The following is a 57,671-nucleotide window of genomic DNA, read 5'->3' on the forward strand; positions in this document are numbered from 1 at the left end:
CTTTTTTATATTTAAATCAATGCTGAAATCCTAATCAAACCACCTCCTCTTGCTTTTTTTTCAGGCTTATGGAAATAATGGGCAAGTCCAAAATACATTACTACAACAAAACATAGCATCGGCACATAATAGGACAGTCGAATACTACCGCTAATATCAGAAACTTGTCCCTGGATGGCAGTAATAAGCGCTCCTCCAAGTATGGCCATAATCAAACCTGACCCTCCCAACTTGGTATCATTGCCAAGTCCTTCTGCTGCCAAGCCATAGATCGTAGGAAACATCAGCGACATACACACCGATATCAACACAAGTGCTATAACAGCGGTCATTCCACTGGCATAAATCACTACAAAACTAAGTAGAATAGCTAAGAGCGAAGAAAAGGCCAATAAAATGGAAGGTTTAAAGTACTTCATCAATATCGTGAACAGAAAACGACTTCCTGCAAAAAGCACCAAAGAAATCAAATAGTAATCCGATGCACCACTTTCCATTACGTCAAGCTCTGTCATTACATACCTAATGGTATATGACCATACTCCAATCTGAGCACCAACATAAAAGAACTGAGCCATTACACCCCTCACGTAATTTTTATTCTTAAACAGTCTTTTGAAGCCACTGATCACGCCATCTTTCTCTGTCTCCTCTGAGGCTACAGGCATCTTAACGGCACGAATGATAAACCATACTACGATCAGAAACAAAGCCACTCCGACATAAGTACTTACTACACCAGCCAATTCATCTGCCTGAATTGCTTCAAGTGCTTCAGGTGTCATGTTGGTTCTATCTATTGCCTCGGCAGTGTTGAGTTTAGAAAGGATGAATATTTTACTTAGAAAAACACCAATAACCGACCCGATTGGGTTGAATGATTGTGCCAGGTTAAGTCTTTGTGTCGCTGTTTCTGGTGGTCCTATTACCAAAATATAAGGGTTGGCAGCTGTTTCCAAAATAGATAGACCTCCTGCGAGTACATACAATGCAACCAAAAAGAACCCATAGGACATCATCATTCCCGCAGGATAAAAGAGCAAAGAACCCAATGCAAATAGCCCTAAGCCCAAAAGGATTCCCGATTTATAAGAATACTTTCTAATGAAAATTGCAGCTGGTAAGGCCAAACAAAAATAGGAACCGTAGAAAGCCAACTGAATCCATGAGGTCTGGAAATCAGTCATGCTCATGATTCTTTTAAAAGCTGCCAGAAGGGTGTCCGTCATATTGTGGGCTACACCCCACAGCATAAACAGGCAGGTAAGTAATAGAAATGGCCAGAAATTCTTTTTAGAAATTAATTCTGTCTTTACTGGGTTTATTGTTTGACTCATTGGTGGTTTAGATTATTTGGTTTCTTATAAATAAGGGAAATCCGAAATTAAGGATTTATCTTTTAATTCTTTCCAAAATTCTTGGGGTAAAGGTGTTTCTGAAGCCATGATGTTTTTTTCTACCAATTCAGGTTTATTGACGCTTAGCGCAATACTAGTGACTCCGGGTACGGCTAAAGAGAATTGAATACAAGCATGAAAAGGTGCAACATCATGTCGCTCACAAACTTCGAAGAATGAATTTCTCCACTGAATTTTTCTTTGATCCTCCGGATCCGTTATATCAAGTTTTTTATAATCAAAAAAGTCCTCCCCAGTCAAAAAACCCGATTGAAAAACGGCTGCTATGATTAAGCCTACCTCATCCTTCCTTAATACCTCCAAAAAATCCATTAATTCCGGTGGATGATGAATAAGTGAATGGCTATTGGCGACCATTACATAGTCCAGCGGTACCTGGTTATATATTTCTTTGATTATTTTCCAGTCTTTGGCTCCTACACCTATGCCTTTTACCTTACCTGCTTCCTTCAATTCCTTCATGGCTGAAATGGCTCCTAAGAGCTCTTTCCACAATCCATCTCTCTCCTTGTCGGTCTTGGCCTTGGCCAAAAACTCATCTGGGTCATGAAGGGATATCAACTGAGGAACATAGCCCTTTAACAGTAAATTATCTTTTTCAAAACACTCCAAAATGCCGTTATAACTTATCTTCTGAACGGCATCATGTTTTATCCCTTTCCATATATTGGGTTCGAAGAGGGGTTCTGGTGTAGTAAGGGGGATTCTTGTCCAGCCCAGTTTATTGGTGATAATAACTTTGTCCTGAGGAATGCCTTCTTCCGCTAAAAACTCACCCAATACTTCCAGTGCCAATCCTGCCCCATATTTACCTGCCGTATCGAAAACGGTATAGGGGCTGGTTTTACTAAAAGCTTCCTTTAGAATGGCTTTTTTTTCTGCTTTTGAATAGGTCTGGAAGAGGTTTCCCAGCGCACTGCTCCCAAAGATGATTGATGGAAAATATAAGCCTGTTTTACCAAATGGCTTCGTATTCATTTCTCAATAGGTTCAATGCGCATCAAAAGCTTAATTTTGTTTCACACCAAAGTGCATGTCTCTGGTATATGTTTCAAGGTGACGATGTTTTTTGGATTCGTAAATATCCGCAATGGTGATTAATATCCCTGTTTCTTCTACAGCTCCAAATTCATAATTCATTGCCGTTCCAAAAATCTTCATTGTAGAAGACAAGTTCATATAAGTATTGATCAAAGGGGGGATATTTTCACCTAAAGACCTCACCTTTGAGTTAAGTATTTTATAACCCTCCTTATAAGGTACCCCATCAAATATGCCCTTGAAATTATTCGCGTCAGTTTTATAACCCAATGAAGTTATTGGTAAGATTAATTCATCTCTGTCTGGAAAATAATGATGCATAAAATAGATCAATAAATCCCTTGCATCTTCATTATAATGGGGATACATGGTCACTTTACCAAAAAGATATTTGATATCTGGATTGATCATTACCACTGCTCCCAGGCCATCCCACAAATTGTCAAGGGAAAATATCCCTTTTCTATTGTCTATACTTGGTTGGTATTTTGGCTGAACAAAGGATCTTCCCAATTCTATAGTAAAGGGTAGGTAATCTTCAATGAAGGCATTTGAGAAATTAAAAAGGTGCGCTGTAGAAAGATTCACAGAACCTTTATCTGTAAAACCAGCATCCGAGCATTTGATCAATCTATACCCTGCAATGATTTCTTCATCTTCAGGATTCCATGCGATCAACTGGTCGTAGCATTTCTCGCAGGTATCATTCTCATCTAAATCTATAGACAATCCTGTTCCTCCTCCCGCTGCGCGAAAGGAAATCTCACGTAGCCTACCGATTTCTTTCAACACATTTGGTGCATTGTGTTGATTAACCAAATAGATTTCATTTTCCCCATTGTTTACATATCTTAAAAATCGATCGGGTATCAATTCATTTTTAATAGCATCCCTTTCAATCGGGTTGATAATGTCTTGCATAAATCCTACTTGTCTTGGACTATATTGTAAACTACTTTTTTACCTCTTCCGCCCAATATTTATCCGTTTTAGAAGCATCAAAATACTTGTAAGAAATCGGTTTTCCTATATGGACAACAATTTTTTTGTTTTTTGGGCAAACATTTCATCCGCCAAATAAAACATTTCAATATTAGCCTTTACTCCCAACTTTTTCCTAAGGTTGGCCAAATTATAAAAAAAAGATGAATTTCTCCCCTCTATATAAATAGGAACAACATCTTTTTTATATTTCTTTGCTTTGTTAATGAAGCTTTTTTTCCATTCCAAATCTTCAATTCCATTCTCCTGCTTGCGTGAAACCAAGCCTGCTGGAAAGATAATAACCCCATTACCTGAAGCATAGGTAGCCTCTATAAGCTCAACACCTCTTTTCCCATGTCCGCCATGTTTATTAATGGGCACAAATAACTTTCCGAAATTAGGTATATTCATCAATACATCATTGACCAAAAACCTCAAATCTTCTCTGAATGCACCTAAAACATGCATCAATACGATGCCATCCAAGCCTCCAAGAGGGTGATTTGAGGCGAAAATAACATCACCATCTAAAGGGATATTCTCTTCATTTCTCACCTCTATTTCCATCCCAAACTCCTTGATTAAGGCATTAACGAATGCTAATTCTTTCAAATCATCATTCCGAGCCATAATCTCATTGACCTCAGTTTCATGTGCAATTCTCTTGATATAAGAGAGTAAAAAACCAGGAATCCACTTCAATAAAGCAGGATTCTTTTTACCAATTACTTTCTCTATTTCAACGAATTTCTTCTTTGTCACGTATTATCTGTTTAATTAATGGATTAGCATTATTGCGATAAAAAGGCATCCGCCTGAAAAACAGCCCTATAAACTCAATACTGTTAATTTTCAGATAGCAACCAGTAAATTCCCTGATTGAAATCAAAAACAAAAATACAGAAATTAATTTGTCAGTTTCAATTCATTCATGATTCACCCCAATGATTTTTTCAGCTTCGAGCATTTAATTGTAGTTTTTGTATATTTAATACCAACTTCATACTTTCTCAATTTCAGGCGATTGAACAACCTATAAAGATACCTAAATGAAAATAGCAATAACAGGAGCCACCTCAGGAATTGGCGCCGAAAAAGTAAAAGCATTGGCTCCATTATGTGAACACCTTTTCCTACTGGTAAGAAATGAGAAAAAAGCCAGGGAACTTATCCAATCAACGCCTTCTCTGGCCAACAAATCCACCGTAATTTATTGCGATCTTTCCGACTTAAAATCCGTAACCAAGGCGGCAGCTACCCTTTCCAAAAAAACACAAAGCCTGGATGTGCTCATAAATAATGCGGGGGGCATATTTCCAGAAAAAACAATTACAAAAGATGGACATGAACAGACTTTTTCAATAAACCATCTGGGACATTTCCTACTGACTTACCTTTCTCTTCCACTACTAAAAAATGAAAATGGGGGAAAAGTCATCAATGTTAGTTCAGAAGCATACAAAGCAGCGAATGTCAATAAAAAAGACCTTGAATTAAAAGACAACTTCGGTTCTTTTAAAGCCTATGCCAACGTGAAACTATTTAATATCCTCTTCACAAAATCTTTGGCAGAGAAACATGGCAATGAAAACATTTCAGCCTATGCTTTACACCCTGGAGTAGTTAATACAAATTTTGGTGGACAGAGTAATGGTTTTTTCAAATTCCTGCTTCTTCTCGCCAAACCATTCATGATTAGTCCGAAAAAGGGGGCAGAAACGGGGATATTCCTGGCAACAACTGAGCAAGCCCCAGGTAATAATGGGGGTTATTTTAAGAATTCAAAGGCCACAAAAACAAACTCCACCGCTTCTTCTAAGCCGCTAAGAGACCTTCTTTGGGAGTACAGCCTTGCCGAAATTCAGCCATTTCTTACTGAAACCACCCCTGATTAAGCCTTTATTTCTGAATAGAAAACTACAAAAAATAGCCCCTTACTTGATAAAAGTAAGGGGCTATTGATTTTTCTAAAAACTAATTTCATTCTTCTCCTTCAATAGTTATTGTTTTGGAGATTAAAGAGCCTGTCATAAAATATCCCAACACCTGTCCGTCACCATTAGAGGCAACAATATTGGATTTTGGGTTTTCCGGGGGAGGACTAAAAAGCCCGCCATCATTAAAAAGCAACGAAACAAACTGGTTCAGGTAATCATATGCGTTTTCATTTAATCTAATCAATTGTAGTTTTACCTTGTCTTTTTCCTCGAAAGCGAACCCATTCAACACAAACCCATTGTCTAAGATATCATTACCAAAAGTATCATCGAAAAGAAAATAATCATTTGAACTGTTTAAAAGTGTGTCATTTTTTGTGATTAGTAATCGGTAAAAATTACCATCGTCAAAAGGGATTTTACCATACAATGTTAAAAAATAACCTTCATCGGCAAAAAACCTTTCTTCCTCAAACACATAGGTAATGCTGTCTAGAATGGGTGGTTCTTGCGTTATCCCTTCACTCGTATATTCGTTTCCATCTAACAATATTTGCAAGGAGTATTGGTGCCCAATAACCGCTTCCTGATTCTCTGATGGCAAATAATACCCCAATTCCTCTACAAACATGAAATCAACTGTTTCTCCTGATGTATTGTCCATTATGCTTACAGAGGCATTCTTAGCTATCTCATTGTCCAAGGTGTCGTAATAGTCCCTGGTGAAAGTTATTTTAATTTGGTTCTCTGATGCATCATCAGTCCAAATTGCTTCAATCACCGGCTTTTTTGGCGTGTTCCCGAAATCAAGGGCCACTTCTTCCTGACAGGACAAAAGGGAAACAAGGCTTACAATTATTCCTAATTTTTTCATTTTTCTTAAAAAGTAAAATTGTAGGTTACTGAAGGTAGAATCCCAAATAAATAAGTTTTAACCACTCCTGGTCTTTGTGAGAATACTTCTAATCCATCACTGGAGTCGAATTGTATATCGTTGTTCATGATGTCTGTAAATTCATAAGAGAATGGATTTTTTCTCCCATAGGCATTGTAAACACTAAAGTTCCAGCTCCCCTTCCACCATCTACCTTTGTCTTTATTTTTAAGAGTTAATGACAAATCCATTCTGTGGTAATCGGGAAAACGACTTTGGTTTCGGTATTCGTCATAAATTGGCAAACGTTGGTTATCCAGCACATATGAGCCCACAGGAAAAGTGACGGCCACACCAGTGGTATAGACAAATGTACCCGAGAAAGACAGTCTATCATTGATTTCATGCGTAAGCACGAGACTCAAATCATGGGGTCTGTCAAACCTCGGATTATAAGGCAAGCCCTTATTGATTCCTTCAATCTTTCTATAGGTCCTTGACCAGGTATAACTCAACCAACCAGTGGTTTTGCCAACATTCTTTCTCAATAAAAACTCTAAACCATAAGCCCAACCATCCCCCGTAAGGATTTCAGTTTCTACATTGTCTTTAAACAATACATCTGCATTCTGCTTGAGGTCAATGATATTTCTGAAGTCTCGGTAATAGCCCTCCAAAGACAGCTCCCACTTATTGTCATTTAAATTTTTAAAAACCCCGACTGAGACCTGATCGCTTCGGATCGGTTCAATGTATTTCCCTGCAGGTATCCATCTATCTATAGGGAGACCTGCAGAAGAATTAGAAGCCACTTGAATGTATTGATAATTACGGTTATAACTACCTTTCAAAGCCAGCCCATCAGTAAGCAGATACCTCATCGCTACCCTTGGTTCAAGCCCATCAAAAAACTGCATCCGTTCTCCAAAATTGTAATTTAAAGTATCAGAAACCACCCCATCAATTGTTGGGTCTCCGTTTTCATAAATGTAATTCACGCCATCGCCTATTTGCTGATAAGCACTCCAGCGAAGTCCCGCTTCAACACTCAGTTTTTCAGTGAGTTCAGCATTCCCAGCGATGAAAAAACTATTTTGAAAGCCAATTCTTGTGGTGGACTCAAAGGGCTGAATGTTTTCTGAATCACTAAATTGTAAGTCTACTGGAGCAAAGTAATAAAGTTGACTATGTACTCCGAATTTAAGTTCTGTGTTTTCTCGGGGAATATAGGTAAGTGCAACTTTGCCCCCAGATTCGGAAAAATAATTAGACCAATCAAAGCCATTGTCTTCATCCGTAACTGTGATTTTGTATTTATAGAAACTATAATAAGCGGTTACATCCAGAAACAATTTATCGTTAATTTGCCTGTCCCATTCAAAGGAGTTAATCCAGTTGTTCCAGCCGAGACCAAATTGTTCAGCCAAGCCCAGAAAGTCACTTCCATAGTAGGTAGAAAAGGTGAATTTATTTTTTTCTCCATTCCGCCACATCAGCTTACCACTAAGGTCATAAAAATACAATTGATTGTCTTTGAGAGATTCGTTGGAAGAAAGTCCTAAGAAGATATCCGCATAGGTTCGTCTGGCAGATATTAAGAACGAAGCATCTTCTGAAAACAAAGGCCCATCCACTGTCAACCGAGAACTAATACTCCCTATTCCACCGCTCCCTCTTATTTTTTGAGTATTGCCTTCCTTCAAAGAAATATCTATTAGGGAGGATGCTCTACCACCAAAGTTGGCAGGTATGTTCCCTTTATAAAGTGCTACATCACTTACGGCATCAGGGTTGAAAACAGAGAAAAACCCAAAAAAGTGAGAAGGGTTATAAATCGGTGCTCCATCTATCTGAATTAGATTTTGATCTGAAGACCCACCTCTCACGAACAAGCCTGTTGTTCCTTCCCCTGCTGTATTCACACCAGGGAGAAGCTGAATACTTCTAAGAAGATCTACCTCACCAAACAGGGCAGGTATTCGTCTTAATTCATCACCAGAAATTTCATTTTTGCCAATTGCTGTACTCTTTACATTATAATCTTGCCTCCGTTCGGATACCACAACTTCAGAGAGGCTTACTTCTTCAGGGCTTAGAAAAACTTTAAATCGACCAATTCGTCCTTGTTTTTGAAAGACCTTACGGCGAGTTTATACCCCAGAAAGCTGATATTTAAATTATTTGGAAGAGATGCTACTGGTAATGAAAAAAAGCCATCTTGATCCGTAACTGTACCTCGAGAGGGCTGGTTTTCCCAATAAATAGCTGCTCCAGGCAACGGTTCTCCTGATTCACCATCAAACACCTGTCCACTTACCTGGCTTATATCCTGAGCAATTGTCTCGAATGAACTTGAAAAAAACACAAAGACGAATAAAAAACATACATACCTGAAAAACGCAGTGTTTGAACCGATCATTATTTAAATCGTAAGATTATTGGTGAAACATCCCAAAAACTTTAATAAAGGATCTACGAAGCTAACGGTATCACAACAAAATAGTTAAGTTTGCATTGAAAATTTAACAACATTTAGCTTAAAGGTTTGAAAAAATCAATAATTATTCTTCAACCATTTCGTTTTAAGTTATAATGATTAATTTCAACTTATGATTTGGGCATATCCTGACAATAGTTTAATGGCAATCCTGGCAATAATATTTATTTTGCTGTATGGGTTATACTTGTATCGATTTTGGAAAATCAACCAGAAAATCACTGTTAAAAAACGGCGGCTAGTATGGAAGATGGTACTAAGAAGTTTGTATTTCGCATTGTTTCTTATCGCTTTGGCGGGCCCATCTATAGGCAATGCCATGAAAGAAATAAAGCAAGAAGGAAAAGATATCTTTCTAGCTATTGACCTTTCCAGGTCGATGAATGCTGAGGACATTAACCCTAGTAGACTTCAGAGGGTCAAGTTTGAATTGAAGAATTTGGTTAAGAATTTCAGTTCTGATCGGCTGGGTATCATTATCTTTTCCTCGGAAGCCTTTATACAATGCCCTCTAACTTTCGATCAAAACGTGATTCAATTACATTTAGATGGTTTAAATAGCGGCTTGGTACCAAATTCAGGGACAGATATTGGAGCACCTTTAAAGCTGGCATTTAGCAAGTTTCAAACCGATGAAAGTCAAGAACCTAAATCAAAAGCTATAATTTTAATTAGTGATGGAGAGGATTTTGGTGATGGCTTGGAAGAAACCCTAAATGAGCTGAATTCTAAAGGAATTAAAGTCTTTAGTATGGGAGTTGGCACTGCTAATGGCAGCACCATTCCGAGAGGAAGTGGCGTGGTTATCGACCAAACAACGAACAGACCTGCCATTTCAAGGCTTACTTCAGATAACCTCAAAAAAATAGCCAATGATACTGGTGGAGATTATTTTGAACTAAGTGGTGAGCAAAATGACATCCCTCATTTGATTGATACGATCTCTAAATTAGAAGGTACTGTGATGGCCAGCAGAACTGTAGAAGCCTCGTCCAACAAGTATTTCTACTTCCTTTTGGCTGCGCTCCTTTTGGCGGTAATCGATGCGATATTACCCGTCAAAACCTTGTCATTTTAATTCAACTGAAAAACAATCAATACAATGGTTTCCAGATATATTCTATGGGTTTTATTATTGTTACCGAGTGACTGGAAAAATATAGCAATTACAAATGAGGCTATTGACACTGCAGCACGCTCTTTTAAGGAAGCAGACTATGAAAATTCAGTAAGGAATCACCTTGCATTAATAGATGAACATGGCCTTAACCAGCCTGAAATCAAATTCAATCTTGCATTAAGTTATCAAAACAATGGGCAAGAAGAAGATGCTAAAAAAACCTATGAAGCGTTAACGAATAATACATTTGGTGAAATCTCATCCTTTGCCTCTAACCAACAAGGAGTGATGTTGGGCAATGAAAAAAAATACAAGGAAGCCCTTGCCTATTTCAAAACGGCCTTGTTAAATGCCCCTAACAATGAAAAAGCACGTTATAACTATGAGCTACTAAGTCGATGGTTGGACGGTAATGAAGAAAACCAGGAAAACGAGGAAAACCAAGATCAGGAAGACAAACCTGAGCCTTCAAACTATGCTAAAAGGATGAAAGCGCAAGCGGACGATTTGGTCGATAGGTTTCAATTTGAAGAGGCATTAAACACCATGAACCGAGCCTTGGAAATCGACGAAACAGTAGCTTCCTACCAGCAATTTATAGACCATTTAAAGGACATCGATGAAATCAATAAATAACCTTTACCTTATAGTCCTTCTATTAATTATTTTGTTTCCACTTACAGGGAAATCTCAATCGCAGGCAGATTACTTTAACAAGGCAGCAAAACAATATGTAAACGAGGACATGCAAGGCACCAGTCAACTATTGGCAGAAGGCCTTGAAAAATACCCACAGGACGCCAAACTGAATGCGCTTTGGGAGAAATTAAAAAAAGACCAGGAAGACCAGGAGAAAAAAGACCAGGAAAACCAGGACCAACAAAACGAGGAGCAACAGGAACAAAACCAGGAACAAGACCAGCAGGAGCAGGAGAAGCAGGATAGCGAAGAACAAGAGAGCGGAGAAGGTGAAGAGCAAACCGATGAAGATGGTGCTGACAAGTCTGATGAAATGGAAGAAAAACGTGGGGAGAAAACAGAGGACAATGAAAATTCCGACGAGAAAAACAGCATGGAAAGTGACCTAAGCGAGAGAGAAAAGGCGATGGAGGAACTTAAGCAACGATTGGAACAAATGAACATTACTCCAGAACAAGCTGCTCAAATTCTCGATGCCATGAATAGCAATGAGCTTAGGTATATACAGCAAAACAAAAAGAAACCAACCCAACAACCCAAACGAGGGCTTCCTGATTATTAACCCAATTTGACCAAGATGAGAGAAGTTTATATTATAGCAGCCACAAGGACGCCAATCGGTGGTTTTGGAGGACAATTGTCTTCACTCTCAGCCTCTGAATTAGGAAGTATAGCTATTAAAGCTGCTTTAGAGAAATGTGGGTTACAGGACACTGAACGAGTAAGTGAAGTATTCATGGGGAATGTACTCTCCGCAAATGTAGGTCAAGCTCCTGCCAGACAAGCCGCTTTAAAAGCAGGATTGCCCAATTCGACCCCATGTACTACTGTCAATAAAGTTTGTGCTTCAGGCATGAAGGCTGTGATGCTAGGTGCACAGGCCATTATGTGTGGACAAGCTGAAATTGTGGTAGCTGGCGGTATGGAGAGCATGAGTAATGTCCCCTATTACCTGCCCAAGGCTCGTTTTGGTTATAAATATGGCGATGGGAAAATGGTGGATGGACTCCAAAAAGATGGCCTTCAAGAGGTTTACAATGACTTCCCAATGGGGAATTGTGCTGAAAATACAGCCAAAGAAATGAACATAAGTCGTCAGGCTCAGGATGAGTATGCGATGAAAAGCTATCAATTGGCTGCTGAGGCATGGAAGAAAGGTTTATTTAATAAAGAAGTAAGCCCAATAACAATTAAAGGAAGAGGGAATGATACGAGCCTCGTCTCGGAAGATGAAGATTTTAAAAAGGTTAACTTCGATAAAATACCAAAATTAAGACCTGTTTTTTACCAGATGGGACAGTCACAGCAGCCAATGCATCCAACATTAGCGATGGTGCATCAGCCATAATTTTAGCGGACAAAGAAACAGCCTTATCCTTGAACTTACCTATCATAGGGAAAATACTAGGCTTTTCAGATGCCGCTACTGATCCATTATGGTTTACCACTGCACCTTCTCTGGCCATCCCAAAAGCTTTAAAAAATGCTGGTAGAAGTATAGATGCCATTGATTTTTTTGAGATAAATGAAGCTTTTGCAGCTGTTGCCCTGGCCAATCAGCAATTGCTTCAGATTCCAGATTCGAAATTAAATGTTTACGGGGGAGCAGTCGCAATAGGCCATCCACTAGGGTGCTCAGGGAGCAGGATCATTACAACTTTGCTTTCCATTCTTCATCAGGAAAATGGAAAACTAGGCGTTGCTGCAATTTGCAATGGTGGCGGTGGTGCCTCTGCCGTTGTTATAGAAAAATTGTAACTATTCGTTACTCATACCAGTCTTATATAGGAAAACGACGACAAATGAAATTCTCTTCTTTTATTATCCTTTTTCTATTGACCTGCTTTGCCAACACTGGATTCGCTCAGGTTCACACTACCTATTACGATTCTGGAGAAACCATGATTAAGGAGAAGTTTGAAACAAAAGAAGGCATGGCACATGGAGCCTACCAGCTTTTTGACCAGTTTGGGAAGTTAATCCAAGTCGGCAAGTATGAAAATGGGAGAAAAGAGGCAAATTTCATAGACATTCACCCAATTACTCAAGATACTGTTAAAATAACTCCATTCCTGAATAACCTTGCGCATGGAGAAGTAAGGTCCTTTTACCCCAACGGCGAACTATCACAGGTTGCCACATTTAAAAATGGAGCTATTGAAGGACAATTGGAAAGTTTCTTCCCCTCTGGAAAACTGAAAAGCAAAACAGAATTTGCAAATGGGAAACCAAATGGAGTCCACACTAGCTATTATGAAAATGGTCAAATTCATGAAAAGCATTCATTTAAAGATGGTGTTTTAAATGGGTTACAAGAAGAATTTTCCGAATCCGGGAATATAATTGAGGAAAAGAGGTTTAGCAAAGGAAGCCTCCAGGGGCTTTACACCACCTTTTACCCAGACGGCAGCAAGGCCAGTGAAATCACTTACAAAAATGGAATTAGGGATGGCGACTACATAGATTATTATGAAAATGGAATTGTGGCCCTGGAAGGAAAGTACAATCGTGGTTTAAAACATGGGGATTTTACTTCCAGAGACAAGTCAGGAGCCATTATAGAAGAGTCAACTTACAAGACAGGTCAAAAAATATACTGAGTCAAACATTATCTAAAGAATGTCAATGAATATCTATTACGTCTAGCAGACAATTTTAACGATAGATTTTCAGGAACATTGAAAAATTAGAACATCCATCAGATTATTTTCTATTTTTGTGTTTAAAATCTAAGGCACGATGAACCAAGGTATAAAAAGCACACAATTCGAATTCCCGGGGCAAGTAGACTTTTACAAAGGGAAGGTAAGAGATGTCTATATATTTGACAAAATAATCGCTGTTGTTGCAACTGATCGCATATCAGCCTTTGATGTAGTATTGCCAAAGCCAATCCCTTTTAAAGGGCAGGTGCTGAATCAAATTGCATCCTATTTTCTGGCCTCAACAGCTGATATAGTCCCAAACTGGGTTACTTCAACACCTGATCCCAACGTAACAATTGGAAAAAAATGTATCCCTTTCAAGGTGGAAATGGTAATTCGCGGGTACTTGGCAGGACATGCCTGGAGAGAATATAGAGATGGGAAAAGAAGCATTTGTGGCGTGTCCCTTCCTGATGGTTTAAAGGAAAATGATGCACTTCCAACGCCTATCATCACACCTACAACCAAAGCTGACCAAGGTCATGACGAAGACATTTCCAGGGAAGACATCCTTAGTGAAGGCATTGTCAGCGAAAAAGATTACCTGCAATTAGAGCAATATACCCGAGCGCTATTCCAGTCAGGAAGCGAAATGGCCCGTAGTAAAGGGTTGATATTAGTGGATACCAAATATGAATTTGGTAAGTTTGGAGATCAAATTCTTCTAATAGACGAAATACACACCCCAGATTCTTCCAGGTATTTTTATTTAGAAGGCTATGAGAAACGTCAACAGGAGGGCGCTGTTCAAAAGCAGCTTTCAAAAGAATTTGTCAGACAATGGCTTATTGAAAATGGTTTTCAAGGCAAGGAGGGTCAAACCATTCCAGAAATGACACCAGAAATAATTGAATCAATATCAAAAAGATATATTGAGCTGTTTGAACATATCACAGGGCATGAATTTCAGCCAGCAAAAAGTCAGGATGCATCCGAAAGGATCAAAGAGGTTATACTGGCTAATATTTAATTAAACCGAACATTTTGGCCCCATCAATTTTTAAGCTAATTTTAAATCGGTATCAAAAATAACCACCTGTTTGGAACAAATGGAACAAAATTTCCTCACATATGTTCAAGATAGGTAAATACATAAAAAATAATGAAATACGCTGTAGATAAAAAAGAACAATTTGTCGTTTTTACATTAATGGAAGAAAAGCTTGACAGCACACTTTCTCCACAATTAAAATCAGAACTACTTACTGTGCATGCTGAAGGTTATAAAAACCTAATTTTGGACATGGGAACCGTAAAATATGCTGATTCCAGCGGATTAAGTGCTTTATTGGTTGGAAACAGGGCTTTCAATGAAATCGGAGGTGTGTTTGTATTGTCATCACTACAGGAGCACGTTGTGAAGTTGTTAAAAATATCTATGCTTGATAAAGTATTTAAAGTAGTGGATGATAATGAAGCAGCAGCAGAGGCTATTTTTATCCACGAAATAGAGAATGGCGCTGAAAAAGATGAAGAAGAATAATCGATAAAAGCCTTTGGATTTTAAAATCACCATTCTAGGTTCCAATTCAGCCATTCCAGCACATGGCCGTAACCAAACGTCTCAATTGATTTCCTGGGATGGTGAATCTTTTTTGATTGATTGTGGAGAGTCGACACAACAACAACTCAGAAAATTCAAAATAAAATACTCCAAGATTAACCATATTTTTATTTCCCATCTTCATGGAGACCATTATTTGGGATTGATGGGGCTAATAAACACCTACAACCTAAACAACAGGAAATCACCCTTACATATCTATGGCCCAAAAGGCCTTGATGATATCATCACCATTCAACTGAAGTACTCAGCCTCAATCCTGAACTTCCCACTAATATTCCACGTCACCATTCCACAAGGAAAAACACAATTAGCGGAAATCCGAGAGCTGGCGATTTATTCTTTCCCTTTGCAACATAGGATACCCTGTACAGGATTTAGTTTCGAGGAAAAACATCCAAGAATACATCTTAATAAAGAGATGATGGCCAAACACCAGCCAGAAGTAGCCGACATTCACCTCCTTCAAAAAGGACAAGATGTGAAAGACAATGATGGAAATGTGCTTCTCAAGGCCTCAGAATTTTGTGAAAAAACACCTCCTCGGAAATACAGCTATTGTTCGGACACAGCCTTTGACCTCAATTTAGTCCCCTATATAAAAGGCACAGATTTGCTCTATCATGAATCGACCTTTATGGAGGCAGAAAAGAAACGGGCAAAAATCACCAAACACAGCACATCAAAGGAAGCAGCCTTAATAGCAAAAACTGCAAATGTTAAAAAACTTTTGCTAGGTCATTATTCAAGCAGGTACGCTAACTTGGATTTACTTTTGAATGAGGCCAGAGAAACTTTTGAACCCAGTTTATTGAGTGAAGAAGGAGTCACCTACACTATCAAATAAACATGGAGATTAGCGAAAAGGAATACCAATCCAAGAAAACCAATTTATTTATAATTCTAGCTGGCATCTTTCTTACAAATGCCATTTTGGCAGAAATCATTGGTGTGAAAATTTTTTCTGGTGAGGAAACATTGGGCTTGGCACCAGCAAACTGGACTTTCTTTGGTACTTACATTTTGGATTTCAACCTTACTGCTGGAGCTGTGATTTGGCCGGTGGTTTTTATCACCACTGATATTATCAATGAATATTTCGGCAAAAAAGGTGTGCGTAAAATCAGCTTTATTACCGCAGGATTAATTGCCTATGTTTTTATCGTGATCTCACTTGTCACCAAACTCCCTCCAGCGACTTTCTGGCTTGACGTAAATGAAGTAGATAACAACGGCAATCCTTTCAACATTGATTATGCCTTCAACACCATCTTTAGACAAGGCCTAGGTATTATAATCGGCTCTCTTATCGCTTTCTTAATTGGCCAGCTACTTGATGTTTATATTTTCCAGAAATTAAGGAGCATTACAGGTTCGAAAATGATATGGCTTAGGGCAACTGGTTCTACTTTGGTCTCTCAGTTCATCGATTCTTTTGTGGTGCTAGGGATTGCCTTTTATGTGTTTGGCAACTGGTCTATTGAACAAATCATTGCCGTAGGCATAATCAACTATATTTATAAATTCTCTGTGGCCATAGCCCTCACGCCCCTACTTTATGTAGGACATGGGCTGATTGATCGCTACCTGGGGAAATCAATGGCAGCAAGAATAACTGCCGAAGCATCTGGAGACAAATCCTTCACTTAAACCTGAATTATCATTTCACTTCCTCTTCCTTAGAAAGGGCCATTCTTTCTGCCAGCGCACTACCAAGGATAAGCTGTAAGGTGTGGTAAAGCATTAGTGGGAGCAACACCACCCCAAAAACAACCGGGTCAGGAAATAGAATTTTACCCATTACAGCTCCTTGTACCAGGGATTTCTTGGATCCGCAAAACAACACCGTAATCCGATCTCCTCTTTCAAAGGAAAGCCACCGGCCCAATAGGTACATTCCTGTAGCCATAAAACAAAATAAAAGCAACATAAGAAGACCCAAGGTCAATATATTCTGACCTTCGAACATATTCCCTCCAAATGAATGTGAAAATGCCGAAAAAACAATCAACAGGATCACCAATTGATCAAAGTTTTTAAGCATCTTACTGTACTTCTGTACCCATTTAAATAGCCATTTATGGAGGAAAACGCCAATGACTACTGGAATAAGAATCTGTTGAACGAGCGCCCAAATCGAATTGAGAAGCTCAAAATTTGCGTTTTCAGCACTAAGGAAAAGTCCCATCCACAATGGGGTAATCAATATCCCAATAATACTTGAGATACTGGCATTAAATATAGCAGCAGGCAAGTTTCCTCCGGCAATAGACACCATCACCACAGAGGAAGAAACGGTAGAAGGAAGCGCTGCTAAATAGAAAGCCCCTAACCAGAACAAATTGTTTTCGCTTCCGAAAAACCAATAGAGAATTAAAATCAGTAGCGGGAAAATAATAAAGGTAGTGCTTTGTATCAATAGGTGAAGTTTCCAATTTGACAAGCCTATTCGAAGGGTGGTAGGACTAATTTTTATTCCATAGAAAAGAAAGATCAAAGAAACCCCATAATAGGTCACCTCATCTATGGAAATACTACCATTAGACACACCCCACTCAGGGAATAGGTAGGCCAATAGAATAGTGAAAAGCAACAAAAAGAAAAATGTATTGATCCCAGCTCTCGCTAGTTTTGTTTTGATTGAAGCCATATTATCAAATAGTGGATCTTAAAGTCCGGTCTTAAATCTGGAGTAAATCACCTAAAACTTTATGACCGTTTTGCCTATTGTTTTCCCAGACTCCTGCAGCTCATGCGCTTTTTTAAAGTTCTCCACTGAGAACCCTCTCAGCTCTGTTTTCAGGGTTGACTTCAAAATACCTTTATCCACCAGATTAGCCATTTCACTAAGGATTTCATGCTGTCTAATAATATCATCCGTTGTGTACATGGAGCGTGTGAACATGAATTCCCAGGAAAAGGACACACTTTTATTTTTAAGCAACATCAGGTTTAAAGGCTCACTGTTTCCTGAAATGGTCACTATATGACCTTGAGGTTTGATGATATCAATAACGGTTTCCCAGTACCCATTTATATCCACGCAATCCAAAATATAGTCCACTTCCTTGTGACCAATCTTCTCTAAGTCTGATTTGAGATCATTGTGATTCACTACAAAATCTGCCCCCATAGACTTGCACCAATTCTCAGTTTCTTCCCGGGAAGCTGTTGCAATCACCGTAAGTCCAGCCACCTGTTTCGCTATCTGTATGGCAATGGAACCTACCCCACCAGCACCTGCCAGGATAAGAATTGTCTTTCCCTTAGCTGTTTTTGGATCAACTTTCATTCGGTCAAAAATAGATTCCCAGGCAGTCAACCCAGTCAATGGAAGGGCTGCTGCTTCAGCCATGCTCAAAGATTTAGGTTTGGCCCCTACAATTCGCTCATCTATTAATTGAAAAGCTGCATTACTGCCACTTCTTGTAAGGTCTCCTGCATAGTAAACTTCATCTCCTTCCTTAAAAAGGCTCACCTTGTCACCTACTGCTATAATTTCACCAACTGCATCATAGCCTATAATCTTGGGCTCTTCCAGGACATTCTCTTTCGCTGCGCTTTGCCTTACCTTAAAATCTACAGGGTTCACGGATACAGCAGCCACTTTTACTAATAAATCAAACCCCGCTGGGCTTGGCTGATCTGCTTCAAACTCAATAAAGCTATCCTTTTCAGAAATGGGAAGTGATTCTCTAAATCCTATGGCTTTCATTTTATTTCTATTTTTTTAATTACAATTTATAAATAAGCATCATTTCACAAGAAATTAGTCATTCCAATGCTTGTCTATCACCTCTTGAATATGCGGGTAATCCTCATCTGTTTCATTTAGCTCCACTCTTAACCTTTTCAGTTCTTCTTTCAAATGAGCGATGGTCTCCTTATAATCGGGATTCCCATACAAATTATTCATTTCCCTGGGATCCTTTTTTAAATCATAGAATTCCCACGCCACAGGTGTATGTGTGGTGAAATCATTCCCCCAGCTGCTCTTGTTCCATTCAGCTTCGGGGTTATCTGTATCCACCCAATATTTCCCATAGTAAAAGATCAATTTATACTCCTTGGTTCTTACCCCAAAGTGGGCAGGGTTTCCATGCCTGTGTGCCAAATGCATCCAGTACCTGTAGTAGGTAGATTTTTGCCAATCTTCAGGTTCTTCATTTGTTTCCAGGATAGACTTAAAACTGTTACCCTGCATGTATTCTGGCTTCTCCCCACCTGCAAGTTCTATTAGTGTAGGTGCAAAATCAGTATTATTGATTATAGCATCAGTTCGTGTGTTAGCTTTGATCTTTTCTGGAAACCTTATAAAAAAAGGCATTCTCAAAGACTCCTCGTACATCCAGCGTTTGTCAATAAAATCATGCTCTCCCAACATAAAACCCTGGTCACTGGTGTAAACAATAATGGTGTTTTCAAGCAGTCCATTGGACTTTAAATAAGCCAGGAAACGCTTCATATTGTCATCAATCCCTTTGACGCATCGCAGGTATTTTTTCAGGTAACTTTGGTAGACTTCTGAAGTGTATTGCTTTTCTTCCTCATCCATTTCCCATTTAACCAATTCATTGGGTAGAATATCTTCAGCGTCACGATAATTTTTATAATTTGGTCCTTGCCAAATATTCATGGCTTGATTTCTTATAAGGTTTCTGTGTGAGACGGAGGAGCCGATATACCTCGTCAAACTATCATTATTTCCTCGCGTGGCTTCTGAACCATTGTTACCATTGTCATAAAGACTTTGCGGCTCTGGAATAAAAACATCCTCCAGATAATCCTCATACCTGGGCGCATTTTCAAAGTCATCATGTGGCGCTTTAAAATGATACATTAGAAAAAAGGGTTTGTCTTCTTCTCTTTCTTTTTCAAACCAGTTGATTACCTGGTCTGTGATCACATCAGAAGAATGCCCTTCGTATTGAATCTCGTTTGAAGGCCAGGGTTCATTCCCCTGAACCCTGAAAACTGGGTCAAAATAAGTCCCTTGTTGGTTAAGCACTTTATAGTAATCAAAGGAAGCAGGCTCTTCCTTCAGGTGCCATTTACCTACAATAGCGGTTTGATAGCCTAATTTTTTTAATTCCATCGACAAAAATTGCTTCTCCGGTGGAAGGCTTCCCTCTAAATCTATAACGCCATTGGTTTGGGCACGCTGTCCTGTTAAAACGGCTGCCCGGCTGGGCACACATATAGAATTGTTTACAAAACAATTTTCAAAGAGCATACCTGATTTGGCCAAACTATCCAAGGTAGGGGTTGGGTTGAGGCTTGCCAATCGACTTCCATAAACACCAAAGGCCTGGCTGGTATGATCATCAGCCATTATATATATTATATTAGGCCTTTTGGTCTCTTTTGTTTCTTCATTGTTTCCCCTACTACAAGAAAACAAGAGGATCAAAACCCATAAGGATTTGTTCATTGTAAAATATGGACGAATGGCAAAAACTATAGACGACCTTTTAAAAGACATAATCCATTTCATTTAATTCCAGCTTATCATTTAACCGTCCTTGCAATTGTTGAAGTGCTGTAAATAAACTCCTCCTCAATTCCTCGTATTGAGGCTGGTCTGCTAAATCATTGATTTCTAAGGGATCTTTCTCCATATCGAACAAAAGCAGTTTCTTGGCATTTGGATATACAGTAAGCTTGAAACCATCTTTTTTTATCATCCGTTGGTTATTCAAATAAGCGCCGTAAACTTCCTCACGAATCACGTCCTGGTCACCATTTACTAAAGCCAAAAGGCTTTCGAATTCAACGTAGTCTGGTTTATCTACACCTGCTATTTCCAGCATAGTGGCCATAGCATCCTGTATGTAGATGTCATGATCAAGCCTTTTCCCTTTCGGGATGTTGGGCCCTGAAATAATGAAAGGAGCACCCATACTATGGTCAAACATTGTTTGTTTTCCCATTAAACCATGATTCCCCATGGCAAGTCCGTGATCAGCCGTAAAGATGATGTAAGTATTTTCTCTAAGACCTTTCCTTTCTAATTCCTCAAAGATTTTACCAATTTGATAATCCATATGAGAAACAATGGCATAATATTCCTGCAAATGCTTTTTGATGGCATAAGGTGTACGTGGAAAGGGAGCCAATGCTTCGTCCCTTAAGCCAGGTCCATTTCCAATGTCATCTTTGTAAGGGTAAACAGGCATAAAACTTTCAGGAATTAGCAGGTCTTCAGCGACATACAGATCCAAAAAACTACCAGGAGACTGTCGAGGATCATGTACTGCATTGAATGCCAAATACATGAAAAACGGATTGTCTGAATTAGAGGCACTGTCTAAGAAAGATTTCGCATCTTCTCTCAACACTTCACTCCAATGCGTTCCTCCTTCCCAAAAACCCCCAAGAGAGCGATCGGTTGGAGACCAGTCATCCGGTTGATCAATAAGAGGTCTATTGTACCCTAACGGCATTATGGAGGCTGGATCTGCACCAATCTTATTTATAGAATCAAATTTCGCCCCCGTATTGTTTTTTGCCCAAGTATCTTTTGGCATTCCTGCACGAATATGGGTGGTATGGTTAAAAATTTCAGGAGGGGGTATATCCACGTGCCATTTTCCGGTCATATAGGTTTCGTATCCCGATTCTTCAAGCAGTTTAGGCAAAGTCAAGTCGGTCTTATCTCCTTTTTTCCATTCCTCCTTAACATCAAAGGCATTCCAAACACTTCTGCCTGAAATCATCATACTTCTGGAGGCTGTACAAACTGCACCTGACCAGCTGCCCATGTTGTAGGCTTTGGTAAAGGAAGTACCCTCCGACATTAATTTATCCAGATTTGGGGTGAAAATCTCATTCTGCTCTAGCTCATCAAGAAGGGTAAAGGCCATGTCATCCGCAAAAACGAATAAAATATTTGGCTTTTTTACTATAACTTCTTGTTGTTGTTTTTCCGGAGCACAACTTAAAAGATAAAAGCTTAGCAGGAACAGATAGACTTTGGGTGTTCTCATCGTATAATGGGTTTCGTAAACGTAATGAATCATTGATAAAAGGAGTTCCTTATCCTCCTTGCTCTTTTTTCAAAAGGAACCAGCTACATAAAAACTGCGATGACTTCAGCGTGAATGTTCTAAAAACACAAAACATGGCCTAAGAAGTCATGAAGTGATTTCATTGAAAAGTAGCTTATCAAAAGGTGAATGGCCTGGATTTGGATTTGTCTTTTGTTGGGAAATCACCAGGTATAGGCAATGTCACTTCCCCTGTAGCTGCCCATTCCACTCCTCTAGTAAAGGAACTTATAAAGCCAACTCCTTCGAGGGACTCTTGATCATGACCTAAGGTGGTATGAAAAACCTTTCCTTTGCCATAATCTATTACCATAAAAACTGGTTCGTGCTTACCATCCCTATTTTTATTGGTCAAATCCTCTCCGGTAGCTAAAATTGTCATGTTTTTAGCGGGTCCTCTTAACCTGGCATAACACTCATCCTTTGCGGACACCCATGTATCTGGCATTCCGGCAGTGATCGGGTGATTTTCATTTCGGATATTGATTGTAAAGCTATTTTTACTACCATGTGCACCTGCTGGCCCAGCGCTATTGTCCCTAACCAATTCACCTTGTGCATCATAATACACATAAGGGCCATCCTTTTCATTCCGACCTCCCCAGCCTCCAATTCCTATCATTTCGTTATATGCGAGCCATTCAGGAAAAGAATTGTCAGCAGCATGAACGCTTACAAACCCACCACCTGAACGAATAAATTGCTCGAATTTTTTCATTGTTTTCTCAGGCCATGGAGCAGCTTTCCATCCAAAATTAGAAACGATGACATCATAAGCTTTAAAATTTGGACTAAAATCTGGATCAGCTTTTGGTTCTTTTAAATCCTCGGTTTCCCCAATTCCAGCCATGCTCAAAAACGCGCTGTTCTCAGCCCCATTCCAGGTGTATTTTGTCCGTTCAATTGTGACCTGAAAAAGACCAGTTTCTTCCAATTGGCTTTTCATCATCAAGCTTGTTTTAGGCCAATCCGTATGATTGTTTTGACCATCTATTATCAGGACCTTGATTTTATCTTTTTCTGTAGTTGCATGGGTATATTGAGTCAGAATGGTCAATACCATTAAAAATAAAGTTTTTAAGAACATAACTATAAATGATTGTTTAGGTTATAATACCGACCACTTAAGTCGGGAATGAATCAATGCTAAAATTGGTCGTTCAATGGCCCAGTTAGGAACGTGGTTTTTATCAAACCTAGCCTTTGTTTTCTATTATTAAAGCCCTCAGTTAAAGGTCCATTGACCAACCTCCCATTTGGGGCAGGACTTTTCAAGGACATGATAAGGAATCCAATTTACTAATCTAAAAAATATTTAATAAATAACAGTCACTTTGACAAAAAGGGGACTGAAACTCAAGTATAAAATATTGCAATCCAATTATTAAAAAATAGCAAATGAAAATTACGACTACGACCCTTATTTTAAATTACATCATTAGCATCACAAATATTCTATCTTTAAAATCCCGATGGGACAGTTTACTTTTTTCTTCTTGCTAAATCAGCTCAGTTCTTAAAATCAAGCCTTTGAACTATTCTATTAAAATCGCCTCTTTAAGTTTACTCACCTCTTCTTTTAATTCCAAAAGTTCTTGAATTTTCTCCTCTTGATGTAAAATATAGAGGGTAAGTTCCTCTATTTTCTCAAGCAACTTGGTATTTATCTCACTTAAATTTAGGCCTTCCTTTATCACTTCCTCTTTATTGGGGATTCCAGGCAAATGCCCATTTTCATCTATAAATAACCTTAGTTGATCAAGGTCCATTAGAGGATAATCTGCATCGAAAACATAATCAGCCCAAGCATCCATGGTAATGTTTACTTCCTCTGCTTGAACTTTACCTTTAACTAAAATCCCCCCACTATTAAATTCAGCCTGCAATTTATTATTAGAATAACCTCTGATAAGCCAACTGACCTTGGAGCCGTCATTCTCATATTGGCGGATATATTGCCCACTATTATTTGAATTAATTTCTGTATAGTCAGATTTCGTACCCATAAACTTCCCAGCCCCTGCTACTGTAAGCTTATGAGTGGTATTGGAAGTCCCTACGCCAACTCCCTTTTCTGATATTGAGAAAATGGGGGTTTTGGCACTTCCAAAATAAAAATCACTCCCTCCTTGATCGTACCATACTTGATTAAATGCCCTTGAACCACCGCCCCACTTCCTGTACCTTGTTTTCAACCCAAAATCATTTGGCCCTATTGCAACACCTCTTCCGTCTGCATTACTACCTTGAATAAATTGAGCAAACTCATCTCCCCTTATGTCTAATATCCCTCTCAATATAGTTCCTCCCACAACCTCTAATTTCACTATTGGTTTCAAGGTACCTATACCTATATTTCCATTTGAATCAATTTTATTAGTGGATTGACAAACTCCATATCCACTCATCAATACCAATGTAAAAACTAAAGAGTACCTCATATTATAATCAAGTTAGATCACCACAAAAGATTCTATATGTAAAGAAAAAAGATTAAAAAAGAGCAAACATCAATGATACGATATTAGATCAAAAAATAATACTTGATTAATATATAAAATAATTTAAAAAATTCCTAGCCTTATTGTCCAATAAGCTAAAACATCCAGAATAAAAAATGCCTGTTATCAAAAAAAATATTAATCTAAACAAACTTATACCACACCTACAACTACGCTCCATTCTCTAATGTCCCAACTTTCTACAAGGCCATTTTTAACATAAGGATCTTCTTTCACAAATGATTCAACAGCACTTACGATTTCGGATCTAAAAATTAAAACCGCTTTGTCTGTAGGTCTTGAAAGTGCTCCTCCCATTAATAAAAGGCCTTTTTTATAAAAATCATCTGCAAGTTCCAAATGTTCTCTTCTATAATCCCCTCGTCTGTCCATGTAATCATCGACCAACAAATAAGTTAACATATAATACTTCATAGTTGTATTGTTTTCATTACCCTTAAATTATTAAACACTATCAAAAATGTTTTTATTTATTTCTTATAAATTTTAAGAAGTCAGAACCTAAATTTTTATATTTTATATGGGAGATTCTCATGCATAAACTATCAGCTACTACCACCACAATTCACACTTCAAATCAACAAATTACAGCTTATATAAATAATGTAAAGAGGGGATATTCCTTATTAACTAACTATAAAATCTACTACCATCCTTTCTCCTATTCTCTCTTTTTTCTTGTCACTCGTCAACCTAAATCCTAACCGAAGTCACCCTAAAACAAGAGGAGATCACCCAGTTAATAAAATCAAATAACTAAAGCTTATTCACAATAAAATAAACGTCCCAAACAACTTCTATTCTAGAATTTTCATCAAGTTTTAAAAGCTTGAACCTTGATTTCTATGGTATCCAACTTTCAAATAAAAACGTCTAACAAATGGAAATGAAAGGTTCAAGTGTTTGATATCCGATAGGAAGACTAATCAAAATCCGAGCCGATTTCAAAGATACCCTGCAATTTTAAATGGTCTGCGCATAAGCATGTTTATGGGGTTACTATTTGGCTTATATAAGTTACCCTATTGTTTAGCTCCATCTTCTCATTGCTAGCTATTTTACTATGGCCAACCGAGAAATTTCTGAACCCAATTAAACGTCTATTTCATTATTCACGACAATAATAACCTGCAACTTTACTCCTATGATGTAAGTGGATTCATCATCGATACTGATTATTTGGTATGAAGCAAGTACCAAGGGGGTCGAAATTTGGGTGGGTATTGTGGCGATCTCAACAGGCATAGATTGCAATAACCCCGGGATTTTCGCAGAATATTGCGACTATTTCAACAAGATGTTCAAAACCTTCTCGGCAGCACACTTGGTGAATTTCGCCTATTGAATAGCTGACGAATAATTAATACCAATTGTAAATTAATAGGGATTCAATTCCTACATAATCTATTCTCTATTAACGTATTGGAACCGGAAATACAGCCAGGCTTTCTTCACCACCTTCGCTTACTGCCTGAACAGCAAAAAAGTAATTGTCCTTTGAGTAAGGTATTTCAATAGCTGTGTCTCTGGTATAAATTTTCTTTTCCCACATAGATGAGCTGGTTTCTCTCATCAGCACATAATAGCCTACTGCACTGCCAAAGGCTGGTGGCATCCAGGTAAGCTGGGTATTGTTAGTGAGTTCACTTATCACAATCCCTACTTCTCTGGGAACGGAGGGTGCCCTTACCAAGCTAGTCAGGACAACCAGGTTTGCTGCTGTGTTTTTTCTCAGGTATTCGAAATCAATGTGTTCAACTTTATCGCCATAGGCTACACCGTCTTCTACTCTAATGTCTTGATGCTGCTGGGTATAATTTTCATTCATCTCGCATAGGCGTACCGCCGTAAACCCTTCCCTGGAAAAAGGAGTATGGTCTCCTCCACGTAAAAAACGATCATTTCGGTACAGCAATTTGATTTCCAGATGATCTACATACCTTTCACCCACTTCTTTAATATACCTCGCAAGTTGCCTTGACTTGCTATCATTTTCAGCGTTCGTCTGCCTTCTCATGGATGCCATTTCATCGGTTTCAAACAATGGAACACCTTCACTAAAAACCCTAAGCTTGGTATTGTCACGAAGATGCGTACCATTCGAACTACTATTCCCTATCATGTCATTGTTTATCATGGCGACAAGATTCCAGTTTTCGGCTTTAGCCTTTTTGGCCAAATGAGTAGCGCCTATCAACCCTTGCTCCTCTCCAGATACTGCGACAAAAACTATAGTGGATGGAAAGGATTGGCTGGCCATGATGCTTACCATTTCTATCATGGCTACTACTCCTGAACCATCATCATTGGCTCCAGGGGCATCACTTTCCATATTCATTATGTCAGACACCCTACTATCAATGTGGCCACTAACCACAAAAACCCTGTCATCCTTTGGATCGCTTCCCTTGAGTGTCGCCATAACATTTCCCATCCTGATTTCCTGAGTCACCCTTTTCCCATCTGAGGCAATTGTGAAATAATCAATCTTTGAAGAAAGTCTACCCCCAGATTGGGATTCAAATGAGCGAAATTTATTCAATACATATTGCCTTGCCGCTTCTATTCCTCGCTCTTCCGAGTCCTGGCTGAGCGAATGTCGTGTTCCAAATTCCACTAATTCATACAAGTATTCTTCCAATCTATCGGATGATACCTCATTGGCCATTTCAAAGATTTCCGGATTACGTTGTATCGTCGTTACTTGAGTAAAGCTTGTATGCGAGCAAAATAAAAAAATAAATACGTATAAAATTCTCATTTGAACCTAATTTTAATTTGACCTAAACCGTATAAAAAACAGCCTAAAACATAACAATGCCATTGCAATTAAGAAACAGCAACGGCATAACTAATCCCGAAGTGATACATTCACTTTATAATAAAACTGTTTCAGATTTCGGGTCAGGAAATGGGATATACCAAGCCGCCGCCTTAGCCACTCTCCTTCATAGATTTAATTACTCCTTTTGGTAACAAGGTTGAAATAGTAAAAACACCTAAATCAAAATGCAATCAGGTCAAATTTTCCTTGAAGAAATCAATGGTTCTCCCCCAGGCAAGTTTGGCTGCCGCTTCATCATATCGTGGCGTTGAATGATTGTGAAAACCATGGTTAACCTCTGGATACATAAAAGCCGTATAGCTTTTATCATTTGCCTTCAATGCTTCCTCATAATCAGGCCAACCGGCATTCACCCTGGTATCCAGTCCTGCAAAATGCAATTGCAAAGGCGCTTTTATATTTGCGGTTTCTTCTGCTGTTGGTTGACCTCCATAAAAAGGAACCGCAGCAGAAAGATCCGGAACCCTAACAGCCATCATATTAGATACCCATCCCCCAAAGCAAAATCCTACTACCCCTACTTTACCTGTGCATTGTTCATGCGCTTTCAAGGTTTCAAAACCAGCGATAAAATCCTGCAACATTTCCTCTCTATCTCGTTTTCCTTGCATCGTTCTACCCTCATCATCTGTACCAGGGTATCCACCCATTGGTGACAATGCGTCAGGAGCCAAAGCAATAAACCCATCTAAAGCGGCTTGACGTGCGGTGTCCTCAATATAAGGATTGAGCCCTCTATTTTCGTGTACTACCACTATCCCAGGCAATTTACCTGATGCATTTTTTGGACGGACAAGCAGTGCTTTCATTTTACCAGCACCCTTTGGTGAATCATAGGTGATCGTCTCCTCTACAAGACGGGGGTCCAATTCAGAAAACCGACTTGTTTTGGCGTAATTCGGCATTAAAAATCCCATTATTGCCGCTACGGTTAAACCTCCTACGGCAAATTTAGAAAGTCGACTAACAAATTCTCTTCGCTCTATCCTACTGTGCGCATAATCATCATATAGGTCAAAAACTTCCTGGTCAAGGTCCTCTTTTTTTAGGGATTTCATGGCTTTATATCTTTAGGTTATAATAAATATAGCGAAATATGGATTTAAGTTGTCAATTGATAACTGCATAAACATCCATTGGTTTACTATTAAGACTGAACAATGGCAGTGATCTCACTTAGTATGAAATAGTAGGGTTCAATTTTGACAGTTTGTTAAGCTTCAATTAACTTTTTTTAGTTAGAAGATTCAATATAGAAAATATTACAGATAATTATTTCTTTTCACCTGCTCTACAACGTTTTAACGCCATACTAAATTAGAAGTTACGTTTATCCATTATCAGGTTGTGGATAAGCTTTTAATAAAAAAAAGTTAGGTTGACAACATTAACAAAAAATGTTGCCCCAATAGCAATACAGACAATATGCATTTTAGTCTGAAACCAGATCACAGTTTTCGGTATCCAATTCAGTCTCTATGGTGAAATGTTTGAAATGGTATTTTTTCAAATGTGCTTTCGCTTCATTTTTCACCTCCAATATATTTTCAAAAGTCGTGATTCGTTCAAGTTTTAAATGAGTAGAAAAAACATGGTGTTCCCCTTCCAAAGACCAAATATGGGTATGGTGTAGCGACTGAACGTGGTCTATGGCTAGCAGTTCTTTTTCAATTTCCACTAAATCGATTTCCTTTGGCACTCCTTGCAGAAACACATACAAGGTTTCCTTCAATCTACCGACCACTCCCCAAAGAATATAGGCCGTTATGAGCAAGGAAAGAGCTGGGTCTAGAAAAGGGATATCTTTAAAATTCAGGACAATGGCTACGATCATAACCGCAACCCAACCTAAAACATCTTCAAGTAGGTGCCAGGAAACCACTTTCTCATTCAATGATTTTCCACCACTCATTTTCCAGGCGGCATAACCATTTACCAGAATACCAACAATCGCAAAATAAAACATCCCTTTTGCATCAGTCGGCTCTGGGTTCAACAAACGACCAAACGCTTCACTAATAACATATATCGACCCTCCTATCAACACGATGCTATTGATGAGTGCACCCAAAAGCGAAAACCTGGAGTATCCAAATGAGAATTTTTTATCTGAGCCCTGCTTTGATTTTTTATCCAAATACCAAGCAGACCCCAACGCAAGACTATCTCCCAAGTCATGCACCGCATCTGAAATGATTGCAATACTATTTACGTATAGACCTCCAAAAATTTCTAGAATGGTAAATCCCAAATTTAGAAAAAAGGCTACTTTAAGGTTTTTGCCAGATTGATGGTGGTGATGGTGTTCTCCCATGATTAGTCTTTATCAAGCCAAAAAAGGATTCATATTTGTGTTTAATTTACCCCAAATAAGTTAGAAACTAAATTATTTCAAGGTGAATTAGAATGCTTGAGTCAATAATTAACTCAAGCATTTACAAACAGGTATAAAAGGTAACATCCACCTATTAGCAAAATTAACCAAAGTATGCTATAGATCGATTAAGTGATAAAGCAGCTAAAAAGACTGGTTTAATTGCGTTTACAATACTGCCTGAAGGAAACTGGAAAGTGTTGGATGATCTGTGTTAAAAGGAATTAACCTGCAATTCAATTTCATTTTTACCAGGAGAAAGCCGAATAGATCCAAAACGGGTATTGACCTTTTCACCATTAAGTGAGATGGCATCATTGGCACTGTATTTTAGAAATAACTCCGCAGAAACATTGGCAGGCAAATCAAAAACATAGCGTTGCAAACGATTATTAACTTTTTTGTAAGAAGCATTGACCTTTCCTGTAATGAATGGAATCGTTATTTCGGTCGATGTCAAACTTCCCAACTGGGGCCTTATTTTTAATAAGGTGGCCCCTGGTGTTTTGGGCTCGACCCCCCACATTTTGCGGGCAACAATGTTTCCAGGTACAGCTCCCCAAGCATGGTTCCAATCTGAGTTAGGCTTGTATTTCATGTCCCATGCTTCCAAAGTGACCGTAGACCCAATGGCAATCATGTTCCACCAACTACGATCGTGAGTGGCAGTCATCAACTCAAGCGCATAATCCGCTTCACCTGCATTGTACAAACCATCCATTAGGTATTGAGAACCGTATACACTACAAGCCATACCTCTTGATTTAATAAAGTCTACAACTGCTGCCACATTTTCTTCCGGCACCATATTAAAAGCCAAAGGCATCATATTGGCATGAAGGGAGGAATGCCCTGCTCCTTCACCATCAATATATACTCCGGTATCGGGATCCATCAATTTTTCATTGACTGCTTTTTTCACTTTAATGGCCATTACTTCATATTCTCTGGCTTCATCATTTCTATTGAGAAGACGAGCGAATTCACCCATTATTTCCAAATTACGGAAGTACAAGGCATTGATCACTGTATTAATTGGCGTGAATACAAAACCATCCCGCTCTCCTTCTGCCGTTGCTAACTTCCAACCCGTATCCTTTTGAGCTGGTGGCCAGTCAACAATGTCTTTCATTTTGATTTCCGGATCCTTGAATCCTAGTTTTTTCATAAACGCTGGAGTAGCATTTGCTGAGCTAACCAACCCATCTTCCCTCGCCAATTCCATCAGCGTTTTGTGCTTTAACTCATCATAATACTTTTCTATAAGTTCGGTATTACCTGTATACATGTAATCCTCATAAAACATCAGCGCCACATGCAATTGCCATTCAGTAGGCCAGGTAGGGTTTTCCATGAAATATTCAATTGTCCTTCTGGCAATTGGGTACTCCCAATCCACGGCATAATGACTAAGCTGATTGATATAAGCATCTGCTTCATAGGGGATTCTTTCCCGGTCTCCATCTACATAAATGCCAGCAAAGGATGTCGCCTTCATAGAATATTTGCAAAGGTCCCATACCTGATTCAAAATCGTATCTGAACTGCTGAAACTACTTTGGCTGTCATCGAAAAAGCTAAAGTAAGCCTGTTGGGTAGGCATTTCTGGTTTTTTAGCTGAAACTATTTCTGCATATCGGAACGGAAGCAATACAGGAAAACTATCCGGAAGTGCAACGGCTGCTGGACCGGTATTGCGTTTATCCTTTGGTAAATCCAGAACGTATTCTGTTTGGCCAGGCACTACCTTAATCTCTAATTCCTCAAACCTAATATTGCCCTGAGGTTCAGAATTTATCCTGCCGTCTTTTAATTGTTCACCTATCCTTACTTTGATGGTTTCCTTCTTTGTGTTTGGGTAATTAAAAGACATGGTTGCAAAAGCGGCTTTACCAAAATCAACTAACCAGGTATTGGTGGCCACTTTTTCCACAGATTTTGGAGAAATCTCTTCCAACTCAAAAATGTTGGCTGTGGTAATGTAATTGTCAGTTCCACCTACTTGAAAACTTTGACTCTCTGAATACCTTCCTGTTCGATTGTCTTCATCCCAAATCCTCACCTTCCAGTAATAGGTTTGATCCTCGATGAGGCCAGACCCCATATAAGCAATATCAGAGACTTTACTATCGATTACTTTTCCACTGTTCCATACATCACCAATATTTTTTTTACTCTTTTCAGCTGAACTGCTAACCAAAACCTGATAGGCAGATTGGAAGGCTAAACCTTCAGGAACCTGCCATCCAAACTCGGGGCTTCTATCAGTTATTTGTTTCCCTGAAGGACGCCTGACCATTTCTATATGCATGTTCACCGGTGCTGCAGTGCTATTGTTTGAAAACCGGGATGTCATCGCATCCAATGTTTTGTCAAATTGCGCCACCTTTGATGCGTACCGTGGATCATTTAACAGGTTATTTATTTCCATCGGGTCTTCTGCAAGATTGTACAGCTCTGCTATAGACTTGTCATTGATATATCGGAAATATTTCCAGTCTGCTGTTCTGAGTCCTTCACTTGGTGGTATATTTTCAAAATCCCATAAATGTTCAATCAAGACCGTATCTCTATTCAGTTTTTCTCCTTTGATCACTGGAACGAGGCTTTTACCTTGATAGCCTTCAGGAATATCAAGTCCTGCCAAATCCAATATGGTGGATGGAACATCCACATTGGCAGCCATTTCTTTAGAGTCTGTCTGTTTTTTTAACCTTGGGTCCATTACAATCAACGGCACCCTGACTGAATTATCATAAAGCAACCATTTACCCGCTAGTTGCCGTTCTCCTAAAAAATAGCCATTGTCTCCCATTAAGATGATGACAGTATTCTTATCCATCCCTTTGGCCTTTAACTGCTTCCTGATTTTGGCAATTTCCAAATCTATACCTGAGATCATGCGGTAATAACCTTTTACGCTATGCTGGTATTTCTCAGGCGTATCATACCTCCAGGTCCATCGCAGCCTATTAAAACCACTTTTAACTATCTCAGGTTGGGCATCAAAATAACGATCCTCAGATATTTTTGCTTTTGGTATAGTCACCCCATCCAATAAAGGTGCGGTCTCGTCCTGCCAGAAATACTGTTTTTCGGCTGAGTCATGCGCATGAGGAGCACTGAAAGAGAGAGAAAGGCAGAAAGGCTGATCAGCATTTGCCTCATCAATGAAGTCAAGTGCTTGCTGTCCTGTGTAGCGTGTCAGGTGCACAGTATCCGTTCCAATGGTCTTGTAATAATAGCCACGGCGGTCTGAAAACTTTCCGTTTCTATCGTAAGATTCGAAGGAATCAAACAGTCCATCTAAATCTTTATGGTTAACACCGAACTTGCCAAAAAACCCAACATTGTAACCTGCTTCCTTAAGCAATTTGGGATAGGCCGTTTGCATGTACTCGGATTTTATAGGACCTGTTTGGAAAGTGTAGGCATGACTTCGCTCATATAGGCCTGTGAAAATAGTTGCCCGGCTGGCCGCACATATAGGCGTAGTTACCAAAGCATTTTGGAAATAGCTACCCTCCTCAGCCAACTTATCCATTTCAGGAGTATGGATCAGGTCATTGCCTGCATAGCCTAGGGCATCCCACCTTTGATCATCCGTGAGGATAAATATAATGTTGGGACGTTCGTTTTGAGCTTTACTTTGGAAAGAATTGAAAACATTGATGGCTAGCAAGAGTAGCACAAGTCTTGTAGTAATGGGATACATGGGATTAGAATTAATGAACGATAAATGTACTATTTTTCGATCACATAGCCATACTGTACTTACCTGCAAGAAGATAAATTTATCCCATAACTACCCCCTACGTAATTGGCTTAAACCTATTTCAATAGCCTTAAGCCAATGTAGCGTTCCATTGAAGTAGTAAGTAATCAAATACTATAAATCTTATCCCAACCACCCAACAGTGACCTTTATTAAAGCTCCACAGATTTTTTATGGGGAAGACGCCCTATTTTAAAAAGTATTTACTTCTTTTTGAATAAAGAATCCACGAATTCTTTTCTGTTAAAAACCTGCAGGTCGGTCATTTTCTCCCCTACTCCAATGTATTTAACAGGTATTTTAAATTGGTCAGAGATACCAATTACTACTCCACCTTTGGCTGTTCCATCCAATTTAGTGATGGCAAGCGCATTAATTTCTGTTGCTCTGGTAAACTCTTTGGCTTGAATAAAAGCATTTTGCCCTGTAGAACCATCCAAAACCAATAAGATTTCATGAGGAGCTTCTGGAATGAATTTTTGCATCACCCTTTTGATTTTAGTGAGCTCGTTCATTAGATTCACCTTTGTGTGCAATCGTCCCGCGGTATCTACGATTACCACATCTGCCTTCATTTCCACTGCCTTTTTCACAGTATCAAATGCCACTGAAGCGGGATCGGTATTCATCCCATGAGAAATTACGGGCACATCCACACGCTCCCCCCACAGAATCAATTGATCTACTGCCGCGGCCCGAAAAGTATCTGCAGCGCCAAGCACAACAGACTTACCTGCTTGTTTGAATTGGTGAGCCAATTTACCGATGGTGGTAGTCTTACCTACGCCATTGACACCAACTACCATAATTACATAAGGCTTTTTATCTGTTGGTAGATCGAAACCACCAAGGTCCTGGGTATTGTTTTCTTCTAAGAGGCCTGCAATTTCTTCTCTAAGTAAAAGATCAAGTTCTCCGGTGCTGACATATTTATCTTTGGCTACCCGTTCTTCAATTCTTTTAATAATTTTAATCGTAGTATCTACACCAACATCAGATGTAATGAGAATTTCTTCTAATTCATCTAAGATTTCATCATCAACCTTTGATTTACCTACAATGGCTTTCCCTAGTTTCGAAAACAGGTTTTCACTGGATTTTTCCAGTCCCTTATCTAAACTTTCTTTTTTCTCTTTAGAAAAAAAATCAAATATTCCCATAATTTTTTTAATTCTGAGTCGAATATACGCAAAAATCCCTTTCGATAGGAACCGAAAGGGATAGTAAAAGTTTTTGTTCGCCTTGTAACCTTATTTCTTCAGGACTTCCTGAACCATTTGGCTTGGCACCATTTCTTCTTTAAAGGTATAAGCTCCAGTTTTTTCAGATCTAACTGCCTTAATTACCTTGGCATAAGTCACGCCACCTTCTTTTTTCAGTGTTGCTACTACTTTCTTAGCCATAATATTATCGTTTTACCCTTGGGTTGTGTGATTACTTGATTTCCTTGTGAACAGTCACCTTTTTCAAAATAGGATTGAATTTTTTAAGTTCCAACCTTTCTGTAGTGTTTTTTCTATTCTTAGTGGTTATGTACCGGGAAGTCCCAGGCATACCGCTTGTTTTATGTTCAGTGCACTCTAATATCACCTGAACTCTATTACCTTTCTTAGCCATTTCCTTTTATTTTAATATTGGTATGGGGCAAGTCTTATTTAATAATAATCTCCCCTTTTTTCTGCGCTTCTTTTAATACAGCGCTGATTCCTTTTTTATTAATCGTTCTCAATGCTGAGGACGACACTTTCAAAGTGATCCATGCGTCTTCTTCAGGGATATAAAAGCTCTTCTTATGCAGGTTAGGGTAAAATCTACGCTTAGTTTTATTATTGGCGTGTGATACGTTATTTCCTACCTGAGGCCTTTTTCCAGTAATGTCACAAATTTTTGCCATGATATATATGTATCCAGTAATGATTGACTTTTTTCAATTGGGTTTGCAAATATCGGAAGATTTCATTAAATAACAAAAGTGTACCCCATAATTATTTAATAAATCCCTGCGCTCCAAGTTTTTGGTTTTGATTCATGATTCCAAAACCCTTTTATTATATTTGTCAAACAGGGCAATTGCACTGCAAATATATATTTTTAATGAACCATAAAAGAGATCCAGAATGAAGGAGATCAGCTCAAGTCAGGAAGCCATACAACTAGAAAATAAATACGGTGCACACAATTATCACCCATTGCCGGTGGTCCTAAAAAAAGGTGAAGGAGTGTACCTCTGGGATGTTGAAGGCAAAAGATATTACGATTTTCTTTCGGCCTATTCCGCTGTTAATCAAGGACATTGCCACCCTAAAATTAAAGAAGCTCTCATCGAGCAGGCTGGAACCCTTACCTTGACCTCAAGGGCTTTTTTCAATGATATTCTAGGGCCTTACGAAAAATACATCACTACTTATTTTGGTTTCGACAAGGTGCTTCCAATGAACACTGGAGCAGAGGCTGTGGAGACCGCCATTAAGATTGCTAGAAAATGGGGCTACGATAAAAAAGAGGTTCAACCACATCAAGCAAAAATAATTGTTGCCAAAGAAAATTTTCACGGAAGGACAACAACTATAGTGTCTTTTTCGACAGATGAGGACGCGCGAAACAATTTTGGCCCTTACACACCAGGTTTTATTCAAATTCCCTACAACGACATAGACGCACTCAAAGCGGTATTGACAAACAACCCTGATTGCGTTGGTTTCTTAATAGAGCCCATTCAAGGGGAAGCAGGAGTAATCGCTCCTGACGAACAATACATGAAGGTGGCGAAAAAACTTTGCCTGGAACACAATGTATTGTTAATGGCAGATGAAATTCAAACTGGCATTGCAAGAACTGGCTCCTTATTGGCTGTTTGCGGGGACTGCAGCTGTGAAGGCCATTGTGAAAAACAGGAAACTTACGTAGAACCTGATATCTTAATTTTGGGCAAAGCACTTTCTGGAGGTTTCTTCCCTGTTTCTGCCGTTCTAGCCAATGATACAATAATGGAAGTTTTGCATCCCGGACAACATGGCTCCACTTTCGGAGGCAACCCTTTGGGCGCAAAAGTAGCCATCGCGGCATTAGAAGTGGTGAAAGACGAAAAGCTGGCACAGAACGCCAGACGTTTAGGGAAAATATTCAGGGAACGCATGGAAAAGCTAATCACAAAGACCAATCTGGTCAAACTTGTGAGAGGCCGAGGCCTTTTAAATGCCATAGTAATCAATGACACAGCCGACAGTACTACTGCCTGGGACATTTGCGTTGGTCTTAAAGATAATGGGCTTCTTGCCAAACCCACTCATGGTAATATTATTCGCTTCGCTCCTCCTCTTGTAATGACTGAAGAACAATTGGATGACTGCTGTAACATCATTGAACGTACCATTTTAAATTTTGAAAAACCTGCAAGTCAAAAATGAAAAATCAAGCAGTAATCTTCGATATGGATGGTGTAATTTGTCACACCAACCCCTTCCACTCTGAAGCTTTCAGGGTGTTTTTCGGTAAAAGAGGACTTAATCCTACGGAAGAAGAATTTGAAAAACACATGTACGGCAAAAGCAATAAGTACATTTTCAACCATTTCTTGGGAAGAGAAATCTCTGGAGAGGAATTTACAAACCTGGAAAATGAAAAAGAGGGGCTTTTTAGGGAGATTTATGCCGATCAGATCGTAACCCTTCCTGTTTTCCTTCCTTTTTTACAGGACCTTAAAAACGAGGGCTTCAGAACTGGCGTAGCCACTTCCGCTCCAAGAGCCAATCTTGACTTAATTATGGGAGCATTGAAATTTGCTCCTAAAATGGAGTCAATTTTAGCCAGTGAAAATGTTAAGAACCATAAACCTGACCCTGAAGTATACCTTACTTCAGCTAAGTTGCTAGATGTAAATCCGGCAAATTGCCTCGTTTTCGAAGATTCATTTTCAGGAGTCTCCGCTGCAATCAACGCCGGAATGCGTGTAGTAGGTGTGCTTTCCTCACATACAAAAGAAGACCTCCCTCCTTGTCAATTGTACATCAATGACTATTCAGAGATTGATATACAAACTGTGGAGAAACTTTTACAATAAGGAAAACGTCATATGCTTACCTATTATAGGAGAGCGATTATTTACACCAATACTATTAAATACCTAACCTTAAAACAAAAGCCATGTTGAGAAGGCCCAGAAGAAATAGAAAATCCCCAGCCATTCGTGCGTTGGTTGAAGAAACCAGACTATCCGTCAAAGACTTTATTCTACCCTTATTTTTAATTGATGGAATCAACCAGAAAGTACCTGTAAAGTCTATGCCTGGAATAAATCGGTATTCCTTGGATCAAATGTTACTAGAAATTGAAAGCTGCCTTAAATTAGGCATCACTACCTTTGATATTTTTCCGGCATATACCGAAGACAAAAAAGATCGATGGGCAACAGAAAGCCATCGGGAAGACACGTTTTATTTAAAAGCACTCTTTACCATTAAACAAACTTTCCCTGAAGCATGCATCATGACAGATGTAGCCATGGACCCTTATAGTATAGACGGGCATGACGGGTTGGTTGAGAACGGGAAAATCCTGAATGATGAAACCCTCGAAATTCTGGGCAAAATGACACTTGCACAAGCAAGGGCTGGAGCAGACATCATAGGCCCCTCGGACATGATGGATGGTCGCGTGGGATATTTGAGGAAAATACTTGACCAAAATGGCTTTCAAGACGTTTCTATCATGTCCTATACAGCCAAGTACGCGAGTGCATTTTACAACCCCTTCCGTGACGCACTGGACTCCGCTCCTAAAGCCGGAGACAAGAAATCTTACCAAATGGATCCTTCAAATAGCCAGGAAGCATTGATTGAAGGGCAACTGGACTTTGATGAGGGAGCAGATTTTTTAATGGTAAAGCCGGCCCTGGCCTATCTGGACATTATAAAATTACTACATGACAAATTCCCCTTACCAATTGCAGCTTATAATGTAAGTGGAGAATATGCCATGATCAAAGCCTCTGCTGCCAATGGATGGCTGGATGGAGAAAGAGCAATGACAGAGTCCCTACTTAGCATAAAAAGGGCAGGTGCAAAAATCATATTGACCTACTTCGCTAAAGAATTCGCACTCCTTAAACAGTAGCTTTTGTTTTAAAATCATCAATAACTTGGTGTTTTTATTACAAAATGACTCACAACAACATGAATTTTATAAATATTAGGTAATTATTTCATCTTTTTTTAAAAATAATTGAAAATAAATTTAATATTGAAATAATACCAAAACTTACCCTAGGCCCCAAAACCATCAAGCCATCACTTATTTAAAATAAGTGATGGCTTTTTTTGTTAAAATCTATTTTTTAAAGATGAACTAATTCATTCTACCATAGATTAATTTAACAATTATACAAACAACAAACTTATACTTACTTATTAATATAGGTGTTAATACTACCCTTTAATATATTTTAAAACACAATAAATCTATTTTATTGATTGTTTTTTACCTCATTTTTGTAATTTTTACACTTATTTAAATTTTATGAGTTGTTTTTTGACTATTAATTTCCTAAATTTGTTTCAAATGAAAATAAAAGTAAAAATTCAACCTGTAACCCTTTAACTCTAGGTTCTTTATGAAAAACATTTTACCACCTTTATTACAAGTTAGTTCTAGTGGAATTGACTACGCCGATGCAATCGCTCAAAACCTCCTCACAACAAACAATGTTTGGATGATGTTGGCTACGGCACTTGTATTCATTATGCACCTTGGTTTTGCAGGTGTAGAAGCTGGCTTTGGCCAAGCAAAAAACACTGTGAATATACTTTTTAAAAATACCGTCACTCCTATTATAGGTATTTTGACTTATGGCCTACTTGGATTCTTCCTTATGTATCCAGGATTTGACGTTCCAGGTTGGTTCGGATTTGACACTGCAGGTTGGAGCATGTTTTGGTTTAGCCCAGCAAGTGCTGATGTAAGTACTGAATATGCAGATGCTGGCTATACTTATTGGACAGACTTTCTTTTCCAAGCTATGTTTGCTGCCACAGCTGCTACTATTGTATCTGGTGCGATAGCAGAGAGAGTAAAACTTTGGGCTTACCTTATATTTACTGTAATCTTTGTTGGCATCGTATACCCTATTATAGGAAGCTGGAAATGGGGCGGAGGCGCCTTGGATGCCATGGGCTTCTATGACTTTGCTGGTTCTACATTGGTTCACTCTGTAGGTGGCTGGGGAGCTTTAGCAGGTGTTATCTTGGTAGGTCCAAGAATCGGGAAATATGTGAATGGCAAAACAATGGATAAGCCAGGATCTAGTGTTCCTTTGGCCGTAATTGGTGTATTCCTTCTTTGGTTAGGATGGTTTGGTTTCAATGGAGGTTCTGTACTTTCTGCTGATCCTGGATTAGTGTCTTTTGTACTCGTTACAACTTCACTTTCTGCTTGTGCAGGTGGTTTAGGTGGATTCTTCGCAGCCTATTTTGCTTTCAAAAGATTGGACCTGGGAATGGTATTGAATGGAATCTTAGCTGGACTGGTTGGGATCACAGCAGGAGCTGATGTCATCAATCCAATTTACGCACTATTAATTGGATTTATTGCTGGAATATTGGTAGTGATGTCTGCGCTGTTATTAGACAAATTAAAGCTTGATGATGTAGTGGGTGCTGTTTCTGTCCACCTTACTTGTGGTATCTGGGGCACTTTAGCTGTAGGTATATTCTCTACAAATCCTGATCACAACTTTTTAACGCAACTAGCTGGCGTTGCAATTTGTGGCGCTGCTGCTTTCTTCTCTGCTCTTGCCATATTCTTTGTAATGAAGAAAACTATTGGAATTAGGGTTTCTAAAGAACATGAAGTATCAGGACTTGATAGTCATGAGCACGGAATCAGAGGTTACACTATCATTTATGATGAATAAGTAATCTCTCTTAGCTTAAAAACAGGATCCTGCTTTTTTAATAAAAGGATTAGAAAAGCAGGATCCATTGATTCTAACCAAATTTTAAAATTTAATCAAAATCCAAAATGAAAAAATTTTATTCAATTTTAGCAATCCTATTTTTATTGCCAGTTACATTTATCCTGGCACAAGAGGAACAAGAAACCCAATCAGAATTCTCCCTTTCGGGATCCGTTGATGCTTACTTTAGAAGCAATATAAATGCACCTAACAAAGGTGATGCGGCCCAATCGCCAGCAACATCTTTTGGCAACCTGCCGGGTTTTTCTTTAGGAATGGCGAATATTATCGCGACCTATGAAGGTGAAAAAGTAGGATTTGTTGCTGACTTGGTATTCGGCCCAAGAGGTGAAGACGCAGTCTTTGGTTCCCCACTTTACGCTGGCGGAATGGCAGGTAGCTCTCAAATCATAAACCAGCTTTACATGTATTACAATGCTAGTGACGCTGTAACGTTTACTCTTGGTAATTTCAACACTTATCTGGGTTACGAGGTTATCTCCCCAACTGGAAACTTCAATTACTCTACTTCTTACATGTTCTCCTATGGACCATTCTCTCATACAGGACTTAAAGCAGACTTTCAACTTTCTGACAATTGGTCTTTAATGGCTTCAGTCATGAATCCTACTGATATGACAGAATTAAACTTCTACGGTTCATACACCTTAGGTGGCCAACTGGCATACACTACCGATGCTGGAGGAACTTACCTAAACTTGCTTTATGGAGACCAGGACGGCAAATTAGAAATGAACACTTTATCCTCCTTTGGTCCTAGCTCAATGGGAAATACCTTTCAAATCGATTTAACCGCAGGATATGATTTAACAGAATCTTTATATCTAGGGCTTAACACAACTTATAATACCACTGCAGCAGGTCAAATGTACAATGGCTCAGCCATACAAGATGCAACCGGTGATGGCTATGGTTTTTACGGTGTAGCTGGTTACTTGCAATATGCTACTTCAGATAAATTCTCTCTCGGAGCAAGAGGAGAGTATTTCAAAGTTTTTAATGATGGATTAGATGGTGTTGTTGGTTTGGACGGCGTTGGTGATGGCAGAGTATTGGCAGGCACCCTGTCAGGAAATATCAAAATCACCGATAACTTTACTATTATTCCAGAAGTTAGAGCAGACCTGATGTCTAGCAATTTCTTCATCAACAACGATTTTCAAAGCACTAAGAATTTAGCTTCATTCTTGGTTGCAGGAGTGTTCTCCTTCTAGAACAAAACAATTGACAGCGACAAAACGCCATGGTGAAAATTTCAACCATGGCGTTTTTTTATGCATATTCATTTATAGCGAACAATGAATTATCATTCAAAAATACTGTAGGGTTTCAAGGTTTCTGATCTTTCAGCAGAAACACACTAAACGTGGTTCCTACACCCTCCTTACTCTTCACACTAACACTCCCCCCAATACTTTCTATTTGGTTTTTAGTAATAAATAAGCCGATACCTCTAGAGTCTTTATGTCTATGAAAGGTTTTGTACATACCAAACAGCAATTCACCATTTTTTTCAAGATCTATTCCTAAACCATTGTCTTCAAATCTGATTTCGAAAGTTTCTTTATGCTCTTTCGCCTCTATTTTTAGGTAACTTTCCCTTTCAGGCGACCTGTATTTTATGCCATTTGTGACAAAATTTAAAACGATACTTTCAATATATGCAGGGATGCCTGCAACATAAAGTTCATCGGAAACTTCATTAATGAGTTCCACTCCTTCCTGTTTGGCCATGGGGCAAACACTTTCTATGGTTTTACTTAAGATTTTAGACAATTCAACCTGCTCATAATCTACTGACTCATTTAAATTTATATTTACAATTTCAGTCAAGTGTTCAATGGTTTCGGAAAGGTTAATACCACCCTTTTTGAGCAAGCTAATAATTTCCATTTCAAACAAATCAGGGTGCTCAAACTCTAATAATTCAAGCAGCATGTTCATTCCCGATGAATGAGACCTTAAATTATGTGACACAATGTGCGCAAAGTTTTTTAGCCGTTCATTCTGGTCTTGAGTAGTTTTCAGTAGTGCCGATATTTGATTTTGCGCACTTCGGAGAGCTGTAATATCTATAAGTTGAGAAATAAAATATAAAATTTTACCTTTTGAATCTCTTACTACGGATACTGCCAAAATAGCAGAAATCTCATGTCCCAATTTATGAATGTACCTTTTTTGAATTTGATAGGTTTGTCTTTTCCCATCTATAACATCTTGCAGAAAGGTTAAGTCAGATTCCAAATCCTTTGGATGCGTAATGTCTTGAAAAGTTAAATCATTAAATTCTGACTTACTATAACCTAGAATTGCGCATATTTTTTCATTTACATTAAGCCACTTGCCTTCTAATGAAACAATGGCCATACCTATTCCTGCATTTTCAAAATTCTGCTGAAAGGCGTTTAATGAAATGTCTAACTTCTCGCTAACGAGTTTGTGTGCTGTTATATCTTCGGTATACATAATTATACCTCCAATAACATTCCCTTCATCATACCAGGGCTTTACTTCCCAGGAAAGCCATAGTACAGTACCATCTTTTCTAACAAATCTTTCTTCCCTACTACTTTTAGTAGCTCCTGCCAGGCACTCTTGATGTATTTTTTTCCAATTTTCATCCATTTCAGGGAAAACCTCATAATGGGACTTCCCTATCACAGATTTAGCGCCTAAATCATTGTCTGACATCCATTTGGAAGAAACGGCCAGGTATTTTATTTCTTTGTCAAACATAGCAATAGCAATGGGTGCCTGAGAAATAAAAATAGCTTGCTTTTGAACCTTAATTTTAGAGAAGTTAATATCCTGATGTGTACCAAACATTATTTTTGGTTCGCCATTTTCTGACCAGGTTAACACTTTCCCCCTTGCCTGAATCCACTTTCTGGATCCATCTTTATGCTTCATTCTAAACTCACACTCATAATAGTCTGTCTCCCCTTCAAAGCAAGCTTTTAGTTTTGAATCGGCAACTTTTAAGTCTTCAGGATCCATAAGATCTTGCCATGTTTGCAAATTTATGGGTTCTAATTCACTTAGCTTATACCCTAAAATTTCTGCCCATCTTTCATTAAAAATGGTTACTCCTGTCTCAACATCCCATTCCCAAGTACCAAGATTTGTTCCCTGAATCGCATATTTAAACTTCTCCTGTTCTGCTTCCCAATTAAGTTGAGCAATTTTCTTACTGTGTATGTCTTGAAAAGTCCCGTAAACCCGTACAGGTTTACCCCCAACAAATTCAGCTTGACCAAAGGCCCTTACCCATTTTTCTTTTTTCGTATAAGTAATTAGAATTAGGTCAAGCTCAAAGGATTCTCCTGTAGCTAATGTATTCTCAAAGGCCTTCTTTATTGCATCTCTGCATTTACCCTCCTTATAGAAGTCAATGGCTCCTTCCATTGTTGGTTCAAAATGGTCAGGCACCTCATGTATAAGTCGAGTTACCTCATTCCATTCTGGTATACCTTTTTCAAGATTTATACTCCAATACCCGATTTTAGAAATGAGATTGCATTGATGGTGAAATTTATCTTTCTCTAAACTATCTGTTAGATTTTCAACAAAAAAGACAAATTCACCCATTTCAGTTGCCTCCGAATCAGTTATTAAAAACCCATTAAGCCTTATGGTAAGTAATTTCCCGCTTTCTGATTGAAGTTTAACAATATGCTTTAATGCCTCTTTTTTTTCTTGCCGATCCTTTTCTAAACATAGTAAAAATTCATCTTTATCAGGGTTGGACATCAAATCAAATAATCCAGGGAATTGCACTTCCTTACCTGAAAAACCGAGGGTACCAATAAGACCCTCATTGCATTCAGCCGTCCATTCTCCTATTTTTTGAATAGCAACCATCCCATCACTGTATTGGGACCGTAAAAAATTGAGTAGATCCGTCTTAGTGGTATTATCAAAAATAGATGAAGGTATCATTTGCTTTGATTGAAGGGTTTTAAGGCACGTAAAATTGATTCCAATAGATTCAGCAACTTATTGCGTCTATTTTAATTTGGGAAATCTGGAATTGCCTTAAAAATATTCTCAAGTGAATAAGAAATAAATGATTTACTATACGTCAATTATAGAGACAAAACACCCATCAAGCTACAAATTAATCTGTTTTAATACACAATAAAATCAGCTATTGATGCAGAAAGCATTAAAAGAAATATAAAATGCAAAATTAACGGAATGGAAGAACTCATTAATCCCGTTGTCGAATAGCTCGTTGTAGAAACAACTCCATATTGAGGTAAATTGTTAAAAAAACAATAATTAAATCCCTTGATTAAAACAAAAAAAGTGAGACTCCCATTGTCCTGGGTAGCGCTCACTTCGTTAATATCACAATATACAACAACCAATTTATCACATGGTAAAACACTCCCTATGAGGCATTTAAAAAGCCCAATGCTTCATCCTTTTTAAAGGATATTCAATAGCTTTTATAGATCTTCTTCTCTTTCTAGCATTAAAATAGCACTTTGAGGGACGATAAAATACTTTTCACCTTCATACATCACTTCAAAGGAACCATTTACCAGAAAAACAGCTAGATCACCTTCTTTTGCTTGTAAAGGGATATATTTGACATTTTCACTTTGGTCTTTCCAGGGCTCATCGTCCTGTACCGGAAGTGGAATTGGGTAACCCGGCCCAGCTTTTATGATATAACCTTGTTGTGCTTTTTCTTTTTCTTGAACCCCAGGTGGCAAATATAAGCCACTGGATGTTTTTTGATTCGGCTTCTTCAATTTGATAAGTAGCCGATCACCAACAATAATCAAGTTCTTAAGTTTGTTATCGGATGTTAATTGCATGCCGCTATATGTTTAAGGCTAATGGTATTGGAACAATAATCCTACCCGCACTATGGAACTCTAATAAAGGCTTGGATTCAAAAAAATCCAAATTTCCAAAACCATACCTTCGCACAGATTGGCTAATTAGATTATTGAGAAATGATGTCCATTAAGGCAATTATTAGTACTCCATTTTGCCTATGGTAGAATGAATGAAAGGTACAATAAAAAATAATGGCATCTCCGACAACCAGAGACACCATTATTTTTCAATTTATACTATATAAATGAAGATTGGTTACTTCTTATCTTCTTCATTTACTTCTTCATAATCAACATCTGAAACACCGTCGCCAGAGCCATCACCAGCAGCATCATCTGCGCCAGGCTGACCACCAGCACCTTCAGCACCCTGAGTCTCGCTGTACATCTCCTGAGAAGCAGCAGCCCAAGCAGTGTTCAAAGCTTCCATTCCTGACTCTATTCCAGCTAAATCCTGACTTTGGTGTGCAGCTTTAAGCTGTTCCAAAGCACCAGTAACTGCTGTTTTGTTTCCATCAGACAATTTGTCTCCAAACTCTTTTAGTTGTTTCTCCGTTTGGAAAATCAAACTATCAGCTTGATTGATTTTATCGACTTTATCTTTTTCTTCTTTATCCGTAGCAGCATTTGCTTCGGCTTCCTTCTTCATTCTATCGATTTCTTCCTCAGACAAACCAGAAGAAGCTTCAATTTTAATTTTTTGCTCCTTACCTGTACCTTTATCTTTAGCAGATACATTTAGTATACCGTTGGCATCAATATCAAACGTCACCTCTATTTGAGGAACACCTCTTTGGGATGGTGGAATATCTGAAAGTTGGAACCTTCCGATAGTTCTATTGTCTTTTGCCATTGATCTTTCTCCCTGAAGGACATGAATGTCCACAGCAGGCTGATTGTCTGCAGCAGTTGAGAAGACTTCAGATTTTTTGGTTGGGATAGTAGAGTTAGACTCAATCAGCTTGGTAAATACGCCTCCCATTGTTTCGATACCCAAAGAAAGAGGTGTAACGTCTAACAATAGAACGTCTTTCACTTCTCCTGTAAGTACACCACCTTGAATGGCTGCACCAATAGCAACAACCTCATCTGGGTTTACACCTTTTGAAGGTTTTTTACCGAAGAATTTCTCAACTTCCTCTTGTATCTTAGGGATCCTAGTAGAACCACCAACAAGGATAACTTCGTCTATATCTGAAGGAGACATAGAAGCATCCGCCATTGCTTTGCGAACAGGCTCCATAGATCTTTTCACAAGACTATCTGACAATTGCTCAAATTTAGCTCTTGAAAGACTTCTTACCAAGTGCTTAGGTCCAGACTGAGTAGCTGTAATATAAGGAAGATTGATCTCCGTTACTGAAGAGCTAGAAAGCTCAATTTTAGCTTTCTCAGCAGCTTCTTTTAACCTTTGAAGTGCCATTGGATCCTTTTTAAGATCTATGTCTTCTTCAGATTTAAATTCTTCCGCTAACCAATTGATTATTACTTGATCAAAGTCATCACCACCCAAATGCACATCGCCATTGGTAGATTTAACTTCAAATACACCGTCTCCTAATTCCAAAACAGAAATATCAAAAGTACCTCCACCAAGGTCAAACACAGCAATTTTCATGTCTGCATTTTTCTTATCCAAGCCATAAGCCAATGCTGCTGCGGTAGGCTCATTGATGATCCTCTTCACATCAAGACCAGCGATCTGACCTGCTTCTTTGGTTGCTTGTCTTTCTGAATCGTTGAAATAAGCTGGAACTGTAATTACAGCCTCAGTAACTTCCTGACCCAAGAAATCTTCTGCAGTGGATTTCATTTTTTGCAAAATCATTGCAGAAAGTTCCTGTGCAGTATATGACCTGTCGCCAATTTTTATTGCAACTGTGTCATTTGTTCCTTTTTCTACTTTGTAAGAAACATTCTTTTTGTCATCTGAAATCTCAGAAAACTTTTTCCCCATAAACCTCTTTACAGAAGAAATGGTATTTGCGGGGTTGGTAATCGCCTGACGTTTGGCAGGATCTCCCACTTTTCTTTCTCCATTACCATTATCCAAAAATGCTACTATAGAGGGTGTAGTTCTTCTTCCTTCACTGTTTTGAATGACAACAGGTTCATTCCCTTCCATTACAGCGACGCATGAGTTGGTTGTACCCAAATCAATACCAATAATTTTTCCCATAATTATATAAATTTTGTCGTTTTCGTTTTAAATACAAAACTACTATAACAACCAATGTGCCAAGTGAATTATTCGAAAAATTAATGCCACATTGTCACAATTTATGACAGCTTATCTTTAAAAATGTCAATATTTCCCATAGTATTGCAACAAAAGTAACCGATATTTACCTGGTAAGTCAACATTAATAATCCAAATGAAAGTCTCTCAAATCAATATTTACCCGATTAAATCTCTTGGCGGAATCAATTTAATCGATGCCAATGTAGAAATTTCCGGTTTCCAGTATGACAGAAACTGGATGCTAGTAGACCAAAATGGGAAATTTCTAACCCAGCGTTCTCTTCCGGAAATGGCTTTACTTCAGGTAGAATTGCAGGAAAAAGGTTTACTCGTGTACCATCAATTAAATCCGGAAGATAGGATTGAAATCCCCTTTCTTGAAAATACTGGCGAAAAAATAGAAGGCACTGTTTGGGATGACTCGGTAAAAACCCTTCATGTATCTTCTAAGATTGACAAATGGTTTTCAGCAAAACTAAAGACAAATTGTCAATTGGTGAAAATGGATTTGGATAACAAAAGGTACATTGAAGGCAAATACAAAGTTAATAATGAACATGTTAGCTTTGCAGACAGTATGCCATTCCTCATTATTGGCCAATCCTCGCTGGACGATCTAAACAGCAAACTGGAAGTACCAATTCCTATGGCGAGGTTTCGGCCAAATATAGTATTTACAGGCGCACTTCCTTTTGCCGAGGATGACTGGGACAATATCCAAATAGGACAAGTGAGGTTTAAGGTCACAAAGCCCTGTGCCAGATGTACAATGATCACCATAGATCAGAAAACAGGGGAAAAAGGCAAAGAACCCTTGACTACACTGTCTCAATACAGAAAAGTGGATGGAAAAATATTATTTGGTCAGAATCTTATTGCTTTAGACAAAGGTGGCATTGCTGTTGGCAATATTATAAAGCTCATTTGAGCTAGATTTACTAATCAGCCTAGCCAAAAGAGGGAATTTTTGAGAAAGACCGCCAATTATTTTAATTTTTCATTGTTTTTATGCCTGTCAATATCCCTCTTATTCTTTTTCTCAAAATTTCTTTCAAAGGCCTTCGTTAAATCTATCCCTGTTTGATTGGCCAGACAGATCAGCACCCATAAAACATCTGCCATTTCATCACCCAAATCGACATCCTTGTCACTTTCTTTGAAGGATTGCTCGCCATACTTTCGTGACATAATCCGAGCTACTTCTCCTACCTCCTCAGTCAAAATTGCCATGTTTGTCAATTCACTAAAATACCGAACACCTGTGGTGTTTATCCATTCGTCTACTTGCTTTTGTGCTTCTTCTATGGTCATTCTTTCTATTTGTTAATTACCTTACCTAGCTCTAATTCAAGTGTATGTCCTATACAATCCGGAATATCTACGTCGTAATGACTTACGAAAAGTAATGTTAATCCTGTCTCTTGACAAAAATACTCAATGGTGGATTTAAACCTGCTTCGTTGTTCCTCATCCATGCCCTGAGAGGCTTCGTCCAGGACAAGTAATGTGGGGGATTTAATCATCGCCCGTGCCAAAATGCAGAATCTTTGCTCTTCCAGACTTATCTGATTCAATCTAAACTCACTTAAATGAGACAATTGGAATACTTCAAGCCATCTATCCACCAACGCCTCCTGCGTCTCAGTCAGTTTTTTAAATAGCCCCATGGTATCAAAAAGACCCGATGCCACTACCTTTTTGCAAGTTTGATTGGTGGGGAAATACCTGGCCAATTCGGCAGAGACAAAGCCAATAGGCCGCTTAACATCCCAAATACTTTCGCCAGTACCTCTCTTCCTGCCAAACAATGAAATGTCATTGGCATAAGCTTGAGGATTTTCTCCTAGCACCAAACTAATGAGGGTGGATTTTCCTGCGCCATTATGTCCTTTTATCAACCATTTTTCCCCAGGATTTACCTGCCAAGAAAGATTGTCGAGCAATTTTTTTTCGCCATACCTGATCGTAACATTATTCATTTTAATAATCTCCTGATCCGAAAATGGCAAAGTTCCTGTGTTCAGTAGTCCATCAAAAGACAGGGGAGAAAAGTTGAAGGTTGAGAAAGCTTCATTTTCCAAGGGAATTAAACTATCTCTTTCTTCTACTATCATTAATTTCCCTCCACTTATCCAACCTATTCGATCCACTGCTTCTGGAACCTCTTTGGCAGAAGATGTCATGATGACTTGAATCCCTGAATGCTGAATGGCTTTGAGTATACCTTCAAAATCAGCTCTGGTTTGTACATCAAGCCCCACCAGTGGCATGTCAATTAACAACAATTTCGGATTCTTTAATAAAGCCTCTGCCAATGCCAGTCTCCTTGTCTCACCATTTGAAAGCTTTATCAAAGATTTGCTTTTTAATCCTTCAAGCCCAAAGAGCTGAATAACGTTTGACAGGTTCCAAGCCCCTTCTTCTTTAATTTCAACCTCGCTCAGAAAGGCATTTACAGTGGCTGTATCCTCAGATTCAGAACTATTGAATCGCTGCTGATAATAAAAATTTTGTTGACTGGATTTATTACGGAAAGTATATTTTTGTGAGACCAAAGCGATAAGATCCCTAAAGCTATTGATCAATCCAAGATCTCGTTGTTTCTTCTGATAGTCTGCAGCAAATGGCCATTCAATGCTCCCCCTCACAATAGCTGTCCTACCCAGAATAGTTTCCAGAAACAATGTGCGTTCTTTCCCAGAATCACCTAAAATAGCCCAAGATTCACCATTTTCAACGGTGAAGTTTAAATCTTTAAATACTGTTTTACCAAAAGACTGAACGGTAGCATTGTTTATCTCTAAAAAGACACTCTTTTTTTTCATTTCATTAAATTTTAATCTGGATGGGCTTCGCTAAAACTGAGGGAATAATATAAATTAGGAAACCAGAAAGGGATGATTTAAACTTTATTTTTGAATCCAGGACAATAGTCACTGGACCATCGTTCACCAAAGACACTTGCATGTCAGCTCCAAACTCTCCAGTCGGGACAGGCTTCCCAAGAAGTTTGCTCATTTCTTCTATAAATTGCTCGTAAAGGGGAATTGCAATTTCAGGCCTGGCCGCCTTTATATAGGAAGGTCTGTTGCCTTTTTTTGTGCTTGCATGAAGGGTAAACTGACTAACAATTAAAACATCCCCATCTGTCTCCAGAATAGAATTATTCATCACTCCTTGTTGGTCTGCAAAAATCCTCATATTTGCGATTTTTCTGCAAATCCAGTTTATATCATCAAGTGTGTCTGCCGATTCGATACCTAAGAGAACAAGTAAACCTGTCCCAATTGCTGCTTTCTCAATTGCCTCAATATGTACTGATGCCCTTTTTACTCTTTGTAATACTACAATCATTTAGTCATCTTATGCATCTCTGAGGAGGAAATGGTCTCATTTCCTGTCATTTTAAAATTAAGGGCTTTTTGCACCATTGCTTTAGCTACCTGATGATCGTATATAGGTTTATACTTACTAAAAAGCCCAAAAAAAGTAACAAATTTCATGACTACTTTGCCTATTTCTTCTCCTGGTCTACTTTCATTTCTTTCGCCTAATAATATCGAGGGTTGAAAGAGGCCTACATAATCAAAATCCATCCTTTTCAAGCCATCTTCAACCTTTCCTTTTACACTATTGTATTGGATCGATGATTGGGCGTCCGCCCCTATGGCACTTACGTACAAGAATCTCTTGGCTCCTAAGCGGATGGTCATCCTAGCGAAGTTAAGCACATAATCGTGATCTATACGGTGAAAATTTTCTTTGGAGCCTGCCTTCTTGATGGTAGTTCCTAAAGCACAGAAAGCTATAATTGATGTAGAAGCTTCATTCAGGGCTTTTAATAAAGGCTGCTTGTCTCCCCCCATATTTTGCTTCCTGATTTCATCTTCCAGGTTTAGCTTTTCCAACTGCTCAAAGTCAACCTTCACCTGAACTAGCTTCTGATGTTTAAAAGCCAAATCCCTTCTACCGAAGGAAACAACCCAGTCAATGGCTTCATTTTTAAAAAGTTGATGGAGAAGTTGAACACCTATTAACCCAGATGCTCCTGAAACAAACGCTATTTGACTCATAAGTTTTGATTTTTTTCCCAATCTAAAAACTTCTCAATATCCGATTGGAGACTTTTAAATATGAAGAGTAATACGGTTACATCATCTACATATCCTACGAAAGGGATAAAATCAGGAACCAGATCCGTTGGAAGGGCAAAATAAAACAAACCAAGGACCAACAAACCCAAAGACCTATTGGATAGTCCAGCATATTTTTTACTTAAATGTGCTTTGACCATTCTAATAAATATCTCGACTTGAAATTTGACTTCCGCAAAGGTAGGGTTATGGGAAAGCTCTTGCCATTTCTGGTTTACTTTCTCAAGTAGACTGCCTAGCTTTTTCTCAGTACCAGCAATGTGCTCAGCCCTGTTTAGATAAATGGCTTTGACCTTTTCAAAAAGGCTTTGGCCTGAAGTATAACTGTCCATAGGTGTTTATTGCTTTATAGTGTTGGGCTCAGTAGTAAATACGTATTTCATCTTTGATCTTTCTTAACGCAATCCCTATACTGTCCTGTTCCAATTCCATTGCGAGTTGGAAAATTTTTTTCGATAATTCAATGCTCCTTTCTTCACCACCGACCTGCTGATAGGCATTGTTAATGAGTGAAATGGTTTGCTCTACAGCAGACCTTAAGGTCTCCCAAGAATCATCTGTAAAATATAGCTGTTGAGACAAATTATGGTTGAACTCACTTCTTATTTCCTGAATCAAAAGACTATGCAGTTCTCCGGAAAGCATATCAGGCCCATTAATTCTTCTGATTAAATTATTTGGAGAGATTCTCTCTAAAAGCAAGCAAAGCCGTTCTCCAGCCTGAATACGTAAAGGAATCACCTGCTCCGAATTTTTGGATTTAATATCCAACCATTTCATCTCCTTTTCCTTCTTCAAAAATGATACCGTAATAATAAACATCCCATAAATGACCAGACCCGCAGGAATAATTATTTTTAATAGCTCAAAGAGGTAATCCATATTCAAAGGTTTTAATTGGCAATATCTGAAATAATGTCATGTTTTACTATGCACGAATTGTTTTTCTGTTTTAATTTTGGAACCATTAATCATTCCTCATCCTTAATTTCACATGGTGACTCCAATAAAAATAACTGCCAAGGCCCTAGAAGAGATTAAAAACATTATGGCTACCAAGAATATCCCTGTGGAGTACTCCTTAAGAATAGGTGTGAAAGGCGGTGGATGTGGTGGCGTTTCCTATGCTTTAGGTTTTGACCTGACAAAAGAGGGGGATCAAGGCTATGAGATCGAAGGCCTGGCAGTGCTGATTGAAAAAAAACATGTGATGTTTTTAATGGGCATGCAGGTAGATTTCCACGAAAGCAATGAGGCCAAAGGATTTGTCTTTACCAATCCTGACCTACCTAAAAGGCACGACAACCAATAGTTATTTTCACTAGTAAGGAGTGCCGTCCCATTTATTAAGTCAACCCTTCAAAGCCATATTTCATATTTGACCAGAAAGCGTCTATTGCAATTATTCTAGGCTTTAAGAAAGAGATGATTTTTGGCCAATCGTCCCTATTCATTACGCTTACGCCTGGCAATGTTTTTTCCACTTTACTGGAAAACTCCCCCCACTCATTTTCTGCGTCGGGTGCCCATATCCACTCTTCTTCTACTTCCTGCTGAAAAATACGTTTAAAGGTAACCATCTGATCAAACAGCAAGCTCCTGATTTCCTTATCGGGATGCTGCACCTCTATGGATATGGAAGTAAAATCTCTCTCTGCTTTCATTCTAAAATACATGTGCTTTACACCCGTTTTATAGTTTTTCCAATTGATTTTTGTTCCATCAGCGTTAGGCACAGGCTTCATATACTGTCCAAATGTGGTCCAAAACTCTTGCCTGGTTTTGCTAAGCTCATTTTTGGTATACATTAAATATCCAGTTTATTGGTAGTCTCTAGGGTAAGCCACTTCTACAACAGAAAAATTTACCACCCCTCCAAGGGCTGGATTGTGTTTTTTAATCACTACTTCAATCTGTGTACTTTCGGGATAGGCTTTTAGAATATCCTCAATCATCAAATGCCCCAAGTGTTCCAATAATTTCACGGGGACCTGCATGTGTGCTTTAGCTATTTGATAAAGCTTAAAATAGTCGACCGTATACTTAAGGTCATCCGTACGCATGGCCTTCTCAAAATCTGTATACACATGCAAATCAACAGTGAATCGATTGCCTAATTTTTTTTCTTCTGAGAACACCCCATGGAAAGCATGAAACTCAATTCCTTCAAGTGATACTTTTCCCATTATTCAAATTGATCAAAAAATGAACCAGATTCGCCTTTATTTGTATTCTTGGCTGCAGGTACTTTCTCCTTCGCTTCCTCTTCTTCCTGCTTTTCTTGTTCATCAACCTCTTCCACTACTTGGATTGGATCAACTTCAGCAGCAATTACCAATTCATCTTCAACAGTTTCAGGCTCAATTTCGACCTCTTCCTTACTTTCAGGCTGTTCCCATATATAAGTATTGCCGGATTGATTTGACTTCGGCTCCTCCTTTTCAGTTGGCTGGAAATTCTTTTCTTTCCGCTGTAGTTCTTTGACCAAACGAGTATGAATGCCAGCGTCTATTTCGTTAAAGCCTTCCCTAGCAGCATTTACATTCTCTAGCGTTTCTGCGGCTGTACGCTTCAGGTTTTTAAGTAAGTAATCTCTTTGATCTAGTAGTTTTTCGTAATTTTCCACCAATACATTAACATCTTCTTTTAGGTCTTCTATGATATTTTTGGATTGGGATTCTGCCTGATCTATCATGCTTCTGGCATTGCCTCTTGATTCGGCATGTAGCGCATCTGCATTCATTTGTGCTTCCTTAAGAATTAATTCCGCTGTTTTATTCGCTTGTTCGATTATGCTTGCGCCAGTATCCTCTGCTGTTTTCAAAGTTTTAAAAAGCGACTGCTCCACTTCCCTAAGTTTGGAAGCTTCTTTTTCTGCGTGCTCATATTTTATCTTAAGTGCATTTTTCTCTTCGACGAGTTTTTCCCACTCTTGAGACAGATAACTCAAAAACGTCGAAACTTCGTCTTTATCATAACCTCTGAAATTCTTTTCGAAGGTCTTTTGACGGATATCTAATGGTGTAATTTTCATTTTTTCGTCATTTAGCCGATCTATGACCGGAAGTTATTGACCAATATTAATTTCCCAAACAGAAACAGTATGATCATCACTGATGGCTATTACTTGGTTATTATGTTTCGTCCACAAAACTTTATTAATGGAAGTCCCATGACCTACAAATCTGGCTTTATCTATAACTTTCAATAGCCTAAAAGCTTCGTAATCCCAAATTTTCATTGACTTGTCCATGCTACAAGTCACAAAATACTTACCATCTTCTCGAAAAGAAAGAAAGTTGATCGCATACATGTGCGCTGCAATATTTTTCTGCTCTTCAAAATTCTCAGTATCCCAGAATTTAAGTTGAGCATCCCTTCCTCCACTGATGATTCTCTTACCATCTGGACTGTATGCTAATGCAAATACTGATTTGTTATGTCCTTCCATTCTCGCCAATGGCTTCCAATTTTTCAAATCAAAAACCTTCACCAAATTATCGCTGGCTCCTACGCTTACCTGACCTTTGTCAGGAGAAACTGCCAAAACACGTAGGGACTGCTCACTAATTTTCACATGGCGGACTGGTGACCTTTCCTCTATATCCAAAACCACAAGCACTCCATCTCCTGTAGCCACCAATAATAAATTGCCAACTACTTTGAGATCAAAAATTAAATGAGAAGTGATTTTTAAGGACCAAATTTCTTTTTACTCTTTAGGTCAATAACATGAACCCCTTCATTGTTTTGGCCTATAAACAAAAGATTTCTTTTTTCATCTACTTCCAGAGCATAAACAGAATTTGGAAGTTTGGCCAGCAAAAGCCCATCTCCAGGGGTAGAAAGATCCCATTCTACCACCATTCCATCTCCGGAGCCAGTATATATAAGGTGAGGTACGCAACCGCTAGCAAGTGCAAATACGGAATGATTATGACCTCTTAATGTGTTAAGTTTACTAACTTGAATATTTGACATATATTGCAAAACCTTATTACCACTCAGTTGCCTTTAAGTTACTATGTTAACAAAAATAGAAAAAATTAGCCCTTTATCTGCTTTTGCCATCAACAATATTAAAACGTCTGAAAACGCATCCATGGACTTTTTGAGTTTTAGAGAAAAACTATCCCTGGCCAACATCGGTCATGCTCAAAAAAGAAAAGAATGGAAAGGCGCTAGACTTGCTATCAAAAACACCTTAGACAGCCTTAATTTACCCTACCCTGGCTTTTATAAAGACAGCCATGGAAAATCCCATACTATGGATGGTTCAGGACACGTATCCCTTACTCACCATGGAGATTATGCCGCAGCGATATTTCACAAGGACATGCCAGTTGGGGTGGACTTGGAAAGGGTGAGAGAAAAAACGGTGCCACTTGGCCCAAAATACCTGGACCCTTCTGAATTGGAATTTTTGGGTAAAGACAGTTACCTGTACACTTTAGCCTGGTCAGTGAAAGAAAGCATCTACAAATGCCAAGGTAAAAGAGGTATTAGTCTAAGACAAAACATTATACTAGAACCCTTTTCTGCAAAAGATCAAATCATTAAAGGTAAAGTTTATGGCACTGACTTTTCAGATCATTTTTACAATGTCATGGTCCATTCAGAAAACGACATGGTACTTACCTATACTATTTGGTGATTCTTCGTATATTTATAATTGTAATTAACAAAACTAGAGATGAAGAAACTTTTTGTATGTTTTGTAATTTGTCTCCTATGGACTTCTACCATTTACGGACAAAAGATTTCCAACATGGAGATGGTAGATGCCATTACCAATCAAGCCTACTCGCTTGAAAAAAACAAGGCATCCCTTGCACAGGTATTTATTTTTTACACCCTTAAATGCCCCTATCCAAAACTATACAATTCAAGGATTAAGGCACTGAAGGAAAAATATGCCTCCTCAAACATTACTTTTGCGCTGGTAAACCCTCATTCTGATCAGGAGGATGAAACCATTGAAAAGCTTGCCTCATTGGCCTTTGCAAAAAACAATCAAATCCCATTCCTACTGGATGAAAACCAGGTTTTTACGAAAATGACAGGGGTGAAGAAAATTCCTGAAGTAGTAATTATCACCTCAGGACCTACTGGCTACAGCATTGCTTACAGAGGCGCTATAGATAATAATGCCCAAGCAATGGAAAGTGCTACAGTTCATTACCTTGATACTGCTTTGGAAGACATCATTAAAAGGGACCGGCCAAGCCCTACAGTGACTAGAGCTGTTGGTTGTAATATTAGGTTTACACCTTAATTTTTGTCCACTATTTTTAATAATTGACTGACCTCTTTAGACTTGTCTAAATCTCCTATTTTTTCGAATGAGTAAATAAGGTTTCGAATTACTCTTCTGATAATTTCAATATTTTCGCAGGGCTCATAATATTCCGGCTTAGGGTCCAACTTCAAATGATCAAGGTAATTGTTTATATCCTGCTTGGTAAAAATAAGCCCTTTATTGAAGGCATTGATATAAAATTTGAATTTACCTGATTTGTAGGTTAACACGAAAAGATTGGGCAAATTAACCCCGTAAACTGGCAAGCCGAGTTTTTTTGCCACCAATAAATAGACTGAACAAAGGCTTATAGGGTTCCCTTTCTTGGTTTCTAAAACCGTTTTGATCATGCTGTTGGCTGGGCTATGAAAATTCTTGGTGTTGGCAGAGAATTTCAAGTCATTGAACATCACATTATTGATCAATTTTATTTTGTCATAGACTGACAGTTCATTCTTGAAATTCGTCCAAACATCAAAATAAATTTGCTGCATTAGCCCATTAAGTTGTTCAAATTCAAGTTCTGGATAGAGGTAGGTATTGATAATCCACAAGCCCTCGAGCAATTCTTTTTCCTCAGAATTGGTCCAATCCGTAAGCCTTTCCATGAGCAAATTAAACTGCATGTCATGAACGATCTCTTCGATCTCCTTTTGCAATTCAGGATTGAATGAGCCCTCCCACTTGTTTTCCAGAAAGGGGATAATTTTATTACCTAAGGAGAGGATTTTATCCCTCACGTGCTCCTTTACCTC

The 57,671-nt window shown here is 38.6% G+C and carries 54 protein-coding genes and 2 pseudogenes (1 of these 56 running past the window's edge); 19 read left to right on the forward strand and 37 right to left on the reverse strand.

The features are described from left to right. Nucleotides 1-11: 11 nt before the first annotated feature. From fucP to glsA, 4 genes are all read right to left on the reverse strand, one after another. Entirely contained in the window at nt 12-1,337 is a 1,326-nt protein-coding gene (gene fucP, locus ADICYQ_RS08720) for an L-fucose:H+ symporter permease (protein WP_020888540.1), read from the reverse strand. Nucleotides 1,338-1,361: 24 nt separating this feature from the next. Then, nucleotides 1,362-2,396 (reverse strand): aldo/keto reductase, encoded by a 1,035-nt coding sequence (locus ADICYQ_RS08725; protein WP_020888541.1) that lies wholly within the window; start codon nt 2,394-2,396, stop codon nt 1,362-1,364. Nucleotides 2,397-2,426: 30 nt separating this feature from the next. After that, a complete protein-coding gene (gene glsB / locus ADICYQ_RS08730) occupies nt 2,427-3,380 on the reverse strand; it encodes a glycine N(alpha)-acyltransferase GlsB (protein ID WP_020888542.1) in 954 nt (317 codons plus the stop codon). Between the two features lie 105 nt (nt 3,381-3,485). Beyond that, nucleotides 3,486-4,205 carry a 1-acyl-sn-glycerol-3-phosphate acyltransferase gene (gene glsA / locus ADICYQ_RS08735; RefSeq protein WP_020888543.1) on the reverse strand — a complete coding sequence of 240 codons (720 nt, stop codon included), beginning with the start codon at nt 4,203-4,205 and terminating at the stop codon, nt 3,486-3,488. A 287-nt stretch (nt 4,206-4,492) separates the two neighbouring features. On the opposite strand from glsA, the gene ADICYQ_RS08740 reads away from it, so the two are divergent. Further along, nucleotides 4,493-5,338 carry an SDR family NAD(P)-dependent oxidoreductase gene (locus ADICYQ_RS08740; RefSeq protein WP_020888544.1) on the forward strand — a complete coding sequence of 282 codons (846 nt, stop codon included), beginning with the start codon at nt 4,493-4,495 and terminating at the stop codon, nt 5,336-5,338. 85 nt (nt 5,339-5,423) lie between these two features. Here ADICYQ_RS08740 and ADICYQ_RS08745 read toward each other — a convergent pair whose 3' ends face one another. From ADICYQ_RS08745 to ADICYQ_RS28440, 3 genes are read right to left on the reverse strand one after another with little or no spacing between them, the layout of a single operon-like run. Next, nucleotides 5,424-6,254, reverse strand: coding sequence for a DUF4249 family protein (locus ADICYQ_RS08745; RefSeq protein ID WP_020888545.1), 831 nt, complete (start codon nt 6,252-6,254; stop codon nt 5,424-5,426). 5 nt (nt 6,255-6,259) lie between these two features. Further along, nucleotides 6,260-8,317: a TonB-dependent receptor plug domain-containing protein gene (locus ADICYQ_RS08750; protein ID WP_020888546.1), complete on the reverse strand. Its 2,058-nt coding sequence runs from the start codon at nt 8,315-8,317 to the stop codon at nt 6,260-6,262. 29 nt (nt 8,318-8,346) lie between these two features. Next, nucleotides 8,347-8,673: a carboxypeptidase-like regulatory domain-containing protein gene (locus ADICYQ_RS28440; protein ID WP_020888547.1), complete on the reverse strand. Its 327-nt coding sequence runs from the start codon at nt 8,671-8,673 to the stop codon at nt 8,347-8,349. Between the two features lie 190 nt (nt 8,674-8,863). Between ADICYQ_RS28440 and ADICYQ_RS08755 the strand changes: the two genes are divergently transcribed. From ADICYQ_RS08755 to ADICYQ_RS08795, 9 genes and pseudogenes are all read left to right on the forward strand, one after another. Beyond that, complete coding sequence (locus ADICYQ_RS08755) at nt 8,864-9,829, forward strand: vWA domain-containing protein (RefSeq protein ID WP_040415316.1); 966 nt, start codon at nt 8,864-8,866, stop codon at nt 9,827-9,829. Nucleotides 9,830-9,853: 24 nt separating this feature from the next. Then, nucleotides 9,854-10,507, forward strand: a complete 654-nt coding sequence (locus ADICYQ_RS08760) for a tetratricopeptide repeat protein (protein WP_020888550.1) — start codon at nt 9,854-9,856, stop codon at nt 10,505-10,507. Next, nucleotides 10,491-11,132: a hypothetical protein gene (locus ADICYQ_RS08765; protein WP_040415318.1), complete on the forward strand. Its 642-nt coding sequence runs from the start codon at nt 10,491-10,493 to the stop codon at nt 11,130-11,132. The genes ADICYQ_RS08760 and ADICYQ_RS08765 overlap by 17 nt, the downstream gene beginning before the upstream one ends. Nucleotides 11,133-11,147: 15 nt before the next feature. Then, nucleotides 11,148-12,328, forward strand: a pseudogene (locus ADICYQ_RS08770) (acetyl-CoA C-acyltransferase). A 44-nt stretch (nt 12,329-12,372) separates the two neighbouring features. Continuing rightward, nucleotides 12,373-13,170 carry a toxin-antitoxin system YwqK family antitoxin gene (locus tag ADICYQ_RS08775; protein ID WP_020888554.1) on the forward strand — a complete coding sequence of 266 codons (798 nt, stop codon included), beginning with the start codon at nt 12,373-12,375 and terminating at the stop codon, nt 13,168-13,170. Between the two features lie 139 nt (nt 13,171-13,309). Then, complete coding sequence (locus ADICYQ_RS08780; protein WP_020888555.1) at nt 13,310-14,245, forward strand: phosphoribosylaminoimidazolesuccinocarboxamide synthase; 936 nt, start codon at nt 13,310-13,312, stop codon at nt 14,243-14,245. 132 nt (nt 14,246-14,377) lie between these two features. After that, nucleotides 14,378-14,758 carry an STAS domain-containing protein gene (locus tag ADICYQ_RS08785; protein WP_020888556.1) on the forward strand — a complete coding sequence of 127 codons (381 nt, stop codon included), beginning with the start codon at nt 14,378-14,380 and terminating at the stop codon, nt 14,756-14,758. 13 nt (nt 14,759-14,771) lie between these two features. Continuing rightward, the gene (locus tag ADICYQ_RS08790; RefSeq protein ID WP_020888557.1) at nt 14,772-15,686 is read left to right on the forward strand and encodes a ribonuclease Z; all 915 of its coding nucleotides are present in this window, start codon (nt 14,772-14,774) and stop codon (nt 15,684-15,686) included. 2 nt (nt 15,687-15,688) lie between these two features. Next, complete coding sequence (locus ADICYQ_RS08795; protein WP_020888558.1) at nt 15,689-16,489, forward strand: queuosine precursor transporter; 801 nt, start codon at nt 15,689-15,691, stop codon at nt 16,487-16,489. 10 nt (nt 16,490-16,499) lie between these two features. Here ADICYQ_RS08795 and ADICYQ_RS08800 read toward each other — a convergent pair whose 3' ends face one another. The 15 genes from ADICYQ_RS08800 to rpmB form a co-directional block, all read right to left on the reverse strand. Continuing rightward, entirely contained in the window at nt 16,500-17,489 is a 990-nt protein-coding gene (locus ADICYQ_RS08800; RefSeq protein ID WP_020888559.1) for a bile acid:sodium symporter family protein, read from the reverse strand. A gap of 51 nt (nt 17,490-17,540) precedes the next feature. Next, entirely contained in the window at nt 17,541-18,554 is a 1,014-nt protein-coding gene (locus tag ADICYQ_RS08805) for a zinc-binding alcohol dehydrogenase family protein (protein ID WP_020888560.1), read from the reverse strand. A gap of 54 nt (nt 18,555-18,608) precedes the next feature. Beyond that, nucleotides 18,609-20,321, reverse strand: a complete 1,713-nt coding sequence (locus ADICYQ_RS08810; protein WP_020888561.1) for a sulfatase family protein — start codon at nt 20,319-20,321, stop codon at nt 18,609-18,611. Continuing rightward, nucleotides 20,311-21,825 (reverse strand): sulfatase family protein, encoded by a 1,515-nt coding sequence (locus ADICYQ_RS08815; RefSeq protein WP_020888562.1) that lies wholly within the window; start codon nt 21,823-21,825, stop codon nt 20,311-20,313. The genes ADICYQ_RS08810 and ADICYQ_RS08815 overlap by 11 nt, the downstream gene beginning before the upstream one ends. Before the next feature lie 178 nt (nt 21,826-22,003). Next, nucleotides 22,004-22,948, reverse strand: a complete 945-nt coding sequence (locus tag ADICYQ_RS08820) for a ThuA domain-containing protein (protein ID WP_020888563.1) — start codon at nt 22,946-22,948, stop codon at nt 22,004-22,006. 472 nt (nt 22,949-23,420) lie between these two features. After that, on the reverse strand, nt 23,421-24,326 hold the full coding sequence (locus ADICYQ_RS25890) for a hypothetical protein (protein WP_051160158.1): 906 nt from the start codon (nt 24,324-24,326) through the stop codon (nt 23,421-23,423). 213 nt (nt 24,327-24,539) lie between these two features. Next, on the reverse strand, nt 24,540-24,821 hold the full coding sequence (locus ADICYQ_RS08830) for a YciI-like protein (RefSeq protein WP_040415325.1): 282 nt from the start codon (nt 24,819-24,821) through the stop codon (nt 24,540-24,542). A 1,000-nt stretch (nt 24,822-25,821) separates the two neighbouring features. After that, a complete protein-coding gene (locus tag ADICYQ_RS08835; RefSeq protein ID WP_040415328.1) occupies nt 25,822-27,168 on the reverse strand; it encodes a M28 family metallopeptidase in 1,347 nt (448 codons plus the stop codon). 254 nt (nt 27,169-27,422) lie between these two features. Further along, on the reverse strand, nt 27,423-28,310 hold the full coding sequence (locus tag ADICYQ_RS08840) for a dienelactone hydrolase family protein (RefSeq protein WP_020888568.1): 888 nt from the start codon (nt 28,308-28,310) through the stop codon (nt 27,423-27,425). A gap of 374 nt (nt 28,311-28,684) precedes the next feature. Beyond that, nucleotides 28,685-29,566: a cation diffusion facilitator family transporter gene (locus ADICYQ_RS08845; RefSeq protein ID WP_020888569.1), complete on the reverse strand. Its 882-nt coding sequence runs from the start codon at nt 29,564-29,566 to the stop codon at nt 28,685-28,687. A 274-nt stretch (nt 29,567-29,840) separates the two neighbouring features. Further along, nucleotides 29,841-33,341 carry a sulfatase-like hydrolase/transferase gene (locus ADICYQ_RS08850; protein WP_020888570.1) on the reverse strand — a complete coding sequence of 1,167 codons (3,501 nt, stop codon included), beginning with the start codon at nt 33,339-33,341 and terminating at the stop codon, nt 29,841-29,843. Between the two features lie 263 nt (nt 33,342-33,604). Then, on the reverse strand, nt 33,605-34,561 hold the full coding sequence (gene ftsY, locus ADICYQ_RS08855; RefSeq protein WP_020888571.1) for a signal recognition particle-docking protein FtsY: 957 nt from the start codon (nt 34,559-34,561) through the stop codon (nt 33,605-33,607). Between the two features lie 90 nt (nt 34,562-34,651). Continuing rightward, on the reverse strand, nt 34,652-34,804 hold the full coding sequence (locus ADICYQ_RS26700) for a DUF4295 domain-containing protein (protein WP_020888572.1): 153 nt from the start codon (nt 34,802-34,804) through the stop codon (nt 34,652-34,654). A 31-nt stretch (nt 34,805-34,835) separates the two neighbouring features. After that, on the reverse strand, nt 34,836-35,018 hold the full coding sequence (gene rpmG, locus ADICYQ_RS08860; RefSeq protein ID WP_014020702.1) for a 50S ribosomal protein L33: 183 nt from the start codon (nt 35,016-35,018) through the stop codon (nt 34,836-34,838). Between the two features lie 34 nt (nt 35,019-35,052). Then, a complete protein-coding gene (rpmB, locus tag ADICYQ_RS08865) occupies nt 35,053-35,295 on the reverse strand; it encodes a 50S ribosomal protein L28 (RefSeq protein ID WP_014020701.1) in 243 nt (80 codons plus the stop codon). Between the two features lie 223 nt (nt 35,296-35,518). Here rpmB and rocD point away from each other — a divergent pair, with 223 nt between their 5' ends. The 5 genes from rocD to ADICYQ_RS08890 all read left to right on the forward strand — a co-directional run bounded on the left by rocD (nt 35,519) and on the right by ADICYQ_RS08890 (nt 41,585). Continuing rightward, a complete protein-coding gene (rocD, locus tag ADICYQ_RS08870) occupies nt 35,519-36,808 on the forward strand; it encodes an ornithine--oxo-acid transaminase (RefSeq protein ID WP_020888574.1) in 1,290 nt (429 codons plus the stop codon). Next, nucleotides 36,805-37,461, forward strand: coding sequence for an HAD family hydrolase (locus ADICYQ_RS08875; RefSeq protein WP_040415334.1), 657 nt, complete (start codon nt 36,805-36,807; stop codon nt 37,459-37,461). Before rocD ends, ADICYQ_RS08875 begins: the two co-directional genes overlap by 4 nt. An 83-nt stretch (nt 37,462-37,544) precedes the next feature. Beyond that, nucleotides 37,545-38,513 (forward strand): porphobilinogen synthase, encoded by a 969-nt coding sequence (gene hemB, locus ADICYQ_RS08880; RefSeq protein WP_020888576.1) that lies wholly within the window; start codon nt 37,545-37,547, stop codon nt 38,511-38,513. Between the two features lie 496 nt (nt 38,514-39,009). Continuing rightward, nucleotides 39,010-40,308 carry an ammonium transporter gene (locus ADICYQ_RS08885; protein WP_020888577.1) on the forward strand — a complete coding sequence of 433 codons (1,299 nt, stop codon included), beginning with the start codon at nt 39,010-39,012 and terminating at the stop codon, nt 40,306-40,308. A 107-nt stretch (nt 40,309-40,415) separates the two neighbouring features. Next, nucleotides 40,416-41,585 carry a porin gene (locus tag ADICYQ_RS08890; RefSeq protein ID WP_020888578.1) on the forward strand — a complete coding sequence of 390 codons (1,170 nt, stop codon included), beginning with the start codon at nt 40,416-40,418 and terminating at the stop codon, nt 41,583-41,585. 115 nt (nt 41,586-41,700) lie between these two features. Here the strand turns inward: ADICYQ_RS08890 and ADICYQ_RS25895 are convergent, their stop codons facing one another. The 3 genes from ADICYQ_RS25895 to dnaK form a co-directional block, all read right to left on the reverse strand. Next, nucleotides 41,701-44,310: a PAS domain S-box protein gene (locus ADICYQ_RS25895; RefSeq protein WP_051160159.1), complete on the reverse strand. Its 2,610-nt coding sequence runs from the start codon at nt 44,308-44,310 to the stop codon at nt 41,701-41,703. Between the two features lie 512 nt (nt 44,311-44,822). Next, nucleotides 44,823-45,197: a co-chaperone GroES gene (locus ADICYQ_RS08900; RefSeq protein WP_040415337.1), complete on the reverse strand. Its 375-nt coding sequence runs from the start codon at nt 45,195-45,197 to the stop codon at nt 44,823-44,825. A 280-nt stretch (nt 45,198-45,477) separates the two neighbouring features. Next, on the reverse strand, nt 45,478-47,400 hold the full coding sequence (dnaK, locus tag ADICYQ_RS08905) for a molecular chaperone DnaK (RefSeq protein ID WP_020888582.1): 1,923 nt from the start codon (nt 47,398-47,400) through the stop codon (nt 45,478-45,480). Nucleotides 47,401-47,596: 196 nt separating this feature from the next. On the opposite strand from dnaK, the gene ADICYQ_RS08910 reads away from it, so the two are divergent. Next, on the forward strand, nt 47,597-48,391 hold the full coding sequence (locus ADICYQ_RS08910) for an MOSC domain-containing protein (RefSeq protein WP_020888583.1): 795 nt from the start codon (nt 47,597-47,599) through the stop codon (nt 48,389-48,391). Between the two features lie 56 nt (nt 48,392-48,447). Here ADICYQ_RS08910 and ADICYQ_RS08915 read toward each other — a convergent pair whose 3' ends face one another. The 6 genes and pseudogenes from ADICYQ_RS08915 to ADICYQ_RS08940 all read right to left on the reverse strand — a co-directional run bounded on the left by ADICYQ_RS08915 (nt 48,448) and on the right by ADICYQ_RS08940 (nt 52,499). Beyond that, a complete protein-coding gene (locus ADICYQ_RS08915) occupies nt 48,448-48,774 on the reverse strand; it encodes a nucleotide pyrophosphohydrolase (protein ID WP_020888584.1) in 327 nt (108 codons plus the stop codon). 5 nt (nt 48,775-48,779) lie between these two features. After that, the gene (locus ADICYQ_RS08920) at nt 48,780-50,288 is read right to left on the reverse strand and encodes an ATP-binding cassette domain-containing protein (RefSeq protein ID WP_020888585.1); all 1,509 of its coding nucleotides are present in this window, start codon (nt 50,286-50,288) and stop codon (nt 48,780-48,782) included. A gap of 88 nt (nt 50,289-50,376) precedes the next feature. After that, nucleotides 50,377-50,817: pseudogene (dtd, locus tag ADICYQ_RS08925) on the reverse strand (D-aminoacyl-tRNA deacylase); the annotation flags it as partial. Then, the gene (locus tag ADICYQ_RS08930; RefSeq protein WP_020888587.1) at nt 50,814-51,536 is read right to left on the reverse strand and encodes an NAD-dependent epimerase/dehydratase family protein; all 723 of its coding nucleotides are present in this window, start codon (nt 51,534-51,536) and stop codon (nt 50,814-50,816) included. The pseudogene dtd and the gene ADICYQ_RS08930, both read right to left, overlap by 4 nt. Then, the gene (locus ADICYQ_RS08935; protein WP_020888588.1) at nt 51,533-51,949 is read right to left on the reverse strand and encodes a YkvA family protein; all 417 of its coding nucleotides are present in this window, start codon (nt 51,947-51,949) and stop codon (nt 51,533-51,535) included. Before ADICYQ_RS08935 ends, ADICYQ_RS08930 begins: the two co-directional genes overlap by 4 nt. 28 nt (nt 51,950-51,977) lie before the next feature. Next, nucleotides 51,978-52,499 (reverse strand): DUF7935 family protein, encoded by a 522-nt coding sequence (locus ADICYQ_RS08940; RefSeq protein ID WP_020888589.1) that lies wholly within the window; start codon nt 52,497-52,499, stop codon nt 51,978-51,980. A 112-nt stretch (nt 52,500-52,611) separates the two neighbouring features. Here ADICYQ_RS08940 and ADICYQ_RS08945 point away from each other — a divergent pair, with 112 nt between their 5' ends. After that, nucleotides 52,612-52,929, forward strand: a complete 318-nt coding sequence (locus ADICYQ_RS08945) for a HesB/IscA family protein (protein ID WP_040415341.1) — start codon at nt 52,612-52,614, stop codon at nt 52,927-52,929. Between the two features lie 34 nt (nt 52,930-52,963). On the opposite strand, the gene ADICYQ_RS08950 is transcribed toward ADICYQ_RS08945, so the two are convergent. Genes ADICYQ_RS08950 through ADICYQ_RS29630 form a run of 5 tightly spaced genes read right to left on the reverse strand, consistent with a single transcriptional unit; the run spans nt 52,964 to nt 55,598 of the window. Then, nucleotides 52,964-53,425 carry a DUF4268 domain-containing protein gene (locus ADICYQ_RS08950; RefSeq protein ID WP_020888591.1) on the reverse strand — a complete coding sequence of 154 codons (462 nt, stop codon included), beginning with the start codon at nt 53,423-53,425 and terminating at the stop codon, nt 52,964-52,966. Between the two features lie 12 nt (nt 53,426-53,437). Next, nucleotides 53,438-53,803: a dihydroneopterin aldolase gene (gene folB / locus ADICYQ_RS08955; RefSeq protein ID WP_020888592.1), complete on the reverse strand. Its 366-nt coding sequence runs from the start codon at nt 53,801-53,803 to the stop codon at nt 53,438-53,440. Then, nucleotides 53,803-54,651 carry a DivIVA domain-containing protein gene (locus tag ADICYQ_RS08960; RefSeq protein WP_020888593.1) on the reverse strand — a complete coding sequence of 283 codons (849 nt, stop codon included), beginning with the start codon at nt 54,649-54,651 and terminating at the stop codon, nt 53,803-53,805. The genes folB and ADICYQ_RS08960 overlap by 1 nt, the downstream gene beginning before the upstream one ends. Nucleotides 54,652-54,684: 33 nt before the next feature. Beyond that, entirely contained in the window at nt 54,685-55,257 is a 573-nt protein-coding gene (locus tag ADICYQ_RS29620) for a WD40 repeat domain-containing protein (protein ID WP_316929282.1), read from the reverse strand. Nucleotides 55,258-55,310: 53 nt separating this feature from the next. Next, entirely contained in the window at nt 55,311-55,598 is a 288-nt protein-coding gene (locus ADICYQ_RS29630) for a hypothetical protein (RefSeq protein WP_316929283.1), read from the reverse strand. A 43-nt stretch (nt 55,599-55,641) separates the two neighbouring features. Here ADICYQ_RS29630 and ADICYQ_RS08970 point away from each other — a divergent pair, with 43 nt between their 5' ends. Both ADICYQ_RS08970 and ADICYQ_RS08975 read left to right on the forward strand, forming a co-directional pair. Beyond that, nucleotides 55,642-56,271, forward strand: a complete 630-nt coding sequence (locus tag ADICYQ_RS08970) for a 4'-phosphopantetheinyl transferase family protein (protein ID WP_020888596.1) — start codon at nt 55,642-55,644, stop codon at nt 56,269-56,271. 39 nt (nt 56,272-56,310) lie between these two features. Then, entirely contained in the window at nt 56,311-56,892 is a 582-nt protein-coding gene (locus ADICYQ_RS08975; RefSeq protein WP_040415344.1) for a redoxin family protein, read from the forward strand. On the opposite strand, the gene ADICYQ_RS08980 is transcribed toward ADICYQ_RS08975, so the two are convergent. After that, a protein-coding gene (locus tag ADICYQ_RS08980; protein ID WP_235114517.1) for a transglutaminase-like domain-containing protein crosses the window boundary here: on the reverse strand, nt 56,889-57,671 show its 3' portion. The gene runs 54 nt beyond the window's last position; only the last 783 of its 837 coding nucleotides appear in the window; its start codon lies beyond the right edge, outside the window; its stop codon occupies nt 56,889-56,891. The genes ADICYQ_RS08975 and ADICYQ_RS08980 overlap by 4 nt on opposite strands.

The organism is Cyclobacterium qasimii M12-11B, from assembly GCF_000427295.1.
Lineage (GTDB): Bacteria > Bacteroidota > Bacteroidia > Cytophagales > Cyclobacteriaceae > Cyclobacterium > Cyclobacterium qasimii.

Excerpts from the sequence above, each read along its gene's own strand:
- ftsY (WP_020888571.1), bottom strand. The coding sequence starts at position 34,561 with ATGGGAATATTTGATTTTTTTTCTAAAGAGAAAAAAGAAAGTTTAGAT.
- ADICYQ_RS25895 (WP_051160159.1), bottom strand. The coding sequence starts at position 44,310 with ATGATACCTTCATCTATTTTTGATAATACCACTAAGACGGATCTACTC.
- rpmG (WP_014020702.1), bottom strand. The coding sequence starts at position 35,018 with ATGGCTAAGAAAGGTAATAGAGTTCAGGTGATATTAGAGTGCACTGAA.
- ADICYQ_RS08945 (WP_040415341.1), top strand. The coding sequence starts at position 52,612 with ATGGTGACTCCAATAAAAATAACTGCCAAGGCCCTAGAAGAGATTAAA.
- ADICYQ_RS08935 (WP_020888588.1), bottom strand. The coding sequence starts at position 51,949 with ATGGACAGTTATACTTCAGGCCAAAGCCTTTTTGAAAAGGTCAAAGCC.
- ADICYQ_RS08765 (WP_040415318.1), top strand. The coding sequence starts at position 10,491 with ATGAAATCAATAAATAACCTTTACCTTATAGTCCTTCTATTAATTATT.
- ADICYQ_RS08810 (WP_020888561.1), bottom strand. The coding sequence starts at position 20,321 with ATGTCTTTTAAAAGGTCGTCTATAGTTTTTGCCATTCGTCCATATTTT.
- ADICYQ_RS28440 (WP_020888547.1), bottom strand. The coding sequence starts at position 8,673 with ATGATCGGTTCAAACACTGCGTTTTTCAGGTATGTATGTTTTTTATTC.
- ADICYQ_RS08800 (WP_020888559.1), bottom strand. The coding sequence starts at position 17,489 with ATGGCTTCAATCAAAACAAAACTAGCGAGAGCTGGGATCAATACATTT.
- ADICYQ_RS08830 (WP_040415325.1), bottom strand. The coding sequence starts at position 24,821 with ATGAAGTATTATATGTTAACTTATTTGTTGGTCGATGATTACATGGAC.
- ADICYQ_RS08795 (WP_020888558.1), top strand. The coding sequence starts at position 15,689 with ATGGAGATTAGCGAAAAGGAATACCAATCCAAGAAAACCAATTTATTT.
- hemB (WP_020888576.1), top strand. The coding sequence starts at position 37,545 with ATGTTGAGAAGGCCCAGAAGAAATAGAAAATCCCCAGCCATTCGTGCG.
- ADICYQ_RS08815 (WP_020888562.1), bottom strand. The coding sequence starts at position 21,825 with ATGAGAACACCCAAAGTCTATCTGTTCCTGCTAAGCTTTTATCTTTTA.
- ADICYQ_RS08840 (WP_020888568.1), bottom strand. The coding sequence starts at position 28,310 with ATGAAATCCCTAAAAAAAGAGGACCTTGACCAGGAAGTTTTTGACCTA.
- ADICYQ_RS08725 (WP_020888541.1), bottom strand. The coding sequence starts at position 2,396 with ATGAATACGAAGCCATTTGGTAAAACAGGCTTATATTTTCCATCAATC.
- ADICYQ_RS08760 (WP_020888550.1), top strand. The coding sequence starts at position 9,854 with ATGGTTTCCAGATATATTCTATGGGTTTTATTATTGTTACCGAGTGAC.
- ADICYQ_RS08745 (WP_020888545.1), bottom strand. The coding sequence starts at position 6,254 with ATGAAAAAATTAGGAATAATTGTAAGCCTTGTTTCCCTTTTGTCCTGT.
- ADICYQ_RS08890 (WP_020888578.1), top strand. The coding sequence starts at position 40,416 with ATGAAAAAATTTTATTCAATTTTAGCAATCCTATTTTTATTGCCAGTT.
- rocD (WP_020888574.1), top strand. The coding sequence starts at position 35,519 with ATGAAGGAGATCAGCTCAAGTCAGGAAGCCATACAACTAGAAAATAAA.
- ADICYQ_RS08755 (WP_040415316.1), top strand. The coding sequence starts at position 8,864 with ATGATTTGGGCATATCCTGACAATAGTTTAATGGCAATCCTGGCAATA.
- ADICYQ_RS08875 (WP_040415334.1), top strand. The coding sequence starts at position 36,805 with ATGAAAAATCAAGCAGTAATCTTCGATATGGATGGTGTAATTTGTCAC.
- ADICYQ_RS08915 (WP_020888584.1), bottom strand. The coding sequence starts at position 48,774 with ATGACCATAGAAGAAGCACAAAAGCAAGTAGACGAATGGATAAACACC.
- glsB (WP_020888542.1), bottom strand. The coding sequence starts at position 3,380 with ATGCAAGACATTATCAACCCGATTGAAAGGGATGCTATTAAAAATGAA.
- ADICYQ_RS29630 (WP_316929283.1), bottom strand. The coding sequence starts at position 55,598 with ATGTCAAATATTCAAGTTAGTAAACTTAACACATTAAGAGGTCATAAT.
- ADICYQ_RS08845 (WP_020888569.1), bottom strand. The coding sequence starts at position 29,566 with ATGGGAGAACACCATCACCACCATCAATCTGGCAAAAACCTTAAAGTA.
- ADICYQ_RS08920 (WP_020888585.1), bottom strand. The coding sequence starts at position 50,288 with ATGAAAAAAAAGAGTGTCTTTTTAGAGATAAACAATGCTACCGTTCAG.
- ADICYQ_RS08740 (WP_020888544.1), top strand. The coding sequence starts at position 4,493 with ATGAAAATAGCAATAACAGGAGCCACCTCAGGAATTGGCGCCGAAAAA.
- ADICYQ_RS08950 (WP_020888591.1), bottom strand. The coding sequence starts at position 53,425 with ATGTATACCAAAAATGAGCTTAGCAAAACCAGGCAAGAGTTTTGGACC.
- ADICYQ_RS08835 (WP_040415328.1), bottom strand. The coding sequence starts at position 27,168 with ATGAGAATTTTATACGTATTTATTTTTTTATTTTGCTCGCATACAAGC.
- ADICYQ_RS08940 (WP_020888589.1), bottom strand. The coding sequence starts at position 52,499 with ATGGATTACCTCTTTGAGCTATTAAAAATAATTATTCCTGCGGGTCTG.
- ADICYQ_RS08805 (WP_020888560.1), bottom strand. The coding sequence starts at position 18,554 with ATGAAAGCCATAGGATTTAGAGAATCACTTCCCATTTCTGAAAAGGAT.
- ADICYQ_RS08785 (WP_020888556.1), top strand. The coding sequence starts at position 14,378 with ATGAAATACGCTGTAGATAAAAAAGAACAATTTGTCGTTTTTACATTA.
- ADICYQ_RS08775 (WP_020888554.1), top strand. The coding sequence starts at position 12,373 with ATGAAATTCTCTTCTTTTATTATCCTTTTTCTATTGACCTGCTTTGCC.
- ADICYQ_RS08910 (WP_020888583.1), top strand. The coding sequence starts at position 47,597 with ATGAAAGTCTCTCAAATCAATATTTACCCGATTAAATCTCTTGGCGGA.
- ADICYQ_RS08780 (WP_020888555.1), top strand. The coding sequence starts at position 13,310 with ATGAACCAAGGTATAAAAAGCACACAATTCGAATTCCCGGGGCAAGTA.
- ADICYQ_RS08930 (WP_020888587.1), bottom strand. The coding sequence starts at position 51,536 with ATGAGTCAAATAGCGTTTGTTTCAGGAGCATCTGGGTTAATAGGTGTT.
- ADICYQ_RS08975 (WP_040415344.1), top strand. The coding sequence starts at position 56,311 with ATGAAGAAACTTTTTGTATGTTTTGTAATTTGTCTCCTATGGACTTCT.
- ADICYQ_RS08885 (WP_020888577.1), top strand. The coding sequence starts at position 39,010 with ATGAAAAACATTTTACCACCTTTATTACAAGTTAGTTCTAGTGGAATT.
- ADICYQ_RS08960 (WP_020888593.1), bottom strand. The coding sequence starts at position 54,651 with ATGAAAATTACACCATTAGATATCCGTCAAAAGACCTTCGAAAAGAAT.
- fucP (WP_020888540.1), bottom strand. The coding sequence starts at position 1,337 with ATGAGTCAAACAATAAACCCAGTAAAGACAGAATTAATTTCTAAAAAG.
- ADICYQ_RS08850 (WP_020888570.1), bottom strand. The coding sequence starts at position 33,341 with ATGTATCCCATTACTACAAGACTTGTGCTACTCTTGCTAGCCATCAAT.
- rpmB (WP_014020701.1), bottom strand. The coding sequence starts at position 35,295 with ATGGCAAAAATTTGTGACATTACTGGAAAAAGGCCTCAGGTAGGAAAT.
- ADICYQ_RS08820 (WP_020888563.1), bottom strand. The coding sequence starts at position 22,948 with ATGGTATTGACCATTCTGACTCAATATACCCATGCAACTACAGAAAAA.
- ADICYQ_RS08900 (WP_040415337.1), bottom strand. The coding sequence starts at position 45,197 with ATGCAATTAACATCCGATAACAAACTTAAGAACTTGATTATTGTTGGT.
- ADICYQ_RS08970 (WP_020888596.1), top strand. The coding sequence starts at position 55,642 with ATGTTAACAAAAATAGAAAAAATTAGCCCTTTATCTGCTTTTGCCATC.
- folB (WP_020888592.1), bottom strand. The coding sequence starts at position 53,803 with ATGGGAAAAGTATCACTTGAAGGAATTGAGTTTCATGCTTTCCATGGG.
- dnaK (WP_020888582.1), bottom strand. The coding sequence starts at position 47,400 with ATGGGAAAAATTATTGGTATTGATTTGGGTACAACCAACTCATGCGTC.
- ADICYQ_RS26700 (WP_020888572.1), bottom strand. The coding sequence starts at position 34,804 with ATGGCTAAGAAAGTAGTAGCAACACTGAAAAAAGAAGGTGGCGTGACT.
- ADICYQ_RS25890 (WP_051160158.1), bottom strand. The coding sequence starts at position 24,326 with ATGAGGTACTCTTTAGTTTTTACATTGGTATTGATGAGTGGATATGGA.